This window comes from Rhizobium sp. CAU 1783 (assembly GCF_054551725.1).
This window is the reverse complement of record NZ_JBTOLM010000003.1, coordinates 450,347-506,728: the sequence shown is the minus strand read 5'-3', so window position 1 is coordinate 506,728 and position 56,382 is coordinate 450,347. Positions and strand designations below refer to the sequence as shown.

At 63.8% G+C, this 56,382-nt stretch carries 55 protein-coding genes and 3 riboswitches (2 of these 58 only partly in view); of the genes, 16 read left to right on the top strand and 39 right to left on the bottom strand.

Translation table 11 applies throughout. The annotated features are described in order from the left end of the window. From cobJ to ACX93L_RS16235, 5 genes are all read right to left on the bottom strand, one after another. Positions 1-1,509, bottom strand: the 5' portion of a protein-coding gene (cobJ, locus tag ACX93L_RS16255; protein ID WP_459405784.1) for a precorrin-3B C(17)-methyltransferase. Its footprint begins 408 nt before the window's first position; only the first 1,509 of its 1,917 coding nucleotides appear in the window; the start codon lies at positions 1,507-1,509; its stop codon lies beyond the left edge, outside the window. Further along, a complete protein-coding gene (gene cobI, locus ACX93L_RS16250) occupies positions 1,506-2,246 on the bottom strand; it encodes a precorrin-2 C(20)-methyltransferase (RefSeq protein ID WP_459405783.1) in 741 nt (246 codons plus the stop codon). Before cobI ends, cobJ begins: the two co-directional genes overlap by 4 nt. A gap of 166 nt (positions 2,247-2,412) precedes the next feature. Beyond that, positions 2,413-3,660: a precorrin-6y C5,15-methyltransferase (decarboxylating) subunit CbiE gene (gene cbiE / locus ACX93L_RS16245; protein ID WP_459405782.1), complete on the bottom strand. Its 1,248-nt coding sequence runs from the start codon at positions 3,658-3,660 to the stop codon at positions 2,413-2,415. Next, positions 3,653-4,297 carry a precorrin-8X methylmutase gene (locus ACX93L_RS16240; RefSeq protein WP_459405781.1) on the bottom strand — a complete coding sequence of 215 codons (645 nt, stop codon included), beginning with the start codon at positions 4,295-4,297 and terminating at the stop codon, positions 3,653-3,655. Before ACX93L_RS16240 ends, cbiE begins: the two co-directional genes overlap by 8 nt. 289 nt (positions 4,298-4,586) lie before the next feature. Further along, on the bottom strand, positions 4,587-5,948 hold the full coding sequence (locus ACX93L_RS16235; RefSeq protein ID WP_459405780.1) for a sirohydrochlorin chelatase: 1,362 nt from the start codon (positions 5,946-5,948) through the stop codon (positions 4,587-4,589). A gap of 288 nt (positions 5,949-6,236) precedes the next feature. Between ACX93L_RS16235 and ACX93L_RS16230 the strand changes: the two genes are divergently transcribed. Next, complete coding sequence (locus ACX93L_RS16230; RefSeq protein WP_459405779.1) at positions 6,237-7,070, top strand: TSUP family transporter; 834 nt, start codon at positions 6,237-6,239, stop codon at positions 7,068-7,070. Here the strand turns inward: ACX93L_RS16230 and ACX93L_RS16225 are convergent. The 11 genes from ACX93L_RS16225 to ACX93L_RS16175 form a co-directional block, all read right to left on the bottom strand. Next, complete coding sequence (locus ACX93L_RS16225; RefSeq protein ID WP_459405778.1) at positions 7,067-7,492, bottom strand: EamA family transporter; 426 nt, start codon at positions 7,490-7,492, stop codon at positions 7,067-7,069. The two genes, ACX93L_RS16230 and ACX93L_RS16225, sit on opposite strands and share 4 nt — an antisense overlap. A 1-nt stretch (position 7,493) precedes the next feature. Then, a complete protein-coding gene (cobO, locus tag ACX93L_RS16220; RefSeq protein WP_459405777.1) occupies positions 7,494-8,129 on the bottom strand; it encodes a cob(I)yrinic acid a,c-diamide adenosyltransferase in 636 nt (211 codons plus the stop codon). A 17-nt stretch (positions 8,130-8,146) separates the two neighbouring features. After that, positions 8,147-12,313, bottom strand: coding sequence for a cobaltochelatase subunit CobN (gene cobN, locus ACX93L_RS16215; RefSeq protein ID WP_459405776.1), 4,167 nt, complete (start codon positions 12,311-12,313; stop codon positions 8,147-8,149). A 254-nt stretch (positions 12,314-12,567) separates the two neighbouring features. Continuing rightward, complete coding sequence (gene cobW, locus ACX93L_RS16210; protein ID WP_459405775.1) at positions 12,568-13,641, bottom strand: cobalamin biosynthesis protein CobW; 1,074 nt, start codon at positions 13,639-13,641, stop codon at positions 12,568-12,570. 4 nt (positions 13,642-13,645) lie between these two features. Next, positions 13,646-14,170 carry a bifunctional adenosylcobinamide kinase/adenosylcobinamide-phosphate guanylyltransferase gene (cobU, locus tag ACX93L_RS16205; protein ID WP_459405774.1) on the bottom strand — a complete coding sequence of 175 codons (525 nt, stop codon included), beginning with the start codon at positions 14,168-14,170 and terminating at the stop codon, positions 13,646-13,648. 169 nt (positions 14,171-14,339) lie between these two features. After that, positions 14,340-14,710, bottom strand: a riboswitch (cobalamin riboswitch). 69 nt (positions 14,711-14,779) lie between these two features. Then, the gene (locus tag ACX93L_RS16200) at positions 14,780-15,538 is read right to left on the bottom strand and encodes a hypothetical protein (protein ID WP_459405773.1); all 759 of its coding nucleotides are present in this window, start codon (positions 15,536-15,538) and stop codon (positions 14,780-14,782) included. A 63-nt stretch (positions 15,539-15,601) separates the two neighbouring features. After that, positions 15,602-16,405 carry an ATP12 family chaperone protein gene (locus ACX93L_RS16195; protein WP_459405772.1) on the bottom strand — a complete coding sequence of 268 codons (804 nt, stop codon included), beginning with the start codon at positions 16,403-16,405 and terminating at the stop codon, positions 15,602-15,604. Positions 16,406-16,415: 10 nt separating this feature from the next. Next, positions 16,416-17,069: an HAD-IA family hydrolase gene (locus tag ACX93L_RS16190; protein ID WP_459405771.1), complete on the bottom strand. Its 654-nt coding sequence runs from the start codon at positions 17,067-17,069 to the stop codon at positions 16,416-16,418. Beyond that, the gene (locus ACX93L_RS16185) at positions 17,066-18,055 is read right to left on the bottom strand and encodes an RluA family pseudouridine synthase (protein WP_459405770.1); all 990 of its coding nucleotides are present in this window, start codon (positions 18,053-18,055) and stop codon (positions 17,066-17,068) included. The genes ACX93L_RS16190 and ACX93L_RS16185 overlap by 4 nt, the downstream gene beginning before the upstream one ends. Positions 18,056-18,152: 97 nt before the next feature. Then, positions 18,153-18,530: a fluoride efflux transporter CrcB gene (crcB, locus tag ACX93L_RS16180; protein ID WP_459405769.1), complete on the bottom strand. Its 378-nt coding sequence runs from the start codon at positions 18,528-18,530 to the stop codon at positions 18,153-18,155. An 80-nt stretch (positions 18,531-18,610) separates the two neighbouring features. Beyond that, the gene (locus tag ACX93L_RS16175; RefSeq protein WP_459405768.1) at positions 18,611-19,147 is read right to left on the bottom strand and encodes a flavodoxin domain-containing protein; all 537 of its coding nucleotides are present in this window, start codon (positions 19,145-19,147) and stop codon (positions 18,611-18,613) included. A 288-nt stretch (positions 19,148-19,435) separates the two neighbouring features. On the opposite strand from ACX93L_RS16175, the gene ACX93L_RS16170 reads away from it, so the two are divergent. Further along, the gene (locus ACX93L_RS16170; RefSeq protein WP_459405767.1) at positions 19,436-19,711 is read left to right on the top strand and encodes a hypothetical protein; all 276 of its coding nucleotides are present in this window, start codon (positions 19,436-19,438) and stop codon (positions 19,709-19,711) included. A gap of 86 nt (positions 19,712-19,797) precedes the next feature. Here the strand turns inward: ACX93L_RS16170 and ACX93L_RS16165 are convergent, their stop codons facing one another. Further along, the gene (locus tag ACX93L_RS16165; RefSeq protein ID WP_459405766.1) at positions 19,798-20,850 is read right to left on the bottom strand and encodes a copper chaperone PCu(A)C; all 1,053 of its coding nucleotides are present in this window, start codon (positions 20,848-20,850) and stop codon (positions 19,798-19,800) included. An 87-nt stretch (positions 20,851-20,937) separates the two neighbouring features. Then, on the bottom strand, positions 20,938-21,309 hold the full coding sequence (locus tag ACX93L_RS16160; RefSeq protein WP_459405765.1) for a hypothetical protein: 372 nt from the start codon (positions 21,307-21,309) through the stop codon (positions 20,938-20,940). Positions 21,310-21,545: 236 nt separating this feature from the next. Beyond that, positions 21,546-21,634, top strand: a riboswitch (glycine riboswitch). A gap of 2 nt (positions 21,635-21,636) precedes the next feature. Then, a riboswitch (glycine riboswitch) is annotated at positions 21,637-21,720 on the top strand. 65 nt (positions 21,721-21,785) lie between these two features. Here ACX93L_RS16160 and gcvT point away from each other — a divergent pair. From gcvT to ACX93L_RS16140, 4 genes are all read left to right on the top strand, one after another. Continuing rightward, the gene (gene gcvT / locus ACX93L_RS16155; protein ID WP_459405764.1) at positions 21,786-22,925 is read left to right on the top strand and encodes a glycine cleavage system aminomethyltransferase GcvT; all 1,140 of its coding nucleotides are present in this window, start codon (positions 21,786-21,788) and stop codon (positions 22,923-22,925) included. A gap of 178 nt (positions 22,926-23,103) precedes the next feature. After that, positions 23,104-23,466 (top strand): glycine cleavage system protein GcvH, encoded by a 363-nt coding sequence (gene gcvH / locus ACX93L_RS16150; protein ID WP_459405763.1) that lies wholly within the window; start codon positions 23,104-23,106, stop codon positions 23,464-23,466. Then, the gene (gcvP, locus tag ACX93L_RS16145; RefSeq protein WP_459405762.1) at positions 23,463-26,327 is read left to right on the top strand and encodes an aminomethyl-transferring glycine dehydrogenase; all 2,865 of its coding nucleotides are present in this window, start codon (positions 23,463-23,465) and stop codon (positions 26,325-26,327) included. Before gcvH ends, gcvP begins: the two co-directional genes overlap by 4 nt. Positions 26,328-26,676: 349 nt before the next feature. Continuing rightward, a complete protein-coding gene (locus ACX93L_RS16140) occupies positions 26,677-27,003 on the top strand; it encodes a flagellar basal body protein (protein ID WP_459405761.1) in 327 nt (108 codons plus the stop codon). A 167-nt stretch (positions 27,004-27,170) separates the two neighbouring features. On the opposite strand, the gene ACX93L_RS16135 is transcribed toward ACX93L_RS16140, so the two are convergent. From ACX93L_RS16135 to ACX93L_RS16090, 10 genes are all read right to left on the bottom strand, one after another. After that, entirely contained in the window at positions 27,171-27,971 is an 801-nt protein-coding gene (locus tag ACX93L_RS16135; protein WP_459405760.1) for a hypothetical protein, read from the bottom strand. Between the two features lie 133 nt (positions 27,972-28,104). Then, positions 28,105-28,725, bottom strand: coding sequence for a LysE family translocator (locus ACX93L_RS16130; RefSeq protein ID WP_459405759.1), 621 nt, complete (start codon positions 28,723-28,725; stop codon positions 28,105-28,107). After that, on the bottom strand, positions 28,725-29,177 hold the full coding sequence (locus ACX93L_RS16125; RefSeq protein WP_459405837.1) for an Lrp/AsnC family transcriptional regulator: 453 nt from the start codon (positions 29,175-29,177) through the stop codon (positions 28,725-28,727). The genes ACX93L_RS16130 and ACX93L_RS16125 overlap by 1 nt, the downstream gene beginning before the upstream one ends. 153 nt (positions 29,178-29,330) lie before the next feature. Then, a complete protein-coding gene (gene sufA, locus ACX93L_RS16120; protein WP_169588289.1) occupies positions 29,331-29,723 on the bottom strand; it encodes a Fe-S cluster assembly scaffold SufA in 393 nt (130 codons plus the stop codon). A 79-nt stretch (positions 29,724-29,802) separates the two neighbouring features. Next, positions 29,803-30,183 carry an SUF system Fe-S cluster assembly protein gene (locus ACX93L_RS16115; RefSeq protein WP_459405758.1) on the bottom strand — a complete coding sequence of 127 codons (381 nt, stop codon included), beginning with the start codon at positions 30,181-30,183 and terminating at the stop codon, positions 29,803-29,805. A 10-nt stretch (positions 30,184-30,193) separates the two neighbouring features. Next, positions 30,194-31,438 (bottom strand): cysteine desulfurase, encoded by a 1,245-nt coding sequence (locus ACX93L_RS16110; protein ID WP_459405757.1) that lies wholly within the window; start codon positions 31,436-31,438, stop codon positions 30,194-30,196. Next, a complete protein-coding gene (sufD, locus tag ACX93L_RS16105) occupies positions 31,431-32,708 on the bottom strand; it encodes a Fe-S cluster assembly protein SufD (protein ID WP_459405756.1) in 1,278 nt (425 codons plus the stop codon). Before sufD ends, ACX93L_RS16110 begins: the two co-directional genes overlap by 8 nt. A gap of 30 nt (positions 32,709-32,738) precedes the next feature. Continuing rightward, positions 32,739-33,494, bottom strand: coding sequence for a Fe-S cluster assembly ATPase SufC (gene sufC, locus ACX93L_RS16100; protein ID WP_459405755.1), 756 nt, complete (start codon positions 33,492-33,494; stop codon positions 32,739-32,741). Positions 33,495-33,571: 77 nt separating this feature from the next. After that, the gene (gene sufB, locus ACX93L_RS16095; RefSeq protein WP_459405754.1) at positions 33,572-35,041 is read right to left on the bottom strand and encodes a Fe-S cluster assembly protein SufB; all 1,470 of its coding nucleotides are present in this window, start codon (positions 35,039-35,041) and stop codon (positions 33,572-33,574) included. Between the two features lie 145 nt (positions 35,042-35,186). Continuing rightward, positions 35,187-36,353 carry a cysteine desulfurase family protein gene (locus ACX93L_RS16090; RefSeq protein ID WP_459405753.1) on the bottom strand — a complete coding sequence of 389 codons (1,167 nt, stop codon included), beginning with the start codon at positions 36,351-36,353 and terminating at the stop codon, positions 35,187-35,189. A 215-nt stretch (positions 36,354-36,568) separates the two neighbouring features. On the opposite strand from ACX93L_RS16090, the gene ACX93L_RS16085 reads away from it, so the two are divergent. Both ACX93L_RS16085 and ACX93L_RS16080 read left to right on the top strand, forming a co-directional pair. Further along, positions 36,569-37,246 (top strand): alpha/beta hydrolase, encoded by a 678-nt coding sequence (locus ACX93L_RS16085; RefSeq protein ID WP_459405752.1) that lies wholly within the window; start codon positions 36,569-36,571, stop codon positions 37,244-37,246. Between the two features lie 170 nt (positions 37,247-37,416). After that, positions 37,417-38,280, top strand: coding sequence for a patatin-like phospholipase family protein (locus tag ACX93L_RS16080; protein ID WP_459405751.1), 864 nt, complete (start codon positions 37,417-37,419; stop codon positions 38,278-38,280). Positions 38,281-38,301: 21 nt separating this feature from the next. Here the strand turns inward: ACX93L_RS16080 and ACX93L_RS16075 are convergent, their stop codons facing one another. Beyond that, entirely contained in the window at positions 38,302-38,832 is a 531-nt protein-coding gene (locus tag ACX93L_RS16075) for a GNAT family N-acetyltransferase (protein WP_459405750.1), read from the bottom strand. Continuing rightward, positions 38,829-39,974 carry an anhydro-N-acetylmuramic acid kinase gene (locus ACX93L_RS16070; protein ID WP_459405749.1) on the bottom strand — a complete coding sequence of 382 codons (1,146 nt, stop codon included), beginning with the start codon at positions 39,972-39,974 and terminating at the stop codon, positions 38,829-38,831. Before ACX93L_RS16070 ends, ACX93L_RS16075 begins: the two co-directional genes overlap by 4 nt. 129 nt (positions 39,975-40,103) lie before the next feature. On the opposite strand from ACX93L_RS16070, the gene tyrS reads away from it, so the two are divergent. From tyrS to ACX93L_RS16040, 6 genes are all read left to right on the top strand, one after another. After that, complete coding sequence (gene tyrS, locus ACX93L_RS16065) at positions 40,104-41,360, top strand: tyrosine--tRNA ligase (RefSeq protein ID WP_459405748.1); 1,257 nt, start codon at positions 40,104-40,106, stop codon at positions 41,358-41,360. A gap of 533 nt (positions 41,361-41,893) precedes the next feature. Then, complete coding sequence (locus ACX93L_RS16060; protein WP_459405747.1) at positions 41,894-42,505, top strand: transglutaminase-like cysteine peptidase; 612 nt, start codon at positions 41,894-41,896, stop codon at positions 42,503-42,505. 289 nt (positions 42,506-42,794) lie between these two features. Beyond that, on the top strand, positions 42,795-43,586 hold the full coding sequence (locus ACX93L_RS16055) for a hypothetical protein (RefSeq protein WP_459405746.1): 792 nt from the start codon (positions 42,795-42,797) through the stop codon (positions 43,584-43,586). Between the two features lie 131 nt (positions 43,587-43,717). Then, on the top strand, positions 43,718-45,169 hold the full coding sequence (locus ACX93L_RS16050) for an SPOR domain-containing protein (protein ID WP_459405836.1): 1,452 nt from the start codon (positions 43,718-43,720) through the stop codon (positions 45,167-45,169). Between the two features lie 46 nt (positions 45,170-45,215). Next, positions 45,216-45,488: a hypothetical protein gene (locus tag ACX93L_RS16045; protein ID WP_459405835.1), complete on the top strand. Its 273-nt coding sequence runs from the start codon at positions 45,216-45,218 to the stop codon at positions 45,486-45,488. 20 nt (positions 45,489-45,508) lie between these two features. After that, positions 45,509-46,036, top strand: a complete 528-nt coding sequence (locus tag ACX93L_RS16040) for a gamma carbonic anhydrase family protein (protein WP_459405745.1) — start codon at positions 45,509-45,511, stop codon at positions 46,034-46,036. A gap of 35 nt (positions 46,037-46,071) precedes the next feature. Here ACX93L_RS16040 and ACX93L_RS16035 read toward each other — a convergent pair whose 3' ends face one another. The 3 genes from ACX93L_RS16035 to ACX93L_RS16025 are packed head-to-tail and all read right to left on the bottom strand — an operon-like array spanning position 46,072 to position 48,305. Beyond that, complete coding sequence (locus tag ACX93L_RS16035) at positions 46,072-46,470, bottom strand: Fur family transcriptional regulator (RefSeq protein WP_459405744.1); 399 nt, start codon at positions 46,468-46,470, stop codon at positions 46,072-46,074. 7 nt (positions 46,471-46,477) lie between these two features. Continuing rightward, a complete protein-coding gene (locus ACX93L_RS16030; RefSeq protein WP_459405743.1) occupies positions 46,478-47,290 on the bottom strand; it encodes an iron chelate uptake ABC transporter family permease subunit in 813 nt (270 codons plus the stop codon). Continuing rightward, on the bottom strand, positions 47,283-48,305 hold the full coding sequence (locus ACX93L_RS16025) for an ATP-binding cassette domain-containing protein (RefSeq protein ID WP_459405742.1): 1,023 nt from the start codon (positions 48,303-48,305) through the stop codon (positions 47,283-47,285). The genes ACX93L_RS16030 and ACX93L_RS16025 overlap by 8 nt, the downstream gene beginning before the upstream one ends. Before the next feature lie 106 nt (positions 48,306-48,411). Between ACX93L_RS16025 and znuA the strand changes: the two genes are divergently transcribed. Continuing rightward, positions 48,412-49,401: a zinc ABC transporter substrate-binding protein ZnuA gene (gene znuA, locus ACX93L_RS16020; RefSeq protein WP_459405741.1), complete on the top strand. Its 990-nt coding sequence runs from the start codon at positions 48,412-48,414 to the stop codon at positions 49,399-49,401. Positions 49,402-49,492: 91 nt separating this feature from the next. Beyond that, positions 49,493-50,683 carry a GTP-binding protein gene (locus tag ACX93L_RS16015; protein ID WP_459405740.1) on the top strand — a complete coding sequence of 397 codons (1,191 nt, stop codon included), beginning with the start codon at positions 49,493-49,495 and terminating at the stop codon, positions 50,681-50,683. 31 nt (positions 50,684-50,714) lie between these two features. On the opposite strand, the gene lpxB is transcribed toward ACX93L_RS16015, so the two are convergent. The 6 genes in view from lpxB to bamA are tightly spaced (at most 50 nt apart) and all read right to left on the bottom strand, a layout consistent with a single transcriptional unit that may run on beyond the window. Continuing rightward, on the bottom strand, positions 50,715-51,890 hold the full coding sequence (gene lpxB, locus ACX93L_RS16010) for a lipid-A-disaccharide synthase (protein ID WP_459405739.1): 1,176 nt from the start codon (positions 51,888-51,890) through the stop codon (positions 50,715-50,717). After that, entirely contained in the window at positions 51,887-52,762 is an 876-nt protein-coding gene (locus ACX93L_RS16005; protein ID WP_459405738.1) for an LpxI family protein, read from the bottom strand. The genes lpxB and ACX93L_RS16005 overlap by 4 nt, the downstream gene beginning before the upstream one ends. Positions 52,763-52,767: 5 nt before the next feature. After that, entirely contained in the window at positions 52,768-53,583 is an 816-nt protein-coding gene (gene lpxA / locus ACX93L_RS16000) for an acyl-ACP--UDP-N-acetylglucosamine O-acyltransferase (RefSeq protein ID WP_459405737.1), read from the bottom strand. Beyond that, positions 53,580-54,047, bottom strand: a complete 468-nt coding sequence (gene fabZ / locus ACX93L_RS15995; protein WP_459405736.1) for a 3-hydroxyacyl-ACP dehydratase FabZ — start codon at positions 54,045-54,047, stop codon at positions 53,580-53,582. The genes lpxA and fabZ overlap by 4 nt, the downstream gene beginning before the upstream one ends. Then, positions 54,040-55,101, bottom strand: a complete 1,062-nt coding sequence (gene lpxD / locus ACX93L_RS15990) for a UDP-3-O-(3-hydroxymyristoyl)glucosamine N-acyltransferase (RefSeq protein ID WP_459405735.1) — start codon at positions 55,099-55,101, stop codon at positions 54,040-54,042. The genes fabZ and lpxD overlap by 8 nt, the downstream gene beginning before the upstream one ends. A 50-nt stretch (positions 55,102-55,151) precedes the next feature. Further along, positions 55,152-56,382, bottom strand: partial view of an outer membrane protein assembly factor BamA gene (bamA, locus tag ACX93L_RS15985; RefSeq protein WP_459405734.1) — the 3' portion only. It continues 1,124 nt past the right edge of the window; only the last 1,231 of its 2,355 coding nucleotides appear in the window; its start codon lies off the right edge, out of view; the stop codon is at positions 55,152-55,154.

The window sequence follows — 56,382 nt, the reverse complement described above, 5'->3', positions numbered from 1 at the left end:
GATACGGGCGGCAGCGGCCTGGAGCGCCGAGATGCCGGGCGAAACCTGCACCTCGATTCGGCTGGCGGCATCCGAAATGCCACCCTTGTCGAACAGTTCGAACACCAGTGTCGCCATGGCGTAGATGCCGGCGTCGCCGGAGCAGACGAGCGCGACGGTGCGCCCCTCGCCTGCCAGTTCCATGGCCCGCACCACGCGAGCCTCTTCCTTGCCGAGATCAAAATCGTGGCGGGTTTTGCCGTCGGCAAGATGCCCGAGAAGATCGAGATAGAGCGAATAGCCGACGAGATCGGTCGAGGCGGACACCATGGCCGAGACCTCCGGCGAGCGCCACTGGTCGGCTCCCGGGCCGATGCCGACGACGAAGAGCTTGCCACGGGCACGGCCGATCGTGGCCGGATCGATGACGTCGCTCGCCTGGGCAACTGCGGCGGTCGCCCCCTTCGACTTGATCTTCTCGACGACAAGCGCGCCGTCCGGCCCGGCGGCGGCCAACGCCGCGCCTTCCGCGACACCGTGGCAGCCAACCTCGGCGAACACCACGTCGGACGGGTTCTTCAGCCGCGGCGTCTCCTCCTCCAGCCGGGCGGCAGTGAAGAAGCGCGCCGGTACGCCGAAATGCTGTGCGACCGCATGGATGGCGGTCTCGTCGGCCTTCAGGTCGATCGAGCAGACGGCGCTCAGCGAAAGTGGTGAGAGGTTCGCGCCGGCCAACGCCTGCTCGGCAAGCGCAATCGCTTCCTCCGGGCTCGCATGGCGCTCGCAGCCCATGCCCAGCACCAGCGTCTTCGGATGATAGACGAGTTCCATCTCGCCGGCGGTCTTGTTTTCTGGGGTCACGGTTAGCGTCACGCGGGCCTCTTGATCGAATGGAAGTCTGGATTGGATGAGCCAGGCGGCTGCACTCCCTCTCCCTGCCTGCGGGGAGAGGGCTGGGATGAGGGGCCGATCCTGCCGCCCCTCATCCGCCCTGCGGGCACCTTCTCCCCGCGAGCGGGGAGAAGGGAGGTTGAGCCGCACCCCCGCCCCTGCCACGAGCTCGGCCATGACGGCCTTGGCGGATTGCGGATTGGCAAGGATGATGCCGGCCGGCGGTTGGTCGAGGGCGATGCCGAACTTGAGGTCGCCTGCGGTAGTGATCGCGGCATGGGCGCCAAGGCCCTCGGCAATGCGGCGGGCCAGATCATTGGCCCCGTGGTGGCCGCCGAGAAGCGGCACCACGCTCGCGCCGTCCTCGGACACGGCAAGCACCGGCGGTTCCGAATGCTTGTCGGCCAGAAGCGGCGCCAGGATCCGGATGACCGCGCCGGACGCCATGATGGCGATGATCGGGCGGCCTTCGGCAAACAAGGCCTGCACGTGTTCCTTGACCGAGGCGAAATGCCGGTCAGCCGCCGTCACGCGCGCCGCCGCGCCGTGCACCTCGCCACCGATCTCGGCGGCAATCCGGCGGGCCAGCGGCAGGGCCGCGTCGCTGAGGATCACGACGGCTGGAACGGGCGCACTCATGACGCGCCGTCCATGGTGGTGCGCGACAGCGCGGTGTTCCAGCCCTCGCCGCCCTTGTAGATCAGGATCATCGAAAAATAGGGGGCCGCACTTTCCGGCACCGCGGAGAGCGGCATGACGCGCTGTTCGGGCAGGCTGACCCGCTCGACATAACCGGCGCAGGCCGTCAACCCCATGGCCTCGATCAGCGCGCGAATACGGGCGAAATGACGCCCGACCTTGATGATCGCGACCGCTCCGGCGGCCTCGATGCGCGTCCGCATGGTCTCGTCGTCGAGCGGTCCCGGCACGATGGAGAGCACGTCGTTTCGCGCGGCAAGCGGGCGCCCGAGGGCGGCGGCCGCCGCCATCATGGACGACACGCCCGGCACGACCTCGGTCTCGTAGCGGCCGGACAGACGCTCGAAGAGATACATGAAGGAGCCGAAGAAGAAGGGATCGCCCTCGCACAACACCGCCACGTCGGAACCAGCATCGAGATGGCGCGCCAGCGTTTCCGCTGCCTCGTCATAGATCTCCTGCGCGGGAAACCGCTCGACGCGCATCGGCACGACGATCGGCACCTCCAGCTGGTCGGCCCTGAGATAGGGGGCCGCGATCTGGCGGGCAAAGCTCGGGCCCGTATCCGGGGCCGGATAGGCAACGACCGGCGCACCGGTCAGGATACGGTGGGCCTTGAGGGTCATAAGCTCCGGGTCGCCGGGGCCGAGGCCGAGGCCATAGAGTTTACCGGTCATGTGTGCTGCTCCTCGCTGGGCAAGCTGCCCCTCATCCCCCTGCAGGGACCTTCTCCCCGTAAACGGGGAGAAGGGGGTAGAACGCTGGCCCAACCGGCCTTCTCCCCGCAGGCGGGGAGAAGGTGGCGGCAGCCGGATGAGGGGCAGTTTCGCATCGTCCAGACGCTCATTCTCCCCCACCCTTCACAACCGACCAGATCGTCACCGGCATCAGCGACTTCCAGCCACAATAGCGGCCGACAGGCGCGGCGCGGGCGACCGAGAGGCGGATCAACTCTCCGCCGAAGGCGCCACGAAGATCGGCGAGACGCGCCTCGCCTTCGATGGTGACCGCATTGGCGACCAGCTGGCCACCCGGGGCGAGAGCATCCCAGCAGGCCTCGAACAGACCTTCGTTGTTGATACCCCCACCGATGAATACCACGTCCGGCGGGTCGAGCCCTTCGAGCCCTTCCGGCGCAACGGCCTCGACGATTTCGAGATCCGGCACGCCGAGGGCATCGGCATTGGCGCGGATCATCGCGACACGGTCCGCCCTGCCCTCGACCGCAATGGCGCGCGTGCCCATTCCGGTGCGCATCCATTCGATGGCGATCGAGCCGCAACCGGCGCCGACATCCCAGAGCAGTGCATCGGGAAAGGGCGAGAGCTGGGCTAAGGTCACGGCGCGGATCTCGCGCTTGGTCAGCTGGCCGTCATGGCGGAAGGCTTCGTCCGGCAGGCCCGGGACCGGCGACAGCAGCGGCGATTCCGACGCGCAATCGATCGCCAGCGTATTGAAGTCGGAAAAGGAGGGCCGCGTCTCGAGGATCTCCGCGGCCGTCATTTCGATGACGCGCTCCGCCTCGCCTCCCATGTGTTCCAGCACCGTCAGGATTGACGCACCGAAGCCGCGGCCGACCATCAGGGCCGCCGCGCCAGTGATCGTGCCCGCATCCGAGGTGAGCGCCAGAATGCGGGCGCGCGGAAGCAGATGACGGTTGAGATGGGTGAGCGGGCGGCCGTGCAGCGAGATCTGCGCCACCGATTGGAGCGGCCAACCGAGGCGGGCCGCGGCCAGCGAAAAGGCGGAGGGCGACGGCAGGATCAGCATTTCGTCTGCCGCGACATAGCGGCGGAGCGTCGCCCCAATACCGAAATGCATCGGATCGCCGGTCGCCAGGACCGTGACCGGCGTGCCGCGCAGCCTCAACACCTGCGATAACGTCTCGCGAAAACCGGCGCTCCAGGTCAGGATCCGTTTCAGGCCCGGGAGATGACCGCCTTCGAGCACACCTTCGAGCCGCTCGCCCAGCACGATGGTTTCGGCCTGCCAGAGCAATGCCTGCGCCTGCGGCGTCAGGCTGGCGAGCCCGTTGTCGCCAATTCCGATGATGGTGAGCCAGGGCGCGCCGACGGCGACCGTATCAGTCATTGGCGCCGAGCCCCCCTGCGACCGCATTGACGGCGGCGGACGCCATGGCCGAGCCGCCGCGCCGGCCGCGAACCGCGATGAACGGCACGCCGCGGCTGTCGGCGATCAGCGCATCCTTGCTTTCGGCGGCGCCGACGAAGCCGACCGGGAAGCCGAGGATCAGCGCCGGCTTCGGCGCGCCGGCATCGAGCCGTTCCAGCAGGCGGAAGAGCGCGGTCGGGGCATTGCCGATCGCCACCACGGCGCCGGCCAGGCTGTCGTCCCACAGGTCGACCTGGGCGGCCGACCGGGTATTGCCGATCTCGACGGCCTTCGGCCTTACGCGCTCGTCGTTCAGAAGGCACAGGACCTCGTTTTGCGCCGGCAGAAGGCGGCGAATGATGCCGTGGCGCACCATCTCGACGTCGCAAAGCACCGGCGCGCCGCCGGCCAAGGCCGCGGCACCGGCCTCGAAGGCACCGTCAGAAAGCGCGATATCACCGGACAAATCGGTCATGCCACAGGCATGGATCAGCCGGATCGCCAGCTTTTCCATGCCACCGGCAAACCGCGACAGGTCGGCCTCGGCGCGAATGGTCTCGAAGGACTGGCGGTAGATCTCGGCGGGATCGCGGATGTAGTCGAGCGGAGTGGTCAAAGGTTACCCCCCTCTGCCCTGCCGGGCATCTCCCCCTCAAGGGGGGAGATCGATCCGCGGAGAAGCCTCGACATAGCTTCAATGTTGCGAGTGAAGGCGCCCTCGATTCCAGAGACAATTGCCGCAAGGACCATGCCTCCCCTGCTGACCGCAAACCGGAAACCGACCCACATGCCGACGCCTGCCGCACGACCGTTGCCAGGACGAGGCGCGCGCCATTTTTCGATCTCCCCCCTTGAGGGGGAGATGCCCGGCAGGGCAGAGGGGGGTGTTGCGGCCACCTGCCCCATCACTTCTTCTTCTGCATCGACTTCGGGCCGAGCGGATGGTCGGCGTGGGGATAGGGCGCGTGATGATGGTCGTGGTGGGCGTGATCGTGGGAATGGCCGTGACCATGGTCCTGATCGTGGGCGTGGTGATGATGCCCATGGTGATGATCGTGGGCGTGGTCATCATGGTGGTGGTGACCATGGTCGTGGTCGTGATGATGGCCGCAACCGCAATTGGGACCATGCTCGTGGACATGGGACTTGCCGCTCGAGGGGGCATTCATCACGGCTTCGAGGCCGGCATCGGGAGCGGCGTTCAGAAGGTGGCCGTATCTGCCGCCGAGCGTGGCCGAAGCGCCGTAGTCGAAGGCCGGTTCCAGGCTGTGCGGTTCAGCATGGGAGTGAACTGGCGTCCAGGGCAAACCGTGTTCCTTGCAGAAATCCGGATCGCGGCAGGAGGCGTCGCAGTCGCCCTTGCACGGACAGTTTTCCAGACCGCCGCCGATGCCTTCCACGTGGTGATGGTGGCTTTCCTGCGGCTGGCCGATATCGGCCTCGAAACCGAGCACCTGTTCACGGTATTTGCACATCTGGCAGTTCATCACCGCCGCGCCCTCGAGGATCTCCTTGACCCGATCCTGGAAGGCGTCGAGCACCAGCGGGTGGTCGTTCAGGTAGCTCGCCTTGACGAACTGGATTTCCGGATGACGCGCGGCGACCTCGTCCGTGTAGGAATAGATGCGCTTCACCAGCACGCCGGTGAAGAGGAAATACGGGAAGACGATGATGCGCTTGTAGCCGAGCTTGGCTGCATGAGTGAGGCCCGGCTCGACGAGCGGGAAGGTAACACCCGAATAGCAGGTCTCGCCCCAGCCGAAGCCCATGCCTTCCCAGAGCATGCGCATGACCTTGGAAGCGTTGGAATTGGCGTCCGGATCGGACGAGCCGCGTCCGACCACCATCAGAAGCGTGTCGTGCTTGTCGACGAAGCCGAGTTCGGCATTGGCCTGGTCGATCGATTCCTGGATGCGGTCGCCGGCGGCGCGGATCATCTTCAGGTCGATGCCGAGTTCGCGGCCATAGTTGATCACCATGCCAGGGTTCTGCGCCTGGTAGGTGTTGAGCACCGAAGGGATGTCGTTCTTGGCATGGCCGGCGGCAAACAGCATGCCCGGCACGGCGAGGACGCGGGTGACGCCTTCGGCGCGCAGCTTGTCGAGGCCGACCGAAATCACCGGATTGCAGAATTCGAGATAGCCGTATTCGACCGGCATTTCGGGATTTCGCGCCCGCAGCGCCTCTGCGATGATAGCGAATTCCTTCGCTGCGTTCTGGTTGCGGCTGCCATGGCCACAGACCATGATTCCGAGTTTTTCCGACATGAATTGGCCTCCTGCTTCGTTTTCCGCATGTACGAAGCGCCGGAACCGTCACGCAACGCGCGGGCTCCATGGCCTTTACGGACAGCTCCGGACTTGGCCCCCGGAATGGGTCGGCCGCACCGGACTATTTCCAGCCTGTCGAACAGGCGCCGTCGCACATGGACAAGAGCTTTAGCGAAGGCGACATGGGCGGTCAAATCCGTTTGCGCCGGATTGTGTGTGGGATGCGGCGAAGGTCGCACGAAGCCACCCGTCGGGTGGGCCTGCCTTGTTGCTCCGGGTGCCGACATGGTGCAAGAGTGCCGCTCCCTGCACATCCGCCTTTCCGGGGTCATCGTGGTCGAACTCGCCTTCCAGAGCCTGCTTCTGCTCTTCCTCGCCGCCTTCATTGCCGGTTTCATCGATTCAATTGCCGGCGGCGGGGGCCTGATCACCCTGCCCGCCATGCTGATCGCCGGAATACCGCCGCTTCAGACGCTCGGGACCAACAAGCTGCAATCGATGTTCGGCGCAGGATCCGCCACGATCGCCTATGCGCGAAAGGGCCATGTGGACTTGAGGAGCCAGCTGCCGATGGCCGCACTCGCAGGCCTCGGGGGCGCGCTGGGCGCCATTCTCGCAACCATCGTGCCAGGCGACGTGCTGCGGGCGCTGATGCCCTTCCTGCTTGTCGCGATCGCCGCCTATTTCGCGCTGAAGCCCAACCTGTCGGATGTCGACCGCCACCAGCGCATGACACCCTTCCTGTTCGGCGTCACCTTCGTGCCGCTGATCGGTTTCTACGACGGCGTGTTCGGCCCCGGTACCGGCTCTTTCTTCATGCTGGCCTTCGTGTCGCTCGCCGGCTTCGGCATGCTGAAGGCGACCGCCCATACCAAGCTCCTCAACCTCTCGTCCAATGTCGGCGCCTTCCTCGTCTTCCTGGTGAATGGTGTCGTGCTATGGAAGGTCGGTCTGCTGATGGGGCTCGGGCAGTTCCTCGGCGCACAGGCGGGATCGCGGCTGGCAATGCGCAATGGCGCGAGGCTGATCAAGCCGCTGTTGATCGTCACCTGCGTGGCACTTGCCGTGAAGCTCCTGATGGATCCGGCCAATCCGGTGCGGGTGTGGGCGGGTATCTAGAAAACCGCAACCATAACCGCCCCGGCACCGATCATCGCTACGCCCGCCCAGGCGGCGAGACTGAGCTTCTCGCCGAGGAAGAGCGCCGCGAAGACAGCGACCATGACAATTGACAGCTTGTCGATCGGGGCGACCCGGGCCGCGTCGCCGAGCTTGAGTGCGCGGTAGTAACAGATCCAGGACGCACCGGTCGCCAACCCAGACAGGCCTAGGAAGAGCCAGGTCTTCGCCGAAATGGTTGAAGGGGATTGCCACTGTCCCGTGGCTGCGACGATGCCGGACAGCACGAGGATGATCACGACTGTCCTGATCAGGGTCGCCAGATCGGAATTGACCCCGGCCACGCCGACCTTGCCGAAGATCGCAGTCAGGGCAGCGAAGACGGCAGACAGGAAGGCCCAGAACTGCCAGCCCTGGGCCATGTCAGAACTCCACGCCAATCTGCGCCTTGATGCCCGACCGGAACGGATGCTTGACCAGTTCCATCTCGGTGACGAGATCGGCGATCTCGATCAGTTCGTCCTTGGCGTTGCGCCCGGTCAGCACCACGTGCGTCATCTCCGGCTTCTCGCTTTCCAGGAATTCGACCACCTCGCCGATGTCGATGTAGTCGTAGCGGATGGCGATGTTGATCTCGTCGAGCAGGACCATCGAATTCGACGGATCCCGGATCAATTCCTTGGCCTTCTCCCAGGCCGCCCGGGCCATGGCGACGTCGCGAGCCTTATCCTGAGTTTCCCAGGTAAAACCCTCGCCCATGGTGTGAAACGCGCAGAGGTCGGAGAAGTGCTTCAGGATCAGGTCGCGCTCGCCGGTCGACATGGCGCCCTTGATGAACTGGACCACGGCGCATTTCTTCCCGTGGGCGATATGGCGGAAGATCATGCCGAAAGCGGCCGACGACTTGCCCTTGCCCTTGCCGGTATGAACGATGATCAGGCCCTTTTCGCCCGTCTTGGTCGCCATGATCTTCTCACGCGCGGCCTTTTTCTTCGCCATCTTCTCGGCGTGGCGAGCGAGATCAGCCTCGGACGAGGTGCCGGGAAGCTCTTCGGTCATGGTGTCATCCTCCATTGCTATTCTTGAGGCTCCCCGCCGGAGAGCCGCGTGAGATCGAACATCGCCGAATTGCTGCGCGGCGTCCACAAGCCACGGTTGATCGCCTCGATCAGACGTTCCGACATTTCCTTCAGTGCCGCCGGGTTCTTCTGAGCCATGAAGTCGCGCACGCGTTCATCCAGCACGAAGGCCTGGTAGACGGCCTCAAAGTGATGGTCGCGCACGGCGCCGGTCGTGGCGGAAAAGGCGAACATGTAGTCGACAGTCGCGGCGATCTCGAAGGCACCCTTGTAGCCGTGGCGCATCACGCCCTCGATCCATTTGGGATTGACGACGCGGGCGCGCACGACGCGGCCGATCTCTTCCTCGAGGGTGCGGATCACCGGCTTTTCGGGGCGCGAATGGTCGTTGTGATAGACGGTCGGGCGGCTGCCGGCGACATGTTCGATGGCCGCCGTCATGCCGCCCTCGAACTGGTAGTAGTCGTCGCTGTCGAGAAGATCGTGTTCGCGATTGTCCTGGTTCTGCACCACGGCCTCGACGGTCCGCAAGCGTTCCTCGAACAGACCGCGTTCGGCCTTGCCCTCCTCGCCGGCGCCATAGGCATAGCCGCCCCAGACGAGATAGGCTTCGGCGAGATCGCCGCGGCGCTCCCAGCCCTTCTCGTCGATCAGCGCTTGAAGGCCGGCGCCATAGGCACCGGGCTTGGAGCCGAAGACACGGTAGCCGGCGCGGCGCAGGGCCGCCTTGTCGTCGAGCCCGCCGGCAATCAGCTGCGCCGCTTCCGCCCGCACACGGGCGGCGATCGGGTTGTCGGCCTCGTCCTCGTCAAGGGCGGCCACCGCCCTCACCGCCTTGTCGTAGAGGGCGCTCTGCTCGGGGAAGGCATCGCGGAAGAAGCCGGAAATGCGCAACGTCACGTCGACACGCGGGCGTCCGAGGATCGCCTGGGGGATGATCTCGTAGCCGGTGACGCGGCGCGAGGCCATGTCCCAGAGCGGTTTCACCCCGATCAGCGCCAGCGCCTGGGCGATGTCGTCGCCGCCGGTGCGCATGTTGGATGTGCCCCAGGCGGTCAGCCCGAACGACGTCGGCCATTCGCCATGGTCCTGAACGTAGCGCTGGATCAGCAACTCCGCCGATTTCTTCCCGAGCTCGTAGGCCGCCGGCGTCGGCACGGCACGGCTGTCGACCGAATAGAAATTGCGGCCGGTCGGCAGCACGTCCGGGCGGCCGCGCGTCGGCGCGCCGGAGGGGCCGGGGGAAACGAAGCGGCCGGAAAGGCCCGTCAGCAGGCCCTCGATTTCCGCCGGGCCGGACCGAACGATCGCGGGCTTGAGACGGGACTCGATCTCGTCGAGCACGGCGCGGGTGCGCGGCCAGTCCGTCGGACAGTCGGCCTCGCCAGAGACCAGCTTAGCGGCCAGGAGTTCGATGCGCTCAACGGTGTCGCCCTTGGTACGCCACGGGGTGTCGGCGAGATCGGCGAGGATGGCGGGCTTCGGACCGGTCCAGGGGTCGGACATGACGCAATCGAGGGGATCGAAGGCGAACATCCGCGCGGCACCGCCTTGGTGCTCCATATTACCCCCCTCTGCCCTGCCGGGCATCTCCCCCTCAAGGGGGGAGATCGAGGAGGACGGCGCACGGCCATCATGACTGTTGGCATTTGCGGAACTTGTCCCCGGGAAATGGGCCGCCGGAGACCCAAACGCTTGCGGCGTTCTAATCTTCCCCCTTGAGGTGGAGATGGCCGGCGGGCCAGAGGGGGGTACTTCCGCGCCCCCCGCCGTCAATTCCGCGTCCCCAGCAATCGCCCGTTGCAAACTCTGGTCGCCGCCCTCGCCGAGGGCGCGCGGCACGCGCGCGAGCGCCACGGTGAGGTCGGTCAGCAGCCGCCCCTCCGGCGCCAGACCGAAAACATGCAGCCCGTCGCGGATCTGCATTTCCTTCAGGTCGCAGAGATAGGCGTCGAGCTTCTCGAGAGCGGCCTCCTCTGCTTCTCCCTTGGCGATCCCGGCATCCTGATCAAGACCGATGTCGGCGACGAGGTCGAGGATCTGTTTCTTCAGCAGCTTCAGGCGGCGCGGATCGCCGCCCGACGCCTCGTAATATTCGTCGACCAGCGCCTCGAGATCCTTCAGTGGGCCATAGCTTTCGGCGCGCGTCAGGGGTGGCGTCAGATGGTCGATGATGACGGCGGAGGTTCGGCGCTTGGCCTGCGTACCCTCGCCTGGATCGTTGACGATGAAGGGATAGAGATGCGGCAGCGGACCGAACACCGCCTCCGGATAGCAGGCTTCCGAGAGAGCCAGAGCCTTGCCGGGCAGCCATTCGAGATTGCCGTGCTTGCCCATGTGGATCACCGCATGGGAATCGAACCGCTGGCGCAGATAGGCGTAGAAGGCCAGATAGCCATGCGGCGGCACGAGATCCGGCGAGTGATAGGTTTCCTTCGGATCGATATTGTAGCCACGCGCCGGCTGGATGCCGACGACGACATTGCCGAGGCGGGACAGCGGCAGGGCGAAGTGGCTGTCAAGGAAGAACGGATCGGTCTCCGGGGCACCCCAGCGCGCCGTCACCTCGTCGCGAACCTTCGGCGGCAGTGCTGCGAAGAAGCATTGGTAGTCCGCCAGTGGCAGCACCTCGCGGATCTCGCGGCCATCTGCCGCCGCATTGGTCGGGCCGGCCATCAGATGGGTCATCAGCGCATCACCGTCGACGGGGCGGTCGCCGACCTGATAACCGGCCGCCGCCATGGCGCCGAGCACCTCGACCGTGCCGGCCGGCGTGTCGAGGCCGACACCATTGCCAAGACGGCCGTCGCGGTTCGGGTAGTTGGCCATCACCAGCGCCACGCGGCGATCGGAGGTCGGTGTTAAGCGCAGACGCGCCCAGGCGGCGGCAAGCCTCGCGACGAAGGCGGCACGGCCCTCGTCCGGCGCATGGCTGACGATATTGGCCTCGACGCGCTCGTCGTAGCGCGCGGCGGCCTTGAACGAGACGGCGCGGGTCATAACCCGGCCGTCGACCTCCGGCAGCGCGACGCCCATGGCGAGGTCGCGGGCCGAAAGCCCCTGTGTCGAGCCTTCCCAGGCTTGCCGGGTGGAAGACGAGAACAGCGCCTGCAGCACTACGGCGCCCCCTTCGTCGAGCACGGTCGAAACGCGCTCGGCACCGGGCGCGGAGACGGCGAACCCGGTGGCGTTGATCACCACCGCCGGCGGCGCCTCGAGAAATATCGCCCGCAGCGTCTCGACCGACACGGCATCCTTGAGACTGGAGACGAACACCGGCAGCGCTCGCAGACCTTCGGCCGCCAGAGCCTCGATCATCGCCTCGACGGGCTTGGTCTCGCCGCTCTGGACGAGGGCGCGGTAGAAGCAGAGCGCTACGATAGGCGCGGGCTGGCGTTCACCCCCCTCCGCCCTACCAGGCATCTTCCCCTCAAGGGGGGAGATGGCCTCGGCGTCAAACTGCCCCTCATCCGCCCTTCGGGCACCTTCTCCCCGCAAGCGGGGAGAAGGAGGCGCCGCCGCATGTCCCTCCACCCCGTCCGACGGGGAGAAGGTGCCGGCAGGCGGATGAGGGGCAGGCCCAGAAGCCTCTCGCCACTCTCCAACCCCGATCACGCCCCTGCCCGGCCACCAGATGCCGGCCTTCAGCAGCGGTGCGGCGGGCGCGGGCTTTTCGCCATGGCCGGCAAGGGCACAGGCATAGTCAACGAAGGCGCGCGCATTGGCGTCGCCACCCTCGATCAGATAGGCCCAGAGCGCGGCAAGGTCCTCGGGTGCGACCCTCGAAAATTCGGCGAGCCCCGGGTCCGGCTTGTCGTCGCCGGGCAGTACGGCAATGGCGGCGCCGGTCCGCGCGGAAACGGCGTGCAGCGCCTCGAGCGCATAATGAAAATAGCTGGCGCCGCCCAGCGCCCGCACCACGATCAGCCTGGCATAGCGCGCGGTCCGCTCGACATAGGTGTCGACCGACATCGGATGCTTCAGGCTCATCAGACTGGCGAGACGGAAGCTCGGGCCGGCGGTGCGGCTCGCAACGGCGGCGGCGATCGCTGCAAGTTCGGTGTCGGCCGCCGACAGGAACAGGATGTCGCCCGGCGACTGACCGAGATCGACCGCCTCTTCGCCATCGCTGATCGACCCTTTCTGGGCAAGGAGAAGGTGCATCAGACGGTGCCTCTCCGGTGCCGAACAGACACCCCCCTCTGCCTTGCCGGGCATCTCCCCCTCAAGGGGGGAGATCGGAATGCGGCCACCGCAATGTCGTCGCCACCACCCCGCAGCCTTGTCGTTTCCTCAGAAGAAGACGCAAGCCATCCGTGCGCCAAACGGCGGCGGCTAGATCGATCTCCCCCCTTGAGGGGGAGATGCCCGGCAGGGCTAAGGGGGGGGAACCGCGCGTTCATGGGGTTAATGAAGCCTCAGGCCGCCTTCTCGACGGCCTCGACCACCGCACCGAAATCCCATTCGTGCAGGCCGATGACGACGAGGCGCGTTTCGCGGGTCTCTCCGGCGGTCCAGGGGCGGTCGAAATAGGTGTCGATGCGCGATCCGACGGCCTGAATGACGAGGCGCATCGGCTTGCCGGGCACGTCGATGAAGCCCTTGAGGCGCAGCACGTCGTGTGCCTCGATCACGCCCTTCAGGCGATCGACGAAGGCGGACGGATCGGCAATCGGGCCGAGCTTCATCACGAAGCTCTCGAACTCGTCGTGGTCGTGATGATGGTCATGCGCCTCGCCGCTCTCGTGGAGCGCCTCGTGCTCCAGTTCATGATGCGATTTGCGATTGTCGATGTCGTCCTCGGTCGAGGCACCCAGACCCAGCAGCACCAGAGCCGGGACGTCGCCGTTTCTCGCCTCGATCAGCGTCGGCTTGCGGTGGATGCGCTCGGCGACCTCGGCCTTGACGGCGGCGATCGCGTCGGCGTCGAGCAGGTCGGTCTTGTTGAGGACGATCAGGTCGGCGCAGGTCAACTGGTCCTCGAACAGCTCCTCGATCGGGCTTTCGTGGTCGAGGCTATCATCGGCCTCGCGCAGCGCATCGACCTTGTCATGGTCGTCGGCGAAGCGGCCGGCAGCAACGGCGGCGCTGTCGACCACGGTGACGACGCCGTCGACCGTCACGCGGGTGCGGATATCCGGCCAGTTGAAGGCGGCGACCAGCGGCTGCGGCAGGGCAAGGCCGGAGGTCTCGATGACGATGTGGTCGGGCTTGACGTCGCGCTCGAGCAGCTTCTGCATGGTGGGAATGAAATCATCGGCGACAGTGCAGCAGATGCAACCATTGGTCAGCTCGATGATGTCGTCTTCGGTGCAGTTTTCCGCGCCGCAGCCCTTGAGCACATCGCCGTCGACGCCGAGATCGCCGAACTCGTTGATGATGAGCGCGATCTTCTTGCCACCGGCATTCATCAGCATGTTGCGGATGATGGTGGTCTTGCCGGCGCCGAGAAAGCCGGTGATGACGGTCGCGGGGATCTTCTGTTGCAGCATTGGTTCAACCCTTCATTCTGAGCGGCAGGCCGGCCGCAACGAAATAGACCTCGGCCGCAACCTGCGCGACCAGTTGATGCAGGCGACCGGCATGGTCGCGGAATTCACGGGCCATCCGGTTTTCGGGCACGATGCCGAGACCGACCTCGTTCGAAACCAGGACGACCTTTGCACGCAGCCCGGGCAGCGCCGCGCAGAGTTCGGCCGACCGGGCGGCGACATCCTCCTCCGCCATCATCAGATTGGTGACCCAGAGCGTCAGGCAGTCGACCAGCACGACCCGCGCTGGATCGTCGATGCGCTTCAGCAGACCGACGAGATCGACCGGCTCCTCGTGGGTCGTCCAGCCGTCGCCGCGGTCGATCTGGTGCCGCCTGATCCTGTCACGCATTTCATCGTCATAGGCGCGACCGGTCGCGACATAGTGGCGTTCGCGCGCGCAATCGACGACGACGCCTTCGGCGAAACGTGACTTGCCGGAACGGGCACCGCCGAGCACGAGAATGGATGTAGAAAGATCCGTTGCCATCGTCACGACCCGGCCACACGCTGAACGCATGCGGCGCCGACACGAACGGCAGCTGGCACCAAACGGTGCCCGCAGTCGCGGAATCGACGGATTCCGCCCTTCTGATACGTCGCCACGACAACCTCCGTGCTGGCAACAAGGGGAGCCTCCCCTTTGCAAGGTGTGGGCATGATGCCCGGCACGGTTGGCAGGTCTCCTGGCTCGCAGGTCGCGGCGCCGGATGGCGCCAGCGGATCCTCCTCGCCTTCCCGAAGGTGGATGCGGCGCGAAAGGGGGACGATTCGTAGACATAGAGGCGTCCGGCCCTGGCTGATCGCGCAGCCCTTCAGTGGCTTTTCCGTTCCTGCCTGGATCCGGACCGTTCACACAACGCGAACCGTCGCCCCTCACCTCGCAAGTCCGGACGGAAGACCCTCGCTGCTCTACAGTCGCGGGGTCGGCTGCGATTGACGGTTCCGGACTGGATCCCCATCGTCGCATTCCCTTTTGCTTCCCGGCTCGCCAATCGCCGAACCGAGAACCATCCGTAAGCGATTTGATTAGGCGCAAGGACCGTTCAAGTCAATCGACGCTCAGATGTGGCGACGCGCAGACGTGGCGACGCGAAGCTCAGGGCTTATGCGGTTCGCAAGTCGGATCATTGGCGGGATCGCAAGGTACCGCCTTTTTTCCAAGCGCAACGGAACCGCTCGCGCCTTCCTCGACATTGGATTTCATGGCGGAAGCCGGCGCGACAGGAACAGCCCCAAGGTCCGGCACGGCCGGAACTTCGGCTGCAGAAGGTGGCGGCACTGCAGCCGGAGCGGCTGCCACCGGCGCGGTCGGGGACGCCTGCGGGACCACAGAGGCACGCGGCGCCGGATCCGTCATGAGCCGGGTCGAGGTGGTGCGCGGTGGGAGAACCACCTTGCGGATAGTCGGCGAAGCCAGCGAGAAGGCGAAGCGCACCCGGCTCGCGATCTCTTCGGCAAGGCTCTCCTCGGCCATCACCGGATCGTCGGTCGGGCTGTTGACGGTGAAGGTGCCGGTCGCGACCGGATCGCCGGTCTCCACCGAGGCGGCCGTCACGGTGAAAGTCGCAGACTGGAGCTTGCGTCGGGCGTTGAAGCCGTAGCCGAGTTTGTCGATGCGGATCACCACCACCACGCGCTCGGCTCCAGCCGGCGGACGGGTCGCCCGGATGGCATCGGAGACCCGGCGATCGACACCTTCGATGATGCGCAGGGGAACGTAGGCGTTCGCGATCACGGTGGCCTCGCGCACGTTGTAAACAAGCGGCCGGGTAATCGGTCGGTTCATCCAGCTGCACGAAGCGAGGATGCCGACAACGAACAATGCTAGGGCGAGCTTGAAAGGGCGCGCGGACATGGGAAACCCCGGACGGATGATTCTGATCCGTCAAAGATTTCCATCGTTATGGTTAGCGAAGGGTTAATCTCGAGCCTGTTGCGCCTCGAACATCGCGGCGGCAGCGGCGAAGTCGATGTAGCGACGAGCGCGACGGGCCTGCGCCTCCATGTCGACGCCCCAGTGTTCCTCGGTCCAGTCCTCGTCGAGATGGGCAAGCCCCCAGGCCTCGTCGACCGAAAGGAAGCGGTCGCGGAAGGCGAGCGCCAAGACCGCCGACCCGGTGAGGTTGGTGATCACATGCAAGCATGCCAGCGCCAAGGGCGACTTGTCCGCCGAAAGGGCAGCGGCGAAGGCTTCGATCGCCTCGGCCGGCTGTTCCTGATGGATCACCCCTTCGATCAGGATGAAGCGCGCATTGTGGGCGGACACCGCCCAGCCCAGGACCGGATCCCAGCGCAGGCACTGGCGCTCGACGAGCGCTTCGGGGCCGTCCGCGCGGTAGCACAGCATGTCGGAGCCGCTGTAGCGCACGATGTCCTCGAAGACCTCGTCGGCCTGGTCAGCCACAGCGTCGATCGCGGTATTTGCAAGGCGGGTCGCCGGCATGTTCTCCGGATCGATGGTCTCGACCTGAGCGCGCCATTCGGCTGCGACCAGCTCCGCGGCTGCGCGGGTCGGAAGGGTCAGGGGACGCTTGCCCGGTGTCTTGACGCCCTTGCCATCGAGTTTCACCGAGAACCCTTCGCCCTCCGGCTCAACCGTGACGGTGGTGTAGAAGCGCTTCGCCTGAGGTCGTTTCATCTGGATCTGGGCCCGGCGGACCGGGTCCTCGTGGCTCGGCTCTGGCACGGAAGTGCCGAAGATGTCGCTCAGTTCGTCGCGCATGACGGTATCCTCAGTGAATGTGGGCGAGAATGTCGGCCGGGCGGTCGACGACTGCGTCGGCACCGGCCGCCCAGAGTTCCTCGACGCTGGCATAGCCCCAGGAGACGCCGATGGCGGTCGCACCGGCCGCCTTGGCCATCTGCATGTCGTAGACCGCATCACCGATGACCACGGTATCGGCCGGCACGAAACCCGCCTGATCGCAACATTCAGTGACCATGGCGGGGTGCGGCTTGGACGGGCAATCATCGGCCGTGCGGGAAACGAAGAAATGGGAGGTGAATCCGTGGGTTTCAAGCACCATGTCGAGGCCACGGCGCGACTTGCCGGTGACGGCGCCGATCAGCACGTCCTCGCGGGCGGCCAAGGCCGCGATCAGTTCGGCGATGCCGGGGAAAAGCGGCTCATGGAAGCCGAGTTCGCTGCGGACGCCGAGGAAGATGTCCTTGTAGTGCGCCATCATCGCCACGGCTTCCGCGTCCGCATGCGGCTTGCCGTCGATACGGGCAATCGCGATATCGAGGGTGAGCCCGATGATCGCCTTGGTGGCGCCAACCGTGGGCTCGACCTTGCCGAAGTGGCGGAAGGTCCGCACCATGACCGCGTGGATCAAAGCGACGCTGTCGACCAGCGTTCCGTCGCAGTCGAAGAGTACCAGCTTCATTCCTCGTCCTTGTTTCCGTCGGCCTGATCGAAGCCCAGCAGGTTCCAGCTCTGCACCATGTGCGGCGGCAGAGGTGCCGTCACCTGCAGGCGGCCACCGTTCGGATGCGGGATGTCGATGTGGCGCGCATGCAGATGCAACCGTTTCTGGATGCCGCCCGGAAAATCCCAGTTCGGATCGTCGATGAAGTACTTCGGATCACCGATGATCGGATGGCCGATATGAAGGGCATGGACGCGCAACTGGTGGGTACGGCCGGTATAGGGCTCCATCTCCAGCCATGCGAGATTCTGCGCGGCGGTGTCGATGACGCGATAATAGGAGACGGCGTGGTCGGCTCCCTCCTCGCCATGCCTGGCGATCCGCATGCGGTCGCCTTCGTCGGTCTGGTCCTTGACCAGCCAGGTGGAGATCTTGTCCTCGTGCTTGCGCGGCACGCCCTTGACCAGCGACCAATAGGTCTTCTTGGTATCGCGTTCGCGGAAGGCGGCGGCGAGCTTTTGGGCCGCGCCGCGCGTGCGGGCAACCACCAGTACGCCGGAGGTGTCGCGGTCGAGGCGATGGACGAGACGCGGCTTCTCGCCCTTCCGGCTGGTCCAGGCCTCGAGCATCTTGTCGATATGGCGGGTCAGGCCCGAGCCGCCCTGCACGGCAAGCCCGGCCGGCTTGTTGAGCACGAAAACCTTCTCGTCCTCATGCAGCAGCATGCGCGACAGCAGCTCGTGATCGTCGCCATGCTTCAGGTCGTGGCTTGCGATCGGTCCGGTCTTCTTGGCGTCGACCTCCATCGGCGGGATTCGAACCACCTGACCGGGTTGCACGCGGGTGTCGGTCTTGACCCGGCCGCCATCGACACGCACCTGGCCAGAGCGCAGGAGCTTCTGCAACGGTCCGAAGCCGAGGCCGGGGAAATGCACCTTGAACCAACGGTCCAGACGCATGCCTGCCTCGTCGGCCTCCACGGTGATATGCTCGATGCCTGCCATTGCCACTCTTTCGGTCGGTCCCGCGGAAAAGCCCGCAATTCTCATCTATCGGAGCGCTTTAGAGCATTTCGATCGAAGATGGAAACAGGAAAACCGGTCAGAGCACGGAACGCATCAGGCCGATGCCGGCGACGGCGGCGGCGATCGAAGCGCCGATGCTCAGGACGAGATAGGCAAAGCCGGCCACCGTCGCGCCCCGCTCGAAGAGCGTCACGGCGTCAAGGGCGAAGGCGGAGAAGGTGGTGAAGCCACCCAGAAATCCGGTGATCAGCAGGAGCCTCAGTTCGGCGGATGCACCGTAGCGCGCGACAATCAGTTCGGCGAGGACGCCGATCGCGAAGGAGCCTGCCACGTTGACCGCGAGCGTTCCCCACGGAAAGGACGGCCCAAGCAGCCTCAGAGCACCTACACCGACCAGGTAGCGACAGACAGAACCGACGGCGCCGCCGAGTGCCACGAGCAAAATCTGGTTCATCGGACGCCCCGAGCTTGTGCGGCGCGACGCCGCGCCGCGACAGAAGGCCGCCGGCCCGGAAGACCGGCGGAAGGTTCAGGTCACGCCTTGGCGGCAGCCACGAAGTCGCGCGTGAAGGTTTCCAGAGTGGCCCAGTCGGTGAACTCGTGGATCTGCTTGACGTCGGTGGGAGCGCCCTCGCGCTCGGCCAGACGCTTGGCCATCCAGCGCTTGAAGAAGTCGTATTCGGTGTAGCGAAGGGCGCCGGCGGCGTGATGAACCATGCCGGGCGTCCAGCCTGTCTGGGCCATCAGCGCGTCGGGGAAGTGCATGGCCTCCTCACGTTCCTCGGCAAACTCGCTGCGGATGAACAAGGAAACGGACACGAAAGCGCTCGGAACCGACTTCAGCCAGTCCTTCTCGCGCTCGACGAAGTCGACGAAGGGTGCAGGATAGCGGCCTGCATGGATCGGCGCGCACAGGATAGCGGCCTGCGGATGATCGACGCCGAACTCCGCGCCGGTGACCACGTTGAACAGCACGGCACGGTCGCCGCCCTTCTCGATCTGCGCCGCGATCGTCTCGGCAATCTTGCGCGACTGACCTTCGATGCTGACGTAACCGACGAGAATAATCATGCTTTCCTCCGTCCCAGGACCAGCGACATCCCCCGTCGCCGGAGCCCAAAAAATGTTGTCTGTCAAAATGATTGCGCCGGCGGCGAATTCAGCTGGAAAATGACAGATTGCACCGCAATTGCAAGCCGAGGAGGCCCCTCGAAGCCCCCCGGAACGCAAATAATTCATCATTGAACAAATCGACGGGCGACCATTAAGATTTTACTAAAACGCCATCCTCCGATTTAAAGATGCGGTCAGGCGCCTGCTGTAACATCCACCGATCTAAAGTCTATTGGTGAAGCCCAGATGACCCAGGTCCTTTCAGTCTCCGCCACCACGGCGGGCTATGCGAGCGACAGCATCAAGCCGCCGCAACGCGCCTCCAAAGCCACGATGGTCGAGGAGAATACCCGCCTGCTCGCCGAGAAGGCAGCGGCCGGCGACGATTTCCAGCTCCGCGCCCTCGTGAGCGTGGTACAGCCGCCCGCGCTCGCGCTCTATTTCCTGACGGCAAGCCAGGAGGCGCTTGGCCAGGCGAGCCTCAAGGAAACGATCGAGGCCTACAAGAGCTCGGCCACCTGAGACATTCCCCGCGTCTTACTCCCAAGACGAAAGGGCCGTGACCGATCTCCGGTCACGGCCCTTGCCGCATTCCAATCAGGCGGGCGTTACTTGCCCTTGGCCGGTCCGACCGGCAGGACGACATCGACCTTGCCTGCCTTCTCGAAGGTCAGCGTGACCGCGACCTTGCCACCCTCGACGAAGGGCTCCTTCACGTCCATGAACATCAGGTGCAGGCCGCCCGGCTTCAGCTCGACGGTCTGACCGGCCGGGACCGGAATACCGCCCTCCAGCTTGCGCATCTTCATGACATCGCCCTGCATGGCCATTTCATGCAGCTCGACACGGCCGGCGACGGCAGATTCCACGGAGACCAGCACATCGTCGGCGGCGCCGTTGTTCTTGATCGTGACGAAGCCGCCGCCAACGGGTTGGCCCGGCAGCATGGCTCGGGTGAAGCCGCTGGTGAGTTCGAGGTCTCCGACCTTCGCCGCTTCGAACGTTCCCGGATTGGCACCCGCCATGCCCGATCCGTCCATCGCGCCATGGCCCTGCATCTGGCCGGCCATCATCATCTGGCCATTGCCGTGCATGGCGCCATGAGCCTGGCCGTGCATCGCACCGTGACCCATCATGGCATCTTCGGCGGCGGCGATCTTGAGAACCGGCGCGGGGCTCTTCAACGAATGGGGATCGACGCCTTCTGCAGCGATCTCGTCCCAGGCAACCTTTCCGTCAGCGCCGCACAGCTGCACGGTCGGGAAAGCGAGACCGGACTGGCCGTCGACACCCGAAATCTTACCGTAGACCGTGAAGGTGTCGTAGAAATCATCCGGCAGGTCGCCGCCCTTGAAACGGATCTCGACCGGGCCGGATGTGATCTTCTTGCCGTGATTGTCGTAAGTGTTCTTGTAGTCGCCCTTGATGACCTCGATCTGCCAGCCGGCCTTCACCATCGGCTTTGCCGAGATGAAACCTTCGGGAAGCTTGATCTGCACTTCATTGGTCGCCTTGCCGTCGCAACCATGCGGCACCTGAAGGACGGCGGCGACATAGGACTCCGGCTTGGCCGGAGCATTGGCGAAACTGGCGTGGGCGTGGACCGAGCCTCCGGCGAGCGAGGCTACGGCAGCGGTCAAGAGCGAAGCTGTGATTTTCATGGGTCTTCTCCTGTCCGGTCCTCCGCCTTCGGAGGTGGCCGGCATGCGCCGCGATGCGGCTGTTGATTCAATCGTCGAGAGAGGGAATCAGGAGAAGGACGGCGGCGCGCGCGAACGCGGACGCTCGATCGAGGAGACGGAGATCTGTTCGATCTTGGAGACGGCGGCGTTGTCGAGGCTGGCAAAACGGGTAACCAGCCAGCTTTCAGAAGGCGGCGCCGGCAGCACAGTCGCGGACGACAGCGCACAGGCCTCGCAGAACTGGCTCATCGACGGGTGCTTCGTCGCAGTGTCGTTCAGGCAGATGTCGGCATAGGTCCCGTCGGGCAGCTGAAGCTGCGCAGTCTGATAGACAGCCGCCATCACTTGCGGTGGCTTGTGGGCGAAGGCCAGCGACAGCAGCGCGAAGGCGCAAAGCATGCGCAACAAGCCGCTCCCCTTCCACACTGCCTTCGACATACCAACCTCCGGTCCGGACGTCTGCTTATCGCCTTTCAAAGCGAAAATCAAAGCCGGTTTGAACCATGCGGCGACAATGCACCGTTCGGTCATACCCTTCATTGATGCACCGCAAACATCGGCAGAATTGCCGCAATCGGGATCGCATCCATGACGCGAATTGGATGACAGCGACAAATATTTGCTCGGTGACGACGTTTGCTCTTGCCAACGCCCCCCCTTCCCCGATAATTGCCGGCGACCCTGCAGGGAGAAACCGGTTCACTCCGGTGCCGAAGGAGCAACCGCCCCGGAAACTCTCAGGCAAAAGGACCGCAGGGCGTCGACTGGAACTCTGGAGAGAAACCTTCCCCCAAGGGAAGGGTGCGCCGAAGGGATAACAATCTCAGGCAAACGGACAGAGGGGGCTCATGACACCGGCACGACTGTGCCACGACTTGAGCCGGCGCGTCAGCGCCAAGAACCGGAGACGCCTCTTGGACCAATCCGCTGAACTGCACAGAACTCCCCTCTACGACCTCCACGTAGCGCTCGGCGCGCGCATGGTGCCGTTCGCCGGCTACGACATGCCGGTGCAATATCCGGCCGGCGTGCTGAAGGAGCATCTCTACACCCGCACGCATTGCGGTCTGTTCGACGTCTCGCACATGGGACAGGTGACGATCCGGGCCAATTCGGGCACTTACGAAGATGTGGCGCTGGCGCTCGAAACACTGGTTCCGGTCGATATCCTCGGACTGAAGGAAGGTCGCCAGCGCTACGGCTTCTTCACCGACGAGAATGGCGGCATCCTCGACGACCTGATGTTCGCAAATCGCGGCGACCATCTGCTCGTGGTCGTCAATGCCGGCTGCAAGCAGGCCGACATCGCCCACATGAAGAAGCACCTTTCCGACCGTGTCGAGGTGACCTACCTCGAGGACCGTGCATTGCTCGCACTCCAGGGACCGAAGGCCGAAAAGGTCCTGACCGAACTCTGGGCCGGGCTCTTCGCCATGAAGTTCATGGACGTCCGCGAGGTTGCGCTGCACGACATTCCGGCCATTGTGTCACGCTCCGGCTATTCCGGCGAGGACGGCTTCGAGATCTCCGTGCCCGCCGACAAGGCCGAGGAGCTTGCCCGCATCCTGATCGACCATCCGGACTGCGAACCGATCGGGCTCGGCGCCCGCGATTCGCTTCGCCTGGAAGCCGGGCTTTGTCTCTACGGCAACGACATCGACACGACGACGTCCCCGGTCGAGGCGGGTCTCGAATGGGCAATCCAGAAGGCCCGCCGCAGGGGCGGCGCGCGCGAAGGCGGCTTCCCCGGCGCGGCGCGCATTCTGGACGAACTGGAGAACGGCACGACCCGCCGCCGGGTCGGGCTCAAGCCCGAAGGCAAGGCTCCGGTTCGCGGCCATGCCAAGCTCTATGCGGATGCCGAAGGCAAGACGGAGCTCGGTGAAGTGACGTCCGGCGGTTTCGGCCCGAGCGTCGAAGCCCCGGTCGCCATGGGTTACCTGCCGACCGCCTTTTCGGAACCCGGTACCCAGGTCTTTGCCGAGGTTCGCGGCAAGTACCTTCCGGTCACCGTCGCAGCCATGCCTTTCATCACGCCGACCTACAAACGGTAAACCGATGACCGCGATTGCCCCTCATCCGGCTGCCGCCACCTTCTCCCCGTTCTGACGGGGAGAGGAACGCATGTCGCAAATGCCCGACCGGTCCCCTGTCCCCGCCTGCGGAGAGAGGGTCAGGGTGAGGAACAATCCGCAGAGCCAACCCAGACACGATACACGAGAGGAACATCACATGCTGAAATTCACCGCTGAACACGAATGGTTGAAGCTTGAGGGCGATGTCGCGACCGTCGGCATCACCACGCATGCCGCCGAGCAGCTGGGCGACCTGGTCTTCGTCGAACTTCCGGAAGTCGGCGCAAGCTTCGACAAGGGCGGGGACGCCGCGACCGTCGAATCGGTCAAGGCCGCGTCCGAGGTCTATTGCCCGCTCGACGGGGAGATCGTCGAAGTCAACCAGGCCATCGTCGACGATCCGTCGCTGGTCAATTCCGACCCGCAGGGCGCCGGCTGGTTCTTCAAGCTGAAGCTCAAGACCGCCTCCGATGCCGACGCCCTTCTCGACGAAGCCGCTTACAACGAGCTGATCGCATGACCACCTCCACCGAATTCCAGTTCACCGACTACCAGCCCTACGATTTCGCCAACCGGCGCCATATCGGCCCCTCGCCGGCGGAAATGGAGGAGATGCTGAAGGTCGTCGGCTACAAGAGCCTCGACGCGTTGATCGACGCCACCGTGCCGTCCTCGATCCGGCAGAAGGCACCCCTCGTCTGGGGCGCGCCGATGACGGAACGGGAAGCGCTCGACACCCTGCGCGAAACCGCCAACAAGAACAAGGCGCTCGTCTCGCTGATCGGCCAGGGCTACTACGGGACGATCACGCCGCCGGTCATCCAGCGCAACATCCTGGAAAACCCGGCCTGGTACACGGCCTACACGCCCTACCAGCCGGAGATTTCCCAGGGGCGCCTCGAAGCGCTGCTCAATTACCAGACCATGGTCTGCGACCTGACCGGGCTCGACGTCGCCAATGCCTCGCTGCTCGACGAGGCAACCGCCGCAGCCGAGGCCATGGCGATGGCGGAACGCACCGCGAAGTCGAAGGCCAAGGCTTTCTTCGTCGACGAAGCCTGCCATCCGCAGACCATCGCGGTGATCGAGACGCGCGCCGCGCCGCTCGGTTGGACCGTCATTGTCGGCAATCCCTTCACCGACCTTGACCCCACCGAAGTGTTCGGGGCGATCTTCCAGTATCCGGGCACGCATGGCCATTGCCATGACTTCTCGGGGCTGATCGCACGGCTTCACCAGACCGGCGCCATCGCCGCGGTCGCAGCCGATATTCTGGCGTTGACACTGCTCAAGTCGCCGGGCGAAATGGGCGCCGACATTGCCATCGGCTCGACCCAGCGTTTCGGCGTTCCCGTCGGCTATGGTGGCCCGCACGCGGCCTATATGGCGGTCAAGGACGCCCACAAGCGCTCGATGCCGGGCCGTCTGGTCGGCGTCTCGGTCGATGCCAGGGGCAACCGCGCCTACCGCCTCAGTCTGCAGACCCGCGAACAGCATATCCGCCGCGAAAAGGCGACGTCGAACATCTGCACCGCCCAGGTGCTGCTCGCCGTCATGGCCTCGATGTATGCGGTGTTCCACGGACCGAAGGGCATCAAGGCGATTGCTCAGCAGGTTCACCAGAAGGCCGTCCTGATGGCCAAGGGGCTGGAAAAGCTGGGATACACGGTCGAACCCGAAACCTTCTTCGACACCATCACCGTCGAGGTCGGCCACATGCAGGGGCTGATCCTGAGGGCAGCCGTCGCCGAGGGCGTCAACCTGCGCAAGGTCGGCACGACGAAGATCGGCATGTCGCTCGACGAACGCAGCCGCCCGGCGACTCTGGAAGCGGTCTGGCGGGCCTTCGGCGGCACGTTCCAGGTCTCGGATTTCGAGCCCGGCTACCGCCTGCCGAAGGATCTCCTGCGCCAGACAGATTACCTGGAGCATCCGATCTTCCACATGAACCGCGCCGAGAGCGAGATGACCCGATACATCCGCCGGCTTTCGGACCGTGACCTCGCCCTCGACCGGGCGATGATTCCGCTCGGCTCGTGCACGATGAAGCTCAATGCCACCGCGGAAATGCTGCCGATCACCTGGCCGGAATTCTCCGAGATCCATCCCTTCGCGCCCGCCGACCAGGCACTCGGCTACAAGCAGATGATCGACGACCTGTCGGAGAAGCTGTGTGCCGTCACCGGCTACGACGCGATCTCGATGCAGCCGAACTCCGGTGCGCAAGGCGAGTATGCGGGGCTTCTGACGATCCGCAACTACCACCTGGCGAAGGGCGACACCCATCGCACGGTCTGCTTGATCCCGACCTCCGCGCACGGAACAAACCCGGCCTCGGCGCAGATGGCGGGCATGACGGTGGTGCCGGTCAAGGCCAAGGACAATGGCGACGTCGATCTCGACGACTTCCGCGCCAAGGCCGAGCAGTATGCCGACACGCTGTCGTGCTGCATGGTCACCTATCCCTCGACGCATGGCGTGTTCGAGGAGACGGTGCGCGAGATCTGCGAGATCACCCACCGGCACGGCGGACAGGTCTATCTCGACGGCGCCAACATGAACGCCATGGTCGGGCTTGCCCGCCCCGGTGACATCGGCTCCGACGTTTCCCACCTCAACCTGCATAAGACCTTCTGCATCCCGCATGGCGGCGGCGGTCCGGGCATGGGGCCGATCGGGGTCAAGGCCCATCTCGCTGCCTATCTTCCCGGCCACGTCGAGACCGATGGTCGCCCGGGCGCCGTGTCGGCGGCCCCCTATGGCTCACCTTCGATCCTGCCGATCAGCTGGTCCTACTGCCTGATGATGGGCGGCGAAGGCCTGACCCAGGCGACCAAGGTGGCGATCCTCAACGCCAACTACATCGCCGCGCGGCTGACCGGTGCCTATGAGGTGCTCTACAAGTCCGAAGCCGGCCGGGTCGCGCATGAATGCATCATCGACACCCGCCCGCTGGCCGAAAGCTCGGGCGTCACCGTCGATGACGTCGCCAAACGGCTGATCGACTGCGGCTTCCACGCCCCGACCATGAGCTGGCCGGTCGCCGGCACGCTGATGATCGAGCCGACGGAATCGGAAACCAAGGCGGAAATCGACCGCTTCTGCGATGCGATGCTGGCGATCCGCGAGGAAGCCCGCGACATCGAGGAAGGCCGCATGGACAAGACCAACAACCCGCTGAAGAACGCCCCACACACGGTGGAGGATCTCGTCGGCGAGTGGACCCGTCCCTATACGCGCGAGCAGGCCTGCTTCCCGCCCGGCGCCTTCAGGGTCGACAAGTACTGGTCCTCGGTCAACCGCGTCGACAATGTCTATGGTGACCGCAACCTCGTCTGCACCTGCCCACCGATGAGCGAATACGCGGAAGCGGCCGAGTAAAGGCCGCGACACCTTTCCAACAACATCGAGAGCCCGCCCACCCGGCGGGCTTTTTCTTGTCCTCCCCTTGCCTCGCCGGACCGATCGGGGCGCGGTGGCGCTGCGGCGAGGCGGTCGCCAGGATCAGAAATACCTATTCGCGATTTTCCTATTATTATCTTTAGCTATTAAACTAATTATCTTACCGACGACACAGGCCTCGCCTGTAGGCTGCGATGCGAGAGGCGGCGTGCTGTTTCGGGACAACGGTCCCCTCCCCGGTGAGCTTTCGTGAACCCAGACACTTCATGCTTCCCTAACTGCCGCTAGGGTAAGTTCACGCCATTCGAACGGGCGCCGAGGTGAAGCCATGGGAATTTCCGCGATCATGGGCGTTGCCGCATCCGGCATGCAGGCCCAGACAACGCGTCTTTCGGCCGCCGCGAGCAATGTAGCGAACGCGTTGACGCCAGCCTATGACCGCCGCGTCACATCGCTTTCCACCACCGAGAGCGGCGGGGTTTCCGCTTCCGAGCGCCCATCGGGCGAAGCCACGCCCGACGGCAACTCGAATGTCGACCTCGCTTCCGAGATCACGGACGTGACGAGCGCCGAAATCGGTTTCAAGGCCAATGCCGCGGCATGGGAAAGCGGTGCAGAGATCTGGGATGTTCTCATGAGTATCAAGCGCGACTGAGTAAATCGCCGATCCGACGAAAAAGCGTTCTCCTGCCGCGCCGCTGCCAAAACGCAAGGCGGCGGCTGAACCCGCTGCCGCTTCTTCGGGCGCTTGATCGCAACGTGCGCCAATTTCAAGGCTGACGATGGGACCGGGAGGTCGTGCCTCCCGCTCCCAGCAGACGATCAACCGGCATCGCCCTCGTCGATGACTTCCTCGCCGCTATCGTCATCGGCACCACCATCGTCCGCAGCGTCATCGTCGGCACCGCCGTCATCGACATCCCCGTCGTCTGCGCCACCGTCGTCGACCTGTTCATCCTGGCCGTCATCGACCTGGCCCTGGTCCTGATCGTCCGCATCGTCCGGCTGGCCGGCATCGTCAGCCTGCTGGTCATCTGACGTATCGACGAACCCGTCGTCGACGTCATCGACCACGTCCTCGGCAAGCTGGTCGCCAGAGGCATCTTCCACCATTCCTTCATCGAGGTCCGCCTCAACATATTCCTCGACCTCCTCATAGACCACCTCCTCGGTTTCCTCGTAGGTGACCTCGACATATTCCTCGGTGACGGAGATCTCCTCGGTGGTGATGACGGTGTAGCTTTCGTAGACCGACCACTCGATCGTGTAGCCGAAGCTGTAGCTCAGGTCGACGAAGTGGCGACCGCGCGAGCCACCTGCAATCGCCGTAACCCCCTTACCGAGCTTCAGCACCACAAGAACGATGATTTCCGAACTGTAACCGTCGACGGCCATCAGCGCCTCGGTACCGAAGCCGTCGGCAACGTGGAGGAAATAGACCTGTGCCAGGCGGCGCATGTCGAGCACCTTGATGCCGCGATGGTCGAGGGCGGCCACGATGAAATGCGGCGAGCGCAGCTTGTGGGCGCGATGCGTCGCGGCGGTCGCCTCATTATCCGGAATGGCGACAAGCGTGCTGGAGAGTTGCAGGGCGATGGCGGTGGAGCACAAGAGTTTGCGCAAACGACTTTATCCTGGGGAGGGAGTGACGATCCAGCCGCGTCCTCCCGAGCGCAGCCGGCTCGACGCTGCACCGGACGGAATTGACTGTCATCGGCCAAAACCGGGCGGGTCAGTATCCTCCCGGAATTGGCCGTCAGCCGACGAGGTTGCGGAGCCCCATGGCAATCGCCAGCACGCCGAAGACCAGCAGAACGACGCCTGAAGTCCTCGATACCCAGAGAGAAAAGGCCGCGGGCAAACGATGATGGAGTACAGCGACCAGCCCCGACAGGAAGATCCACCACGACATGGACCCCACGAAGACACCGGCAACCAGCATCCCGACTCCTCCCCCCTCTCCCGCGAGACCGAGGCCGGCGAAGATCGCGGCGAACGAAAGAATCGTCGTCGGGTTGGCGATGGTCAGGACGAAAGTTGCCGCGGTCGTTGCCAAAAGCCCCCGCGCGCCGGTCCTCGCCGCGGTCACCTCACCGCGCGGGCGAAAGCTCTGGAATCCGAGCCACAGCAGAAAGGCACCGCCGACAAGTTGCAGCGGCAGCGCGATCGTGTCGAGGAGGACGGCAAAGGCCGCGAAGCCGGCCGCCGCCATCAGCGCATAGGCGCCGTCTGCCAGCGCAGTTCCGAGACCGCCCGCGACACCGGCCCAGAAGCCGCGCTCAAGCGTGCGGGAAATGCAAAGGGCGCCGATCGGCCCGAGGGGAGCGGCAATGGCGAGGCCGAGCAGCATGCCCTTGCCGAAGAGAAGCAGGCTCATTACCTCTCCTCCGCCGGGGTAAAGCCGCGCTCGACCGCCGTCGAAAGCGCGATCATGGTCTCGCTGCGGGCAAGAAAGCGATGGGCCTTCAGCTCGCCGAGAAAGGCTTCGAGCGCTGCCAGGTCGGGAAGCCGGACCTTGAGCATGTAAGACCAGCCTCCCGTAACGTGATGGCATTCCGCAACGGAAGGATGCTGCGCCACGAAAGCCTTGAAGGCCGCCTCACCCGCCTCATAGTCGAGCGCGACCAACACGAAGGCGGTCACGCCGAGGCCGAGCGCCGCATGATCGGCATCGACGGTGAAACGCCGGATGATACCCGAGGTCGTCAGCCGGCGGATCCGTTCGTTGACGGCTGAGGCCGACAGCCCGACCGCTTCACCGATATCGGCAAGCGAGCGGCGGGCGTCTTCCGCAAGAAGGGCAGTGATTTTCCTGTCGATGATGTCCATGGCCGCAAGATATGCGCAGACTCTCATTCAATCAACATATTTTGCGGCGAAAATGACCTGCGTCGCAATATTTACAGCATCCCCTCACTTGAACCGCACAAAAAAGCCCGGTCAAGGACCGGGCTTGCGCTTCTTGGTTGGGTTCGATCTGAACTAGCCGGCGAGCGCGGCGTCCTGTTTCTGGCGGGCGAGTTCCGCGAGATCGGCGGCCTTCAGCTCGACCGATTCGCCGCAGCCGCAGGCCGAGGTCTGGTTCGGATTGCTGAAGGTGAAGCCGGACCGCAGCTTGGTGGTCTCGAAATCCATCTGCGTTCCGAGCAGATAAAGGACTGCGGCCGGATCAACCCAGACGCTTGCGCCATCGCGCTCGATCAGGTCGTCCTTCGGGTTGGGCTCGGTCACCAGATCGATGGTGTATTCCATCCCGGCGCAGCCACCCTTCTTGATGCCGACGCGAACACCCCTGGCGTCCGGTCCGGAGTTTTCAATGATCGCGCGGACGCGAGCTGCCGCCGCATCCGTCATGGTCATCACCTGAAAGCCCATTTCGTTTCTCCAATCGCCTCCGGGTTCAAGGCCCGTGGTTTCGCGAGTCTACCAAATGTAGTGGGCGACTTGTCTTCTATCAATACCAGCCGACGGCGACTTGCGCCTCTTCCGACATGCGGTCGGGGGTCCACGGCGGATCGAAGGTCATCTCGACCTCGACGCCGGAAACGCCTTCGACCGCACCGACGGCATTCTGGACCCAGCCCGGCATCTCGCCCGCGACCGGGCATCCGGGAGCCGTCAGCGTCATCATGATCTTGACCATGCGGTCGTCGTCGATGTCGATCTTGTAGATCAGCCCGAGTTCAAAGATGTCGGCCGGAATTTCCGGGTCGTAGACCGTCTTCAGCGCCGCGATGATGTCGTCGCTGAGGCGTGCCACCTCGTCCTGGGGAATGGCCGTATGGACGATCCCGTCGCGGACGTCCGGCTTCGTTTCGCTTTCGTTGACGCTCATCGACGTTTCCTCACGCGAAAAAGGTGCGGGCATGGTCGAGCGCATCAGCGAGCGCATCGACTTCCGCACGGGTGTTGTAGAGACCGAAGGAGGCCCGGCAGGTCGAAGTGACGCCGAAACGGGCCAGCAACGGCTGGGCACAATGGGTACCGGCGCGAACCGCAACGCCGCGACGGTCGATCAGCATCGACACGTCATGGGCATGGATGCCGGCAAGTTCGAAGGAGAAGATCGCCCCCTTGCCCGGCGCGTTGCCGATGATCCTCAGCGAGTTGATCGCCGACAGACGCTCATGGGCATAGGCGCGCAGGCTTTCTTCGTGGGCGGCGATGGCCGAGCGGCCGAGGCTCTCCATGTAGTCAAGCGCATAGCCCAGGCCGATCGCCTGGACGATCGGAGGAGTACCTGCCTCGAAGCGATGCGGCGGATCGTTATAGGTGACCTTGTCTTCCGTCACCTCGACGATCATCTCGCCGCCGCCCATGAAGGGCCGCATCTCAGCCAGCCGTTCCTTCTTGCCGTAGAGCACTCCGATGCCGGAGGGACCGTAGAGCTTGTGGCCGGTGATCGCATACCAGTCGCAATCGAGATCCTGGACGTCGACCGGCATGTGGACGGCGCCCTGCGACCCGTCGACCATCACCGGAATGCCGCGTGCATGGGCAATGCGGCAGACTTCCTTGATCGGCACGACGGTGCCGAGCGCGTTCGACATGTGGGTGATCGCGACGAGCTTGGTGCGCTCCGTCAGGCATTTCTCGAAGGCCTCGAGATTGAAGGAACCATCGTCATGAACGGGAGCCCAGACCAGCTTTGCACCCTGCCGTTCCCGGATGAAATGCCAGGGCACGATGTTGGAGTGATGCTCCATGATGGAGAGCACGATCTCGTCGCCCTCGCTGATATGGGTCATGCCCCAGCCATAGGCGACCGTGTTGATCGCCTCGGTGGAGGACTTGGTAAAGACGAGCTCGTCGAGCGAACCCGCATTCAGGAATCGGCGCACCTTTTCGCGCGCCGCCTCATAGGCGTCGGTCGCGGCATTCGACAGGAAATGCAGGCCGCGATGAACGTTGGCATATTCGTTCGAATAGGCATGCGCCACCGCATCGATCACCAGCTTCGGCTTCTGCGCCGAGGCGGCATTGTCGAGGTAGACTAGCGGTTTGCCGTAGACTTCACGCGACAGGATCGGGAAGTCGCGGCGGACGGCCGCGACGTCATATCCAGCCTGTGCGGGCAGATGATCAGCCATGGTGTTCCAACCAGTCGGTGATGAGCGCTTCAAGTGCTTCGACCAACGCCTCGTCGTCCAGTTCCTCGACGATCTCGGCGACGAAACCGTTGATCAGCAGGGCCCGCGCCTTCTTCTCCGGAATGCCGCGCGACATCAGGTAGTAGAGGTGGGTCTTCTGGATGTCGGCAACCGTCGCGCCATGGGCGCACTGCACGTCGTCGGCGAAGATTTCGAGCTCGGGCTTGACTGAGAACTCGGCCTCGTCCGACATCAGGAGCGTGTTGCAGGCCATGCGCGCATCGGTCTTCTGGGCATCGGGCGCAACCCGGATCATGCCCTGAAAGACGCCCCGGGCGCGGTCGAACACGACGCTGCGGATGATTTCCGTAGACGTGGTGTTCGGCACGTCGTGACCGAGCGTCATCGTCAGGTCGGTGTGGCTCTCGCCGCCGAGGAGGTTGACACCGCGAAGCGTGAAATCCGCGCCCTCGCCGGCCGTCTTCACGTGCACTTCCTGGCGCACCAGCTTGCCGCCGGCATTGATGACGAAGAGGCGGAACTTCGCCTCCGCGCCAAGATCGGCGCGGATCTGGCCGAGATGGCTGTCGGCATCGCCTTCGCCCTGAAGAATGATCCAGGTCACTTCCGCGCCGTCCTCAACCTTCAGGTCGGCAACGACGGAGGCGAGTGCGGCAGCATCGCTCTGGCCGATGTGGCGCTCGATCACCGTCGCCTTGGAGCCCTTGCCGAAGACGGCCGGGAAGCGCAGGTGGATGTGGCCGGCGGCGTGAACCGACTGCAGTTCGATCGGAGCCTCGATCTCCGCGTCCGCGGCAATGTCGAGAACATAGCCGTCACGCACGAAGGCGCCGTTGATGCGGCCGATGGTGTCGTCGGCGTTGAAGGCGGTCAGGCCTGGCGCCGCCTCACCGCTCAACAGTGCGTCGCGGTAGAGCGAGACGCTCAGGCCTTCCGGCAGCGCGGCCGGCGCCTTGGCGACGCCCTGCAGGACCTGCAGCACGGTCGCCCCGGCAACGAGCGGGGAAACGCCGTCGGCAACGGCCTGCGGTGCGTCGGCCGGCAAAGCGCGCAGCAACGTCTTCAGGTCGGTGTAGTGGAAGGTCTCGACGCGGCGCGTCGGCAGGCCCTGACGCTTCAGCGCATCGAAGAGATCGTCTCGCTTCGAGATCACGGCGCCGTCGCCCGGCAGGCTGCCGATCTGGTTGGCATAGGCGTCGATGAGCTGGGTCTCGGCTGCGGTGAGCCGGTTGGCCGCTTGCAAGGTCATCGTTGCAACTCCTTCAAACTCGGCCCGAACTCAGGCGGCTGCACCGGTGATGTCGGCATAGCCGTTGGCTTCCAGCTCGAGCGCCAGCGACTTGTCGCCGGTCTTGACGATCTGGCCCTTGTAGAGGACGTGGACCGTATCCGGCACGATGTAGTCGAGCAGGCGCTGGTAGTGGGTGATCACGACGGTTGCGCGATCCGGACGCTTCAGCGCGTTGACGCCGTCGGCGACGATCTTCAGGGCGTCGATGTCGAGGCCGCTGTCGGTTTCGTCGAGGATGCAGAGCTTCGGCTCGAGCAGTGCCATCTGCAGGATCTCGGCGCGCTTCTTCTCGCCGCCGGAGAAGCCTACATTCAGCGGACGCTTCAGCATGTCCGGGTTGATCTTCAGCTCGGCAGCGGCTTCCTTGACGCGGCGCATGAATTCCGGCGTCGTCAGTTCGTCCTCGCCACGGGCCTTGCGCTGCGAGTTCATCGCAACCTTCAGGAACTGCATGGTGGCAACACCCGGGATTTCGACCGGGTACTGGAAGGCCAGGAAGATGCCCTTGGCGGCGCGCTCGGCCGGATCGAGCTCGAGAATGCTCTCGCCGTTGTACAGAATGTCGCCTTCGGTGACTTCGTAGTCCTCGCGGCCCGACAGGATGTAGGAGAGCGTCGACTTGCCGGAGCCGTTCGGCCCCATTATCGCAGCGACTTCGCCGGCCTTCACGGTCAGGTTCAGGCCGCGGATGATCTCGGTGCCGTCTTCGGCGATGCGGGCATGGAGGTTGCGAATTTCAAGCATGTTCATATCCTTCCGGACGAATGTGGTGGCGCGCCAGAAAGCGCGGAGAATCGATTTCGGCGAGGTCGAACGGCGGTTTAGCCGACCGAACCTTCCAGCGAGATGCTGATCAGCTTCTGCGCCTCGACGGCGAATTCCATCGGCAGCTGCTGGATGACGTCGCGGACGAAGCCGTTGACGATGAGAGCGATCGCCTCTTCTTCCGGGATGCCGCGCTGCATGGCGTAAAACTTCTGGTCCTCGGAGATCTTCGAAGTCGTCGCCTCGTGTTCCACCTTGGCGGTCGAGTTCTTCACCTCGATATAGGGCACGGTGTGGGCGCCGCAGGTGTCACCGATCAGGAGCGAATCGCAGTTGGTGAAGTTGCGGGCGTTTTCCGCCTTGCGGTGCATCGAGACCTGGCCGCGATAGGTGTTCTGCGACACGCCGGCCGAGATGCCCTTCGAGATGATGCGGCTTCTGGTGTTCTTGCCGAGATGGATCATCTTGGTGCCGCTGTCGACCTGCTGATGGCCGTTGGAGACGGCAATCGAGTAGAACTCGCCCTGGGAATTGTCGCCGCGCAAGATGCAGGACGGGTATTTCCAGGTGATCGCCGAACCGGTCTCGACCTGGGTCCAGGAGATCTTCGAATTCTTGCCGCGGCAATCGCCGCGCTTGGTGACGAAGTTGTAGATGCCGCCCTTGCCGTCCTTGTCGCCCGGATACCAGTTCTGGACGGTCGAATACTTGATCTCGGCATCATCGAGAGCGACGAGTTCGACGACGGCTGCATGCAGCTGGTTCTCGTCCCGCTGGGGCGCCGTGCAGCCCTCGAGATAGGACACATATGCGCCCTCCTCCGCAATGATCAGCGTGCGCTCGAACTGACCAGTGTTCTTCTCGTTGATGCGGAAGTAGGTCGAGAGTTCCATCGGGCAGCGAACGCCCTTCGGAACGAAAACGAACGAGCCGTCGGTGAATACCGCGGAATTCAGCGTCGCATAATAATTGTCGGTCACCGGAACGACGGAGCCCAGATATTTCTGGACGAGTTCCGGATATTCGCGGATCGCCTCGGAAATCGACATGAAGATTACGCCGGCCTTCTTCAGCTCTTCCTTGAAGGTCGTCACGACGGAGACCGAGTCGAAGACCGCGTCTACGGCGATCTTGGAGGTCTGCACACCGGCGAGAATTTCCTGCTCTTTCAGCGGAATGCCGAGCTTTTCATAGACCTTCAGCAGTTCCGGGTCGACCTCATCGATCGACTTCGGGCCCTCCGTGCCCTTCGGCGCGGCATAGTAATAGATGTCGTTGAAATCGATCTTCGGATAGTTCACCCGTGCCCAGGTCGGCTCTTCCATGGTGAGCCAACGCTTATAGGCATCGAGACGCCACTGAAGCATCCAGTCCGGCTCGCTCTTCTTCGCGGAGATGAAACGGATGATATCCTCCGACAGGCCCTTGGGCGCCTTGTCGACTTCGATCATCGTCTCAAAACCATACTTGTACTGGTCGACATCGATCTGGCGGACCTGATCGATCGTTTCCTGCACAGCAGCCATTCGCGTTCTCCAATCTTGCCGGGTCAAAGTCCGGCAGCTTGTCAACGTTTGAAGCGGAAACCCGCCCTTATGTAGTCGCCAAAGGCGTGTTTTTCACCCCTTATGGCAAGGAGAAAATTGGGATTTGCCAATTTTTCCCTGTCTTTCATGCCGCCGCGCCGGAAATCTTCCGGCGCGCGGCAATCTTTGTAAATATCTCGACTGCGCGATCGATTTCCTCGACCGTGGTCGCAGCCCCCAGCGAGATGCGCAACGCACCCGTCTTCGCGTCCTGGCCCATGGCGGTCAGCACATGGCTCGCGCCGACCTTGCCGGACGAACAGGCAGCGCCCGCCGAGAGGGCGACGCCTTCCAGATCGAAGGCGATCTGCCCGGTCTCCGCCTTCAGCCCCGGCAGGGTGAAAAAACTGGTGTTTGCCACCCGTGCCACGTCCGCTCCGTGGACGACGAGGTCCGGAGCCGCGTTTCGCATGCCTGCTTCGAGGCGGTCACGCAAGGCGCCGATTGCCGCATTTCGTTCGTCGAGGCCGACTCGAGCCCAGGCGGCGGCGGCTCCGAAACCGGCGATCGCGGCCACGTTTTCCGTTCCGGCGCGATGGCCCTTTTCCTGGCCTCCACCGCGCACCAGCGGAGACGGCATCAGGGTCTCTCCACGGGCGATCAGGGCACCGGCCCCTTTCGGTCCGCCGATCTTGTGGGCCGACAGGATTAGGAAGTCGGCGCCGAGATCCTCGACGTCCAGAGCCATCCGGCCGGCGGCCTGTACACCATCGACGAGGATCAGTCCGCCGCGGGCATGAACAAGGCGGGCCGCCTCGCGGACCGGCTGGATGATGCCCGTCTCGTTGTTGACAGCCATCACGGCGACCATCGGAAGGCCGGTTTCACCGTCATGCGCCTCGAGAAGCGCTTCGAGGGCGGCAAGATCGATCAGACCCGAAGCGGTGGCCGGGATCTCGGCGACCTGGTCCGACGCGAAACGGCCGCCTTCGCGAACGGCGGGATGCTCGATGGCGGATACATAAAGCCTGCCGATCTTGAGGGGCGCCTTGCCCATCCGGAAGACCGGCGACAGCACCAGATTGGCCGCCTCTGTCGCACTGGCGGTCAAGACGACATTGGCGGCCGCCGCGCCGACGAGTGCGGCGACGTCGCGCCTTGCCGCCTCGATCACCGCGCGGGCGGCGCGCCCCTCGGCATGGACGGAAGACGGATTGCCGGTCAGAGCCAGGGCGGAGATCATAGCCTGCCGCGCGCCCTCCAGAAGAGGGGCGGTCGCATTCCAGTCGAGGTAGATGCGGTCCTTGGCCATGTCACACTAGCGTCGCAGTCCCGGTCACGGGAAAGCGCATTTTCCTTGAAATTTCCGTCGGGCTTGTCCTATGACACGTTCGACCATGGTTGGACAGCCAATCCAGTTTCGAACGGTTCTAAATTGCGTTTTATGAAAGTTGACTGGACTCGTCAAGTCAACGAACTGAAATGCGTTTCGAAGAACCCCAAAAACACGCAGGGACCGGAGTTTCAATGCCCGAAGTGATTTTCAACGGCCCGGCGGGCCGCCTCGAGGGACGTTACCAGCCTTCAAAGGAAAAGAGCGCGCCGATCGCGATCATCCTGCATCCGCATCCGCAGTTCGGCGGCACGATGAACAACCAGATCGTCTACCAGCTCTTCTACATGTTCCAGAAGCGGGGCTTCACGACGCTTCGCTTCAACTTCCGCGGCATCGGCCGCAGCCAGGGTGAATTCGACCACGGTGCCGGCGAGCTTTCCGATGCCGCGTCGGCGCTCGACTGGGTGCAAAGCCTGCATCCGGATTCCAAGAGCTGCTGGGTCGCCGGGTATTCCTTCGGCGCCTGGATCGGCATGCAGCTCCTGATGCGCCGTCCGGAGATCGAAGGCTTCATGTCGATCGCGCCGCAGCCGAACACCTATGACTTCTCCTTCCTCGCCCCCTGCCCGTCGTCCGGCCTCATCATCCACGGGGACTCGGACAAGGTCGCTCCGGAAAAGGACGTCCAGGGCCTCGTCGACAAGCTCAAGACCCAGAAGGGCATCCTGATCACGCACAAGACCGTGCCGGGCGCCAACCACTTCTTCAACGGCCAGGTCGAAACGCTGATGGCCGAATGCGAAGACTATCTCGACCGCCGCCTCGAAGGCGATCTGGTCCCGGAACCGGCGGCCAAGCGGATTCGCTGAGCGCCGTTCACCCAATACTTACTCAACGCCGTCCGCAAAGGACGGCGTTTCTTTTTTGGCGCCGGGTCGGCGGCTGCCCAAAACACTCCAGGCGTTGACAAAGGACGGCAGATCGTTCTGAGTTGAACAATCGATTTGTTCCTTTCCGTCAGATTGTCGATCCGGCCACCATGTCCGACACCTTCTCCTTCGATGCGATCGGCTTTGCCGGCGGTGGAAACCGCTGCTACTGGCAGAGCGGCTTCTTCAAGGCTTTTACCGAACGTCATCCCCAGCGACCGGACTATTACGTTGCCGTCTCGGCGGGCGCCTACCACGGCGCGATGAACCTCGCCGGCGTGGGCGACCGGGTGCGTGATGCCGCCTTTGCCTTTGCCGAACGCAACACGCCGGACATCGACTGGTCGCAATTGCGCCTTGGGCGTTCGCCGCTGGTCGTCGGCGGCCTTTTCCGCGCCTTTCTCACCCAGCAGTTCGGGGAGGAGGAACTCAAGGCGCTCAAGACCGCTCCGCCGATGCTGATCCAGCTTTCCTGCCCGCCGGCGTGGATGCCCGGCGGAATCGCCGCGCTCGGGTCGATCGCGGCCTACCAGATCGAAAAGCGCCTGACCGGCGGGGCGCATTCCAAGGCCGGCCGCTATCTCGGGCTGAAACCCGCCTGGGTTTCGACGCACGAGCTCGCAACGGCCACAGACCTGGTCGACGCCATAATGGCGACCTCGTCGGTCCCTCCCTTCATGCCGGTCGGCCGACTTTCAAGACGCCCCCATCTCGACGGCGGCCTCGTCGACAATCCGCCGACGATCAGGCTTCGGCAGAGCGAACAGGCCGGCAAGCGTACACTGCTGATCACCACGCGGCCCGGCCGCCTGCCCCAGCCATCACCCGGCCGGATCGTCATCGGGCCGAGTACGGACATCCCGGTCAACAAGTTCACGGTCGGCGACGCCGCCGGGCTTCGGCAGGCGTACGAGACAGGACTTCGCGACGGCGAGACCTTCGCACGCAAGCTCCCGGAACTATTCGATGCCTGATGCGCGGGTTCAGTTGAATGCTCAGGCCAGCTTCCAGGTCGACCTGTCGATCTCAAATCGTCGGCAAGGGACGCCATCGATGACGATCGGCTCACACTCCCGCATGCCGATCTTCTGCATCACGCGGATCGAAGCACCGTTTTCGGTCTGGGCAAAGGCCGTGAAGTGGTCGGCGAAACCCTTCTCGAAAAACCAGCCTGCGAGGGTTCTGGCAATCTCGGTGGCATAGCCCCTGCCCCAGGCCTCGCGGCAGAAGGAATAGCCAAGTTCGAAGCCTTCCGTTTCGGGATACCAGGAGAACCCGGCCCGGCCGACAAAATCCCCGCTTTCGCGCTCGACCAGCTTGAACTTGGTGACGCCATGCTGCCGGTAGTCATTCATCCAGAAAGCGAGACGGGCTTCGGCCTTTTTCAGGTCCCACGGTTTTCCGCCCGACAGGTAACGCGCCGTCTCAGGCGTTCCATGCAGCCTCTGCACCAGAGCGGCATCGTCTAACCGCCAGTTCACGACATCAAGCCGCGCGGACGACAGGATTGGCCGGTAGGCGCTCATCGTCCCACGTCGCCCGACAGCCTAGGAGACCGCGCCAGCACGCCGCCGGTGACGGGTTCGCGAACACCGGTCGTTCCCGGAAAGGTCAGCGGCAAGCGACGAAGAGACCGGGCGGCGAGATAGGCCCAGGCCTCGGCCTCCATCGCATCGCCGTCGAAACCCGCCTGCTCGGCGGAGAGCACGACTGATCCCGAGCGAGCGGCCAGCGTCTCCAGGTCCTTCATGATTACCCGGTTGTGACGTCCCCCACCGCAGATGACGAAGGTTTTGGGCATATGTTCGAGATGGCCGGCGGAACGTGTGATCGCGGCGGCCGTGACATAAGCGAGCGTGCGCGCGCCGTCGTGCAGTTCCGCCTCGTCGGACGCCGGCGGGCGGAAGTCGTTGCGGTCGAGCGAGCGGCGCTTTTCCACGGTGAAGAAGGGATGGTCGAGATAACGTTCGGCGAGCGGCACCAGAACGGTGCCTTCCGCCGCAATCCGGCCGCCCTGATCGTAGGGCACGCCGGCCTCGGCCTCGACCCACTGATCGATCAGCGTGTTGCCCGGGCCGCTGTCATAGGCCCGCAAGCCGCCCTCGTCGTCGATTGCCGTCAAGTTGGAGATACCGCCGATATTGACGAAGCAGATGCCGCCTTCGCGGTCGCTAAGGGCTGCGGCAAGTGCCCGGTGGTAGGCCGGCACCAGCGGTGCACCCTGGCCACCCCGGCGCATGTCTTCGGCCCTCATGTCGTAGACGACATCGATCCCGGTTTCGCGCGCCAGCAGCGGCCCGTCGCCGATCTGGACTGTCAGGGCCTGTTCCGGCCGGTGCAACACGGTCTGGCCGTGGAAACCGACCACATCGACATCGCCGGAGGAAATGTCGAACTTCGCCAGGAATGCCTTGACCGCATCGGCATGGCGAAGGGTCAGTTCACGCTCCAGGTCCGCAAGGCCACCCGGCCGCTGGCTGCGCTCGGTTATACCCCGTGCATCCTCGAGACCCTTCTTCAAGCGGTCGCGAAAGGCGGGCTCGTAGGGCACGGCAAGAAACGGCCCCCGCTCGACCACAGTCTCCCCGTCCGTGGTCAACATCGCGACATCGATGCCGTCCATCGATGTGCCGCTCATCAGTCCGATCGCTCTCGTCAGCTGGGCCAAGGTCTCGCATCTCCGATTCGAATGATCCCGATGACCAACATTCATGGCCGAAACGGGTGCACTTTTCAAAAAACAATGCTAAAGCGCCGGCGATTTCCCGTTTTGCACGAGTAAGAAAGCCTGAAGGCCATGACGAAGTTCAAGTCCGATTTCCTCCGCACCATGCACGAGCGCGGCTTCATTCATCAGATCTCCGATGAAAGCGGCCTCGACGACCTGCTCGCCAAGGAAACCGTGACGGCCTATATCGGCTTCGACCCGACGGCCCCGTCGCTCCATGCCGGCGGCCTGATCCAGATCATGCTGCTGCACTGGTTCCAGGCGACCGGCCACCGACCGATCTCGTTGATGGGCGGCGGCACCGGCATGGTCGGCGATCCCTCCTTCAAGGAAGAGGCCCGCCAGCTGATGACGGTCGACACGATCGAGAGCAACATCTCCTCGATCAAGAAGGTTTTCTCGAACTACCTCGACTACGGCAAGGGCCCGAAGGGTGGCGCCCTGATGATCAACAATGCCGAGTGGCTGCGTTCGCTCAACTATCTCGAATTCCTGCGCGACGTGGGCCGTCATTTCTCCGTCAACCGGATGTTGTCCTTCGACAGCGTCAAGACGCGTCTCGACCGTGAACAGTCACTGTCGTTCCTCGAATTCAACTACATGATCCTGCAGGCCTACGACTTCGTCGAACTGGCCAAGCGCTACGACTGCCGGCTGCAGATGGGCGGTTCGGACCAGTGGGGCAACATCATCAACGGTATCGACCTCGGTCACCGCATGGGCACGCAGCAGCTCTACGCGCTGACGTCGCCGCTGCTCACCACGTCTTCGGGCGCCAAGATGGGCAAGTCCGTAAACGGCGCCGTGTGGCTCAACCCGGACATGCTGTCGGCCTATGACTTCTGGCAGTACTGGCGCAATACGGAAGACGCGGACGTCGTGCGCTTCCTCAAGCTCTACACGACGCTGCCGATGGCAGAGATCGGCCGGCTGGCGCAGCTCGGCGGCTCCGAAATCAACGAAGTGAAGAAGATCCTCGCGACCGAGATCACCGCGATGCTGCACGGCCGCGAGGCGGCCGAGCAGGCCGCCGAGACTGCCCGCAAGACCTTCGAGGAAGGCGCGCTTTCGGAAAATCTCCCGTCGGTCGAGGTTCCCGCCGGCGAGCTCGACGCCGGGATCGGCCTCCTTTCGCTGATCGTCCGTGCCGGTCTTGCCGCTTCGAACGGCGAGGCTCGCCGCCACGTTCAGGGTGGCGCGGTCAAGATCAACGATGCTGCGGTCAGCGACGAGCGCATGTCGGTCGGCAGTGCGCAGATGTCCGGCGACGGCGTCATCAAGCTGTCGCTCGGCAAGAAGAAGCACATCCTGATCCGCGCGATCTGATCCCGACGGAGCGTTTCTCAAGGCGGCCCGGCTTCGTCCGGGCCGCCTTTTTTTGTGGCCTACCGCCCGCCACTGGCCCAAATTCGGACATTCCGCGTCCTTCGGCGAAAAAAATGGACTTTCTCAGAAATTTTTTCGGCCTCGGAATCTGCATTTTTGCGGCCGTCGACGAGCGGAAACCAACGGCAGATCGGTGCAAGCGCGGTCCGCCGGCGGACACATCACACCTTGCACGCGAAGCCTAAGCAATCGCAGGCACTCATCGAGCCAAACTTCGAACGTCCAGATTAAATTTCGCGATTCCAATGACTTGAATGGAATGTTGTCGCCCTTTCACCAGGAAACCGGAAGCTGATCGATAAAATTCGAGAAAAATTTTCCGAGAATTTTCGTCAAATACAAATCTAATTTTATACTTGTTTTATTCTTATTTTCCGTTGTTTTTACTAGATTAAAGCGCGTTTTTTACTTCGGTATTTTGCGAGCAATAAAAAGATCGATGGCAATGTCTCTCCAACACGGGGAGACGACCAATGACAACAAGAAAAACTCTGGGGATTGGACTCTTGACCATCGCACTGACCGGCGCTTTTGCGCTGCCGGCGATGGCGGTACCGGCGAACATGCGTATCGTCGGCAAGGCCAATCCGCCCATCGGACATTATGAATTCTGCAAGACCTATAGCGGCGAATGCGCCGCGAACGGTGGCGACGCCGGCCCAGCCGCTCTGGACGAACAGAATTGGAAGGCGCTGCTCGACGTCAACTATACGGTCAACAGCTCGATCACGCCGCTCACCGACCAGGACATCTACGGCGTCGAGGAACGTTGGGCCTATCCGCGCTCCGTCGGCGACTGCGAAGACTTCGCGCTGTTGAAGCGAAAGATCCTCATCGACCGCGGCTTCTCGCCTTCCGACCTGCTGATGACGGTGGTTCTGCAACCCAACGGCGAAGGACATGCCGTGCTGACCGTCCGCACCGACCATGGCGATTTCATTCTCGACAACATGCGCAACAAGGTGCTGCTGTGGTCGGATACCGAATACACCTATCTGAAGCGCCAATCGTCCGACGATCCGGGTCGATGGGTCAAGCTTCAGGACGGCCGCGCAACCGCTGTGGGTAGCGTCGGTACAAACTAGGCCTTCGCGACGTCGCGAAGACCGACAAGCTTCTGGCCCGGTCCGTCCCCCGCATACCCCGTCCCCGACCGGAGCCACCGAGCCGGTCCCGTCCAACCGGGACCGGCTCCTCTTTTTCTTCCCGCACGGCCCGTCGGCATCCCGCACGCCGGAGCCACACGCCGCTTAACGCCACATTAACCATAATATCCGAGTTTCAGCCCTGTCGTGCGCGCGGGGATTCGATCCGCGCGGTGCTCCGTGCCGCCGGCCGGAGCGCGGGATCTCACGGATCAACGGGAGCGGAGCGATGCGGATGACAGATCAGGCAAGCAGCCCGAACGAGCATGCGCCCCTCATCTCGAACCGTTTCATCGCCATCGCCATGACGGCCGTCGGCATGCTGGCGCTTCTTTCCGTCGGAATCAGCATCATCGGCCAGACCTTCGGTGAGCGGTGGTCGCTCGGTGGCCACACCGACAGCCCTTCCCCTATCGAAATCACCATCGGCCTCGACCGTCTGCAACTGCCCGCGAATACCGTGCGATTCGAAGAACAGCGCGCAAGCGGCCCGACGGAGCGGCTCGACCTCTCGCTCCTGTGGCCGGAGATGGCCGGCTACACCAAAGAGAACCGGAACCGGTTCGATGACGTCAGCCGCGCCGACACCCTCCTCTTCCTGCAGTTGTCGCAAAGCACGATGTCGCGCGATATGTCAGGCCGACTCGACCCGATCTATTCGCTTCTCTTCGACGGCCCACCGGAGCCGGGACCGCACGGCCTCATCCTGCACCGTTTCAAGACGGGCACGGGCTATGATGGAGAGGTCCTGCTTACCGCCACCCGCGACGGAAGGCCGGATTATGCCGTGCGCTGCATCCTGCCGACGTCTCCCGACGAGGCAAACGGCGGCGACTGCCAACGTGACATCCATGTCGGACGGGACCTTACCGTGCTCTACCGCTTCTCCAGCACGCTGCTTGGCGACTGGCAGGCTATCGACGCCGCCATCGAAGGCTATGTGAGCGCCCGGGTGACCGGCGCTGCACCGTCGAAACTGAAACAAATGCCGTCCAGTTCGGAAACGAAGCATTCATCATAAACCTCTTGGTAAGGCTGTTTCCGTATCTTCGCCTGAAGTGGTCGCGTGGGGGTGCGTCCGATCCGTAATTACAGCATGTGAAGAGTCTCGCGGTGAAAAATACAATCCGACGCCTTAACCTCGCTTCCCAGATGCGCACACTGGCCGTTGCCGCTCTGGTACTGGTGACTGCATTGGGCATGAATGTCTCGACGGCCTCAGCAAAGCCGACCTACGGGGCCATCGTCGTCGACGCGAAAACCGGCAAGGTGCTCTACAGCGATAATGCCGACTCGTTGCGCTACCCCGCATCTCTCACCAAGATGATGACGCTCTACCTGACCTTCGAAGCGCTCGAGGCCGGCCGGATCCGCCTGGACAACAAGGTGCCGGTTTCGAAGAATGCGGCGGCCGAACCTCCATCGAAGCTCGGCGTCGGTGCCGGCCGTTCAGTCACCGTCGAGCAGGCGATCCTGGCGCTCGTCACGCGGTCGGCAAACGACATGGCGACGGCACTCGGCGAATATCTCGGCGGCTCGGAAGCGCGGTTCGCGCAGATGATGACGGCAAAGGCCCGCAGTCTCGGCATGACCAAGACGACCTATCGCAACGCCCATGGCCTGCCGAACACGGCGCAGATGACGACGGCCCGCGATCAGGCCCGTCTCGGCATTGCCCTTCGCCAGCACTTCCCGCAGTATTACGGCTACTTCTCCACCCGCAGCTTCAAGTTCGGCAAGCAGGTGATCGGTAACCACAATCGCCTGCTCGGCGTCGTGCGCGGTGTCGACGGCATCAAGACCGGCTACACCCGGGCTGCCGGCTTCAACCTCGTGACTTCCGCCCAGGCCGACGGCCGTTCGATCGTCGGCGTCGTAATGGGTGCCCCGTCGGGTGCGAACCGCAACGCTCGGATGACCAAGCTGGTCGAAGCCTACCTGCCCAAGGCATCCCGTTCGGGTGGTGGCGACCTGATTGCCAAGATGAACACCTCCGTTGCTCCCGCCGCAGCAGCAGAAGCCGCCGAGGTTCCTGAGGTCTCCGCGTCCGTCGCGTCCGTTTCCTCGCTGCCGTCGACCGGCCCGCTGCCGGAAACGCGCTACGAGGCCGCCCCGCTCGCCTCCGCATATGCTGCTCCGGCCAACGACAATGCCGCCGGAGCCGCGCTTAAGTCTGCGCGGGGCGAACCGCCGCGCTTGCTGACCGCTCCCGTTCCGCAGCCTGCCCCGGCATACATGCCGGACACCGAGGCGTCCGTCACTCCGGCTGAATCCAGCCCGAACAAGAACGTCGAGACTGCGTCGGCCGCTCCGGTCGAGATCGACGAAACGACGACGGCCTCCACCCCCGCATCCGCTTCCGGATGGGTCATCCAGATCGGCACGTCGCCGGATCGGGACCAGGCCATGGACCTTCTGCGCAAGGCGCAGGACAAAGGCGGCAAGGTATTGCGTTCCGCCACCCCCTTCACGGTCGCCTTCAACACCGGTTCGGAGAAGCTCTACCGCGCCCGCTTCGGTGGCTTCGACGACCAGAAGACCGCCGTCAACGCATGCAAGTCTCTGAAGAAAAAGGGAATCGGCTGCTGGGCTGCTTCGCAGTAAGGCCCAGAAGCCAACCTCGATTTTTATCGCGTACGAGGTAATGAACATGGCATCGAACGAGAAGCACTACGAGCTCGCGCCGACACAGGACAACGGCAGCAGCGGCGCGCCCTACGCGCTGCATCCGCTGCACGAGGCCGCCTACCGGATTGCCGATCTCGGCCTCAACCGGAAGCGCGGTTCGCGCACCAAGGATCTGATCGGCCTGCTGCTCAGCCACGGCGCGCGCGCCTGGCGCTACTCGCAGCCGGAGGCGAGCATCCACCTGCACGTCTCGTCGCATGGTGGCCGTTTCCCCGTCGTCCTGCGGCTGCGCTGAAGCAGGAGCCGGAGCACCCGATGCCTCTCTATTCGCTCGGCAACCTGACGCCGAAGACGCCGGCCGCCGACCGGTTCTGGATCGCACCCGATGCGCACGTGATCGGCCAGATCGAACTCGGTCTCGATGTCGGCATCTGGTTCGGCGCGGTGCTGCGCGGCGACAACGAACCGATCGTGATCGGCGAAGCCACGAATATCCAGGAAGGCGTGATGATCCATACCGATCCGCGCTTTCCGGTGGCCATCGGCAAGGGCTGCACGATCGGCCACCACGCCATCGTGCACGGCTGCACGATCGGTGACAACTCGCTGGTCGGCATGGGGGCGACGATTCTCAACGGCGCCCGCATCGGCAACAACTGCCTCGTCGGGGCGAATGCGCTGATCACCGAGGGCAAGGAATTCCCCGACAATTCGCTGATCGTCGGTTCTCCGGCACGCGTCGTGCGCACGCTCGACGACGTTGCCGCCGCCGGCCTCGGTCGCTCGGCCGAGAGCTATGTGCGCAACTGGCAGCGCTTTGCCCGCGATCTCAAGGAAATCTGAAAGCTGCTCGGCAGCTCCAATCGGTCGCGCGTCGATCAGGCTGCGCAAGCGGCGCAGAGCCCGCGTATCTCGATCGTGGTCTTTTCCGCCTTGAAGCGCTTGCCCTTCGCCCAGTCCGCGAGCCGGTGATCGATCGCGTGGTCGTGGAATTCCTCGACCTGACCGCACTTGTTGCAGATGGCGAAGGCGACCGTGCCATGGGCGCAGCAGTCGCTCTGCGGATGCGCGCAGGCGACAAAGGCATTGATGCTCTCCAGACGGTGCACGAGACCGAATTCCACCAGCTTGTCGAGCGCGCGATAGACTTGAAGCGGGGCGCGAAAACCCTTGTCCCGCAGCAGGTCAAGAATACCGTAGGCAGACAGCGGCGCGTGCGAGGCGGAGAGCGCGTCGAAGACGAGCGACTGGTTCTTCGTCAGTTGCGGCTGGGTCATGGCATCCTCATGCGGCAGGCTTGTCGTGCTGCTGTCGGCGCGGCGACGGCAGAAGACTGAACAGGAACAGGATCAGGGCGGCAACGACGATCGACGGGCCGGACGGCGTGTCGTAGGTCAGAGATCCGAAAAGGCCGATCACGACGGCGACGGCGCCGATCACGGCGGAGAGCAGCGCCATGACCTCCGGCGTCGCGGAAAAGCGGCGGGCGGCGGCGGCCGGGATGATCAGCAGCGACGTGATCAGCATGATGCCGACGATCTTCATGGCGATCGCAATGACGAGCGCCATCAGCAGCATGAAGGCGAGACGCGCCCGCTCGGGATGCAGGCCCTCCGCCTCGGCAAGCTCTGCGTTCACTGTGGCCGCCAACAAGGGACGCCAGAGCCAGGCGATCAGGCCAAGGACCAGTGCGCCACCGCCCCAGACGACCGCGATATCGGTTGACGTAACGGCAAGAATATCACCGAACAGGAAGGCAATGAGGTCGATGCGCACCCAACTCATGAAGGCCACCAGCACGAGGCCGATGGCGAGCGTCGAATGGCTGAGGATGCCGAGCAGCGCGTCGGCGGACAGCGCCTGCCGCTTCTGAAGCACCAGCAGCAACAGCGACACCACAGCCGCGACAACGAACACGCTGACCATCAGGTTGAGCGAGAAGAGCAGCGAAAGCGCGACACCCAGCAAGGCCGAATGGGCCATCGTATCGCCGAAATAGGCCATGCGACGCCAGATCACGAAGCAGCCCAGCGGGCCGGTGGTCAGCGCAAGGCCGATGCCGGCGAAGATGGCGCGCAGGAAGAAATCGTCAAACATCGCGCTCGGCTCCTGCCCCTGTCGTCACGCCTTGCGCGGCCTTCTGCGGAGTGCCGTGAGCATGGTCGCCGGGTTCATGATGGTGATCTCCGGACGCGCCCGTCGCGTGAGCGGGAGCCGCATGATCGTGCGTGCCGTGGTGATCGTGACCATCCGCGTGGTCATGGGTCGCGTGATCATGGCCGTGGCTTCCGTGATCGTGGTCATGGTCGTGATGGCCATCGTCGGGATGGCAATGATCCGTGATGGTTCCGTCGCCGTGGCGCACCCGTCCGTCGGGCAGATGCGTGTGGTCATGGTCATGGCTGTAAACGGCGAGCGTGCGGCCTGCATTGGCCCCGAACAGCCGCATATATTCCGGACTGCGGCTGACGGATGCCGGCGTGCCGCGGCAGCAGACATGGCCATTGAGGCAGATGACGGTGTCGGTCTCGGCCATCACCACATGCAGATCGTGCGAGATCAACAGGATGCCGCAACCGGTCTTGTTGCGGATCGAGGTGATGAGATCATAAAGCGCAATCTCGCCAGCGAAGTCGACACCCTGGACCGGTTCGTCGAGAACCAGCAGGTCCGGCTTGCGGGCAATCGCGCGGGCCAGAAGCGCGCGCTGGAATTCGCCTCCGGAGAGATGCTGCACTTCTGCGCCGGCCAGATGAGCAATACCAACGGAATCCAGGGCTGCGGAAATCTCCGCATCACTCAGCCGGGCAGTCAGCGTCATCAGTCGTCGGACGGTGAGCGGCATGGTCCAGTCGACCGAGAGCTTTTGCGGCACATAGCCGACGCGGAAACCGGCATGGCGCTCCACCCTGCCCTCGTCCGGCGACAGAACGCCGATCGCCATCTTGGCGCTTGTCGACTTGCCGGAGCCGTTCGGTCCGATCAGGGTGACGATCTCGCCACGGCGGACGGAGAAGTCGACGCCGCGCACCAGCCATCGGCCGTTGCGCCTGATGCCGGCATTGGAAAGGGTGACGAGGGGCGGCTGTGAGCTAGTCATCGGTTCGGTCATCGGAGACCCGGAAATTTGCTGTTGCATGATCCTATGGCACACGTTATAGCATTACGCAATTGATGTAATATTATTACATTACGATCACAATAGGGAGCATCACACCATGACACAACGCCGGTTCGGCCTCGCCGCCTCGACAGCCGCCCTTTTTCTTTCCCCGACACTGGCGCTCGCAGCCCCGCAGGTCGTCGTGTCAATCAAGCCGATCCACTCCCTGGTCGCCGCCGTCATGCAGGGCGTCGGCGAGCCTTCGCTCATCGTCGAAGGCACCGCATCCCCGCACACCTACAGCCTCAAGCCCTCCAATGCCCGGGCGCTCGAAAATGCCGATGTCGTGTTCTGGGTCGGGCCCGGCCTCGAGGCGTTCCTGGAAAAACCGCTCGACGCGCTGGCCGCCGATGCAAAGGTGGTCGAGCTTGAGGATGCCCCCGGTCTCGTGCGGTTGCCGTTCCGCGAGGGCGGCGCCTTCGAGGCCCATGACGACGGCGACGAGCACGCCGAAGGTGAAGATCATGCTGGGCATGACGAACACGCAGCGGACGAGCATGCCGGCGAAGGTCATAATCACGAGCATGGCGGTTTCGACATGCATCTCTGGCTTGATCCGATGAATGCCAAGGCGATGGCTGCGCAGATCGAGGCGACGCTGGTTGCAGCCGATCCGGCCAATGCAGCCCGCTACAAGGCGAACGGTATTGCGCTTGCCGCAGAGATCGACGCGCTCGACAAGGAGATCGCCTCTACGGTGGTACCGGTTCTCGACAAGCCTTTCGTCGTCTTCCACGACGCCTACCAGTATTTCGAGAAGCGCTACGACATCCGGATCGCCGGTTCGATCACGGTCAGCCCGGAGACCATGCCGGGGGCGGAGCGGATCGCCGAGATCCACGCCAAGGTGAAGGATCTGAAGGCGGCTTGCGTGTTTGCCGAGCCGCAATTCGAACCGAAGCTCATTTCCGTCGTGACGGAAGGAACCGACGCAAAGTCCGGCGTGCTCGACCCTGAGGGCGGCGCACTTGATGCCGGCCCAGCCCTCTATCCGGCACTGATGCGCAACCTGGCAAAGTCCCTGGCGGACTGCCTGCCGCGCTGACACCGCGTTGCCTTTGAAGGCGGGCTCCTGCGCCCGCCTTTTTCAGATCGATGAATGTAATACTATTACATCACAAAGAAAGGTTTGTTCGATGAACAAGCTTCCCGTTACCGTGCTTTCCGGATTTCTCGGCGCCGGAAAGACCACACTGCTCAATCACGTGCTTTCCAACCGCAGCGGCCTGAAGGTCGCGGTCATCGTCAATGACATGAGCGAGGTCAACATCGACGCGGCGCTGGTGCGCGGCGGGGAAGCGGCCCTTTCCCGCACGGATGAACAGCTGGTCGAGATGAGCAACGGCTGCATCTGCTGTACGCTGCGCGACGATCTGCTGAAAGGTGTGCGCGATCTCGCTGCGCAAGGCCGTTTCGACTATCTTCTGATCGAGGCGACCGGCATCGCCGAGCCGCTGCCGATCGCCACGACCTTCGATTTTCGTGACGAGGAGGGTTTCAGCCTCTCCGATGTCGCGCGGCTCGACACCATGGTGACCGTGGTCGACGCGGCAAACCTGCTGGCCGACTACTCGTCGGTCGATTTCCTCTCCGATCGCGGCGAGATGGCGGGTGAAGGCGATCACCGCACGCTGGTCGATCTCCTCGTCGAGCAGATCGAATTCGCCGATGTCGTGGTGCTCAACAAGGTGGGTACTGCGACGGCAGAACAACGCGACGCCGCCCGCAAGATCATCACGGGCCTCAATCCCGATGCACGTCTGATCGAAGCAGATTTCGGTAACGTCCAGCCGCGCGACATTCTCGGCACGGGCCTGTTCGACATCGCCAGGGCCGAAACCCATCCGCTGTGGTTCAAGGAACTGCACGGCTTCAAGGACCACATCCCCGAAACGGAGGAATACGGCATCCGGTCCTTCGTCTATCGCGCGAGACGGCCCTTCGATCCGCGGAAATTCCAGGCCTTCATCGATCGCGCCTGGCCCGGCGTCGTGCGCGCCAAGGGCTTCTTCTGGCTCGCAACGCGTCCGGACCATGTCGGTGAAATCAGCCAGGCCGGCGCGATCGTGCGAACCGGAAAGATGGGCTTGTGGTGGGCTGCGGTGCCCCGGCAGCGCTGGCCCGACGATCCGGGTTTCCTCGACCTGATGCGCCCCTATCTCGACCCTGTGTGGGGTGATCGCCGGCAGGAGATCGTATTCATCGGCGCCGACCCGATGGACGAGGCCCGAATTCGGGGCGAACTGGACGCTTGCCTCGTCGCGGAGGACATGTTCGCTCCGGAAAAGTGGAAAGGCATCGCAGACCCGATGGCGCCTTGGCACTGACGGTCCAGAGCATTTCCGATTCTACATTGCCCTAGAGCCGGCCCTTTTCGCGCAGCAGGCCAAGAAGGATCGAAGCGCCCTTCTCTCCTGCCGGGCGCTCGGTCTGCAGGCGTTGCCAGACGAGCTCGTAGCCTTCCAGCATGGCCCGGCGCTGCAGCGTGTCCGACGACAGGCGCTCGGCCATGCGCAGGAGGTTGCCCGGGCGAACATAGTCGTTGAGATATTCCGGCACGATCGGATAGTCGGCGATCAGATTGGGCAGAGCCCCTGTCCAGGTCTTGATGCGATGAGCAATCATCGTCATCAGCCAGTCGGTCTTGTAGGTCGAGACCACCGGGACCGTGGCGAGCGCCAGTTCGAGGATGACAGTGCCGGATGCGGCGATCGCTGCGTCCGCCTCCGCAAAGGCCTGCCACTTCGCCTCTTCGCCGATCAGTACCTCGGGCTTGAGATCCCAACCCGCGATCATCTCGCGGACGCGGGCCTCCTGCCGCGGGACGGTCGGGAGAAGGAAGCGCGTCGCACCGTTGCGCGCGACGAATTCCTTCATCGCCTCGCCGAAGATCGGCAGAAGGGCCGAGATTTCCGCCCCCCTTGAACCGGGTAGCAGCAGGAGGGTGCGCGGCGCACCGGTCGCGGGGACGCCTCGCTCGATACGCCGACGACGGGTCTCGATGATCTTGGCATGCGAGGCCAGACGATGGCCGACGAAATGGGTCGCAGGGCCGCCGAGATCACGCATCACCTTCGGCTCGAAGGGCAGGACCGCCAGAACCGCGTCGACATAGGAAAGCATCGCCTTGGCGCGGTACTCCTTCCAGGCCCAGACGCTCGGGCAGACATAGTCGATCACCGGAAGGTCGGGTAGCGCCTTGCGCACCTTCTTCGCCACGCGATGGGTGAAGTCCGGACTGTCGATGATGAGGAGCAGATCGGGCTTCGCTTCGACGATCGCTGCCGCCGTCCGACCAATCAGACGAATGAAGCGCGGCAGGCGCGACAGCACCTGGGTCAACCCCATGACAGAGAGCTCGGAGAAATCGAAGAGCGAGCGCAGGCCCTGGCGCTCCAGCGCCTCCCCGCCGACGCCGACCAGTTCGACGGGGCCGTCGTAGAGCCCCTTGAGCGCCACGATCAGGTCACCACCCAAAAGGTCCCCGGAGACCTCACCAGCAATCACGGCGATCTTCAACGGCCTCGCGCTCATGAGCGCCCTCCCGGCAGGCCGCGATCGATGCCGATCACGAAGAGCCCCGCCTCGTTTGCCGCCTTGACCATTTCGTCCCGCTCGATCACCAAGGCACGACCGGCCTCGACCGCAACTCCCGCAAGGCCTGCGCGCCTGGCGTTCTCGACCGTGGAGCGGCCGATGGACGGCAGGTCGGCCCGAACGTCCTGCTGCGGCTTGCAAAGCTTCACCAGTACGCCCTTGCGGCGCGCGGAAATCCGCCCCTCGGCCCTGAGACCCGCGACGCGGCCGAGCATGGCATCGGTTCCCTCGACCCCTTCGAGCGCGACGATCCGGCCGCCGACGCAGACCGCGCCCTGCCCGACATCGAGGCGGCCAAGGGTCTCTGCGGCATCCGCTGCCCGTTCGATATCCCGCCAGTCATCCGCAGACGGCTCGATCGCGCCCATCGGGCCGGTGGTCGCCAACAGATTGGGCAGGATCTCGTGGGCTCCGATGACATGGCAACCCTGCGCCTCGATGAGCGAAATCACCATTTTCAAAACGGTGTCGTCACCGCCGGCGAGCAGCGTGCGCACCGCCATCGGCAGCTTTAGGATCGACTTCCAGTTGACGTGGATCTCGTTGAAAGCGGGCCGCTTCTTGACCGCCCCGGACATAACGACGCGATCGATGCGGTGTTTCTGGAAAAGGGCCGACAGCCCAGCCATATCGCCGACGCCGATGACTGCGGATTCGAAACCGTCCCAGATCGGGTCAGCCTCGTTCTTCAGACGCAGGATGAATGGATCTTCGCCGGCCGAACGGGCCGCCTCCGCCAGGAAGAGCGGCAACCTGCCGCTGCCGGCAATGATCGCCAGACGACCGCCACCTGCCCCGGTCGGCACCATGGCGGTCAGCTCTTGCCGCGGAACGGCGACGACAGCGCGCGGTCGCTTTCGGCCGCGATGAAATCGAGAATTTCCAGGACCTGCGGGCAGTCCAGATACTCGTCGCGGATGGCCGCGGCGTTCACACGCGCCGAAGCCTCGCCCTCGAAGATTTGCTTGAAGGCGCGGCGAACCTGATGGATCACCGAGCGCTCGATTCCCGCGCGGGTCATGCCGACCACGTTCAGGCCGCCCAGCACGCCCGGATTGCCGTTGAGCATGCCGTAAGGAATGACGTCATAGCTCACGGCGGACAGACCACCGATGAAGGCCTGACGCCCGATGCGGGTGAACTGGTGCACCGCGCAGCCGCCACTCAGGATGACGTGATCGCCTACCCGCACATGGCCGGCCAGCATCACATTGTTGGACAGGATGATGTTGTTGCCGAGAATGCAGTCGTGCGCCACATGCGAATTGGCGAGGAACAGGCAGTTGTCGCCGACACGCGTGATGCCGCCACCGCCCACGGTGCCGCAGTTCATCGTCACGCCTTCGCGAATTGTGCAGTTCGCACCAACCACGAGGCAGGACTCCTCGCCCGCCTCATGAAGGCTCTGCGAGACGCCACCAATCACCGCCATGGGGTGGATCTTGGTGCCGGGGCCGATCTCCGTGAGACCCGTCACTACGGCATTCGAAAGGAGTTCGACACCGTCTTTCAGCGTAACGCGGGGTCCGACGCGGCAAAACGGTCCGATGCTGACGTTCTCGCCGATAACCGCGCCGTCATCGATGACGGCCATGGGATGGATCACGGCGGAAGCGGCAATCTTGCTCATTTGTCTTCCTTGCGCATGATCATCGCGCCGATGTCGGCCTCGGCGACCAGCGAACCGTCGACCTTGGCGTCGCAATGGAACTTCCAGATATTGCCGCGCTGCTTCTGCTTGACCACGTGATACTCGACGCGGTCGCCGGGAACGACCGGCTTGCGGAAGCGAGCGTTGTCGATCGTCATGAAGTAGACGAGATTGCCGCCCTGCCCCTGGTTGCGGGCGCAGATGGCGCCAGCGGTCTGGGCCATACCTTCGATCAGCAGAACACCGGGCATGATCGGTGACTCCGGGAAATGACCGGTGAAATGCGGCTCGTTGGCCGTGCAGTTCTTGATGCCGATAGCGGAATTGTCTCCGTCGATCTCAACGATCCGGTCCACCAGAAGGAACGGATAACGATGCGGCAGGAACTTCATGATTTCGAGAATATCGGCTGATCCCAGCTCACTCTTGACCTGATCAGTCATTCTTTCCACCCTTCTGCTTGCGACTCTCAGACTGGCTCAGCGCGGCCGCGACATCTTTGAGGAAGTCCTTCATCGGGCGGGCCGGAACGCCGCCGTAACGCTCGCCCGGCGGGACGTCCGACAGGACGCCGCTCATGGCGGCAATCTGGGCGCCGTCGCCAATCGTAATGTGGCCATTCACCCCGACCGCGCCGCCGATCATAACGCCGTCACCGACCTTGGTGCTTCCGGCGATACCGACCTGGCTGACGATGCCACAATGGCGGCCGATCCGCACGTTGTGCCCGATCTGGACCAGGTTGTCGATCTTCGTGCCCTCGCCGATGACCGTGTCGTCCATGGTCCCGCGATCGATCGTCGTGTTGGCGCCGATCTCCACGTGGTCCTGGATGATGACGCGCCCGATCTGGACGATCTTCAGCATGCCGCGCGGACCTGGCGCATAGCCGAAGCCGTCCTGGCCGATGCGGGCACCGTTGTGAATGATGACATTGTTGCCGACGAGCGCCGACTGAAGCGTCGCGCCGGCGGAAATGGTGCAGCCACGGCCGATCTTGACGCCCTCGCCGATCACCGCCCCCGCGCAGATCCGGCTTCCCTCGCCGATCTCGACGCCTGCGCCGATCACGGCCATCGGCTCGACCAGCACGCCCGCCTCAAGCCGCGCCGTCGGATCGACATAGGCGGCAGGAGAAACGCCAGACAGGGTGGGCGAAACCGAAACAGGCTGCATCGCCTTCGGAAACAGGAGCTGCCCCGCAAGGGCAAACGCAGTCGCGGGCGACGCCGCCAGCAGGACCGGGATATGATCAGGGATGAGGGATTTCAGGGCCTTGTCGCAGACAATGGCGGAAGCCTCACAGGTCTTCAGCTCGTCCTTGCTGCGCCGGGACAGGATATAGCAGATCTCGCCCTGCTTGGCCCGGTAGACCGGCGCGACCGAGCGGATAACCCGCTCGCCCACGCTCGCATCCAGAAGTTCCGCCCCGATTTGCGCCGCAAGCGACGCCAAGGAGACCCCGTCACGGGGCGGAAAGAAGTGGTTATGCTCCATCAGCCAAAGCTCCAGAACGTGACTAAACGAGCAGCTCTGGACTGCAGATCTTAGAACTGGTTCGCCATGCTGAAGCGGAAGTTCTGAACTTCGTCATACGATTCCTTGGCAACCGGAACAGCATAGTCAAAGCGCAGCGGACCGAACGGCGACAGCCAGACGATACCGGCACCAACCGACGAACGCCAGGTCATGTCAGTTCCGAGAGCACCCGCGCTATTGGCAACTTCGTTGCCGTAGAGCGTGCCGGCGTCAGCAAAGACCGCACCGCGGATGTTGAGATCCTGCGGGAAGAGCGGCAGCGGGAAGCTGGCTTCCGCGGAAACCGTCATGTAGGTCGTGCCGCCCAGCGGATCGCCGTTCAAGCGCGGACCGATACCGTTGGTGTCGAAGCCGCGAAGATCCTTGCCGCCGATCTGGAACTGGTCGAAGACGTTGAGCGAGTCACCCGTCGACACGACATGACCGGCGCTGGCCGCGACCGAACCAATGATGTCCATTTCATCCGACAGGGTGTGGAAGTAACGGAACTTGCCATACACCTTGTAGAACTCGGAATCGCCGCCGATGCCGGCATATTCCTGGGTGAAGGAAGCATAGATGCCGTCACGCGGCATCGTGCGATCGTCCAGCGTGTTGTAAACCAGCGAATGACCGATGATCGACTGCTTCCACGGGCTACCGCTGATCATGTCGATATACGGCTGGGAAAGCGTGTCGTCGCCACCACCAGCAACACCATTGGCACCATAGGCACCATCGTTGGTGTACTTCAGTTCCTTGTAGGTGTAGCGAACGGTCGTCGCCAGATCCTCGGTGATCGGCGCCGTAAAGCGGAGCGTGCCGCCCTGTTCTTGATAGTCGTAATCGCTGTTGCTGCTGGTCTGGTTCTTGAACAGATCGAAACCGGCGGCAATGCGGTAACCGAGGAAATACGGCTCCGTGAAGGAGAAGTTATAGGTACGGCTGTCTTCCAGGCCGCCACCGGCAGCAACACGGATGAACTGGCCACGACCGAGGAAGTTCTTTTCTTCGACCGAAGCTTCGACGACGAGGCCGTCGCCACCAACCGAGTAGCCGGCACCGATGCCGAACGAACCGGTCGGCTGGTCCTCGACATCGACAATCAGGACGACGCGGTCGGACGCACTGCCCGGGGCAGTCGAGATATTGACCGTGGTGAAGTAACCCAGAGCCTCGAGGCGACGCTTGGCGCGCGAAACGACTTCCTGGTTGAAGGCATCGCCTTCGGAAATGTCGAATTCGCGACGGATGACGTAG

Coding starts and splice junctions, on each gene's coding strand:
- ACX93L_RS16040 (WP_459405745.1), top strand. CDS start 45,509: ATGCCTCTCTATTCGCTCGGCAACCTGACGCCGAAGACGCCGGCCGCC.
- ACX93L_RS16085 (WP_459405752.1), top strand. CDS start 36,569: ATGCCCGAAGTGATTTTCAACGGCCCGGCGGGCCGCCTCGAGGGACGT.
- sufD (WP_459405756.1), bottom strand. CDS start 32,708: ATGACCTTGCAAGCGGCCAACCGGCTCACCGCAGCCGAGACCCAGCTC.
- ACX93L_RS16225 (WP_459405778.1), bottom strand. CDS start 7,492: ATGGCCCAGGGCTGGCAGTTCTGGGCCTTCCTGTCTGCCGTCTTCGCT.
- ACX93L_RS16005 (WP_459405738.1), bottom strand. CDS start 52,762: ATGGTGCCGACCGGGGCAGGTGGCGGTCGTCTGGCGATCATTGCCGGC.
- ACX93L_RS16130 (WP_459405759.1), bottom strand. CDS start 28,725: ATGAGCCTGCTTCTCTTCGGCAAGGGCATGCTGCTCGGCCTCGCCATT.
- ACX93L_RS16090 (WP_459405753.1), bottom strand. CDS start 36,353: ATGGCCAAGGACCGCATCTACCTCGACTGGAATGCGACCGCCCCTCTT.
- gcvH (WP_459405763.1), top strand. CDS start 23,104: ATGCTGAAATTCACCGCTGAACACGAATGGTTGAAGCTTGAGGGCGAT.
- sufA (WP_169588289.1), bottom strand. CDS start 29,723: ATGGGCTTTCAGGTGATGACCATGACGGATGCGGCGGCAGCTCGCGTC.
- cobI (WP_459405783.1), bottom strand. CDS start 2,246: ATGACCGGTAAACTCTATGGCCTCGGCCTCGGCCCCGGCGACCCGGAG.
- ACX93L_RS16170 (WP_459405767.1), top strand. CDS start 19,436: ATGACCCAGGTCCTTTCAGTCTCCGCCACCACGGCGGGCTATGCGAGC.
- ACX93L_RS16050 (WP_459405836.1), top strand. CDS start 43,718: ATGCGCACACTGGCCGTTGCCGCTCTGGTACTGGTGACTGCATTGGGC.
- tyrS (WP_459405748.1), top strand. CDS start 40,104: ATGACGAAGTTCAAGTCCGATTTCCTCCGCACCATGCACGAGCGCGGC.
- ACX93L_RS16200 (WP_459405773.1), bottom strand. CDS start 15,538: ATGTCCGCGCGCCCTTTCAAGCTCGCCCTAGCATTGTTCGTTGTCGGC.
- ACX93L_RS16045 (WP_459405835.1), top strand. CDS start 45,216: ATGGCATCGAACGAGAAGCACTACGAGCTCGCGCCGACACAGGACAAC.
- ACX93L_RS16115 (WP_459405758.1), bottom strand. CDS start 30,183: ATGAGCGTCAACGAAAGCGAAACGAAGCCGGACGTCCGCGACGGGATC.
- gcvP (WP_459405762.1), top strand. CDS start 23,463: ATGACCACCTCCACCGAATTCCAGTTCACCGACTACCAGCCCTACGAT.
- ACX93L_RS16030 (WP_459405743.1), bottom strand. CDS start 47,290: ATGTTTGACGATTTCTTCCTGCGCGCCATCTTCGCCGGCATCGGCCTT.
- ACX93L_RS16230 (WP_459405779.1), top strand. CDS start 6,237: ATGGTGCAAGAGTGCCGCTCCCTGCACATCCGCCTTTCCGGGGTCATC.
- cobN (WP_459405776.1), bottom strand. CDS start 12,313: ATGCACCTTCTCCTTGCCCAGAAAGGGTCGATCAGCGATGGCGAAGAG.
- ACX93L_RS16165 (WP_459405766.1), bottom strand. CDS start 20,850: ATGAAAATCACAGCTTCGCTCTTGACCGCTGCCGTAGCCTCGCTCGCC.
- ACX93L_RS16060 (WP_459405747.1), top strand. CDS start 41,894: ATGACAACAAGAAAAACTCTGGGGATTGGACTCTTGACCATCGCACTG.
- crcB (WP_459405769.1), bottom strand. CDS start 18,530: ATGAACCAGATTTTGCTCGTGGCACTCGGCGGCGCCGTCGGTTCTGTC.
- ACX93L_RS16075 (WP_459405750.1), bottom strand. CDS start 38,832: ATGAGCGCCTACCGGCCAATCCTGTCGTCCGCGCGGCTTGATGTCGTG.
- ACX93L_RS16160 (WP_459405765.1), bottom strand. CDS start 21,309: ATGTCGAAGGCAGTGTGGAAGGGGAGCGGCTTGTTGCGCATGCTTTGC.
- znuA (WP_459405741.1), top strand. CDS start 48,412: ATGACACAACGCCGGTTCGGCCTCGCCGCCTCGACAGCCGCCCTTTTT.
- ACX93L_RS16125 (WP_459405837.1), bottom strand. CDS start 29,177: ATGGACATCATCGACAGGAAAATCACTGCCCTTCTTGCGGAAGACGCC.
- cobW (WP_459405775.1), bottom strand. CDS start 13,641: ATGCTGCAACAGAAGATCCCCGCGACCGTCATCACCGGCTTTCTCGGC.
- ACX93L_RS16190 (WP_459405771.1), bottom strand. CDS start 17,069: ATGAAGCTGGTACTCTTCGACTGCGACGGAACGCTGGTCGACAGCGTC.
- cobO (WP_459405777.1), bottom strand. CDS start 8,129: ATGACCGAAGAGCTTCCCGGCACCTCGTCCGAGGCTGATCTCGCTCGC.
- ACX93L_RS16015 (WP_459405740.1), top strand. CDS start 49,493: ATGAACAAGCTTCCCGTTACCGTGCTTTCCGGATTTCTCGGCGCCGGA.
- ACX93L_RS16110 (WP_459405757.1), bottom strand. CDS start 31,438: ATGGCTGATCATCTGCCCGCACAGGCTGGATATGACGTCGCGGCCGTC.
- ACX93L_RS16140 (WP_459405761.1), top strand. CDS start 26,677: ATGGGAATTTCCGCGATCATGGGCGTTGCCGCATCCGGCATGCAGGCC.
- sufB (WP_459405754.1), bottom strand. CDS start 35,041: ATGGCTGCTGTGCAGGAAACGATCGATCAGGTCCGCCAGATCGATGTC.
- lpxD (WP_459405735.1), bottom strand. CDS start 55,101: ATGGAGCATAACCACTTCTTTCCGCCCCGTGACGGGGTCTCCTTGGCG.
- cobU (WP_459405774.1), bottom strand. CDS start 14,170: ATGGCAACGGATCTTTCTACATCCATTCTCGTGCTCGGCGGTGCCCGT.
- ACX93L_RS16055 (WP_459405746.1), top strand. CDS start 42,795: ATGCGGATGACAGATCAGGCAAGCAGCCCGAACGAGCATGCGCCCCTC.
- cbiE (WP_459405782.1), bottom strand. CDS start 3,660: ATGACTGATACGGTCGCCGTCGGCGCGCCCTGGCTCACCATCATCGGA.
- ACX93L_RS16195 (WP_459405772.1), bottom strand. CDS start 16,405: ATGCGCGACGAACTGAGCGACATCTTCGGCACTTCCGTGCCAGAGCCG.
- sufC (WP_459405755.1), bottom strand. CDS start 33,494: ATGCTTGAAATTCGCAACCTCCATGCCCGCATCGCCGAAGACGGCACC.
- lpxB (WP_459405739.1), bottom strand. CDS start 51,890: ATGAGCGCGAGGCCGTTGAAGATCGCCGTGATTGCTGGTGAGGTCTCC.
- ACX93L_RS16025 (WP_459405742.1), bottom strand. CDS start 48,305: ATGACCGAACCGATGACTAGCTCACAGCCGCCCCTCGTCACCCTTTCC.
- ACX93L_RS16035 (WP_459405744.1), bottom strand. CDS start 46,470: ATGACCCAGCCGCAACTGACGAAGAACCAGTCGCTCGTCTTCGACGCG.
- ACX93L_RS16235 (WP_459405780.1), bottom strand. CDS start 5,948: ATGTCGGAAAAACTCGGAATCATGGTCTGTGGCCATGGCAGCCGCAAC.
- lpxA (WP_459405737.1), bottom strand. CDS start 53,583: ATGAGCAAGATTGCCGCTTCCGCCGTGATCCATCCCATGGCCGTCATC.
- ACX93L_RS16185 (WP_459405770.1), bottom strand. CDS start 18,055: ATGGCAGGCATCGAGCATATCACCGTGGAGGCCGACGAGGCAGGCATG.
- ACX93L_RS16080 (WP_459405751.1), top strand. CDS start 37,417: ATGTCCGACACCTTCTCCTTCGATGCGATCGGCTTTGCCGGCGGTGGA.
- ACX93L_RS16175 (WP_459405768.1), bottom strand. CDS start 19,147: ATGATTATTCTCGTCGGTTACGTCAGCATCGAAGGTCAGTCGCGCAAG.
- fabZ (WP_459405736.1), bottom strand. CDS start 54,047: ATGACTGATCAGGTCAAGAGTGAGCTGGGATCAGCCGATATTCTCGAA.